We start from the raw sequence: 56783 nt of genomic DNA, 5'->3' as shown, positions 1-56783 counted from the left end.
GTCTTCGTCTCATAGTCGTGCTTGTCGATCTTGAGTCGGAAGCGGACTTCCTTGAGCACCGTGTTGGTCTGGTTCTTGCGTGCCTCACGAGCCTTAACCGCGGCTTCGTACTTGAATTTGCCGAAGTCCATCAGTTTGCACACGGGAGGCTTGGCCGTCGGCGCCACCTCGACCAGATCAAGGTCGGACTCCGCGGCCAGACGCAACGCGTCCTCAATGCGGACGATGCCCACCTGTTCGCCGTTGGGTCCAACCAGCCGCACCTCGGGGACGCGGATTCGATCGTTAATGCGTGGATCGCTGATGTGTCGCTCCTGCTGTTCGTAGTTCGAAGCCCCCAGCAACAAGAGAAGGCCTCCAGCTGCTGGGCAGATGGAGGCCTGAAAATTCGGTTCGGCTGCTCACGCATGCCACGGAACCAGAAGTTCCGTACCGAAGTGACCCGGCAACCTGAAGCGGTTACAGCGGGTGGGAGTAGGCCTCCACTTGCATACTCGTCTTGTTGCTCGAGGCAGATCCTTCGCCTGATGGGGCGGAATCCGCTGAGTCAGCAAAACCAGTCGGTCTGTGAAAAGCTTAGCAGTATGAGTACCCCTGAAACCAATCCTGACGCCACCTTCGGCGAGACCAACGAGGTTCGCGACATCGCCGAAGTGGCGGCCGTGGAAGTCATTACGACGGCTGCCGTGCACCTGATGAGCGCGGCAGCCGTGAAATGCGGGCTCGCCGAAGGCGAAGACGCCGAGGGCCTGCAGGATCTAGATGAAGCCCGCAAGCTCATCACTGCCCTGGCCGGCCTGATCACCTCGGCAGCACCCGAAATCGGCTCACAACATGCCGGACCACTCCGCGACGGTCTGCGCTCGCTCCAGCTGGCCTTCCGCGAAGCCTCCAACTACCCGGATGCCCCCGGGCAGGGGCCCGGAGAAAAACTCACTGGTCCCGTGAACTAAAGCTCCAACGCACGTCTCACCCGGGAGGTCGCCACCGTGGTGGCGACCTCCCTTTTCGTGCGCCACCATGATTCAGCGCCGCCGGCAGCCACTGCCCTTCACACGCGTGCAGCCGGCCCGTGCAGCCCAATTTCCAACGAATCCACCCGCGTAGCGAAGTCCGCGTCCGCGCCAAGTACCCGTTGAAGTCGCCCGACGGTGGCCTGCACGTCTTCGCGGGCCATCCCGGCACGCAAAGAGATCTCCACGCGTAGTTCGGGGCCCGGGCCTCCCCCTGCCATGACCGTCCCGTCGGCGGTACGAGAGGCCACTCCCCGCCCGGGCGCTGCGGTGATCCCGCGGATGGCAGAGTCTGCGTCGGCTGCTGCCTGCAAGAGTGGCAAGAGCGCCTCATCGGCGTAGCTGGGAGTCCACTCCTGCTGTTGAGCCAGCGCCCACATGGCTGGCCGACGCAGGACGAAAGTAGTCTCTGCGGCCGGGTCGATGACCAGCAGTTGGGCTTTTTCGGCAACTGCCGACAAGGCTGCACGCGGAGCATAGACGGCAACAGGGCGAGCTTGCTCGTGCCACGCTTGCAACAGGTCAACGCTACTGAAGACCGGCAGGGCTGGTCGGCCGTCGGGAGCGGTGATGGTCACCAGCGCCATATCGGCTTCCTTGTCTTCGGTGAAGCCGTGCTCACCGATGCCCCCTTCGGCCAGCGTCGCCACGACGGGGACAAAAAGCCTGGCGTGGGCCAGTGCAGCGTGGACCTCACGCTCGGTGCCGGTACCAGCCTTCAACGCGCCGATCGCCTCGAGATAGCCGGCGTCTGGTGCCCCGTCGTCGTCGTCGAAATGATGCAACGGATTGCCTTCGCCGGACAGGTCCCTTCCGGCCCAGGACTGGCCAGCGGAGTCAGTGGCCTCTCCGGCACGGAGCAGCGCGGCTTCGATATGGCCGGGCAGGTGCCGACTGATCCTTGGGTTCGCCGGGCTGCCTCCGGTCGGGGTTCCGGCGGCCGGTTCAGGAGCGCCGTCGCTCATCGCTACCGCCGGCCGGCGACGTCGAGGGCCTGGGGCAGGGTGAACTGCCCGGAGTACAGCGCCTTGCCCACGATCGCGCCTTCAACTCCGTTGGGCACCAAGGCCCGCAGTTCGCGCAGGTCCTCCAGACTGGAGATTCCTCCGGAGGCGATGACGGGTCGTCTGGTTCGGGTGCACATTTCGCGCAAGAGATCGACGTTCGGTCCGCGCAAGGTGCCGTCCTTGGTCACATCGGTGACGACGTAGCGTGCGCATCCAGCGTCTTCGAGCCGGGCCAGGACATCCCAGAGGTCTCCGCCGTCGCTGGTCCATCCACGGCCGGCCAGCGTCGTTCCTCGCACGTCAAGTCCGACGGCGATCTTGTCTCCATGCCGGGCGATGGCGCGGGCCGTCCATTCCGGTGCCTCCAGTGCCGCAGTGCCCAGGTTGACCCGGGCCGCCCCAAATTCCAGCGCACGTTCCAATGATTCGTCGTCGCGAATTCCACCAGAAAGTTCGATCTTAATGCCCAGTTCGCGAGAAATCCTCGCGACGGCCTCGGTGTTGTTCCCCCTGCCGAACGCGGCGTCCAGATCCACCAGGTGCACCCACTCGGCGCCGTCCTGCTGCCAGGCCAGGGCTGCATCAAGCGGGTCACCGTATCCGGTCTCACTGCCGGCTTCGCCCTGAACGAGGCGGACGGCTTGCCCGTCGGCGATGTCCACCGCTGGCAGGAGTTCGAGGATGTTGTTGCTGGTCACAGGTTCTTCTCCGGTCTTCATCGATTGGGTGGGCCGCTGCCCGGCATACGCCGGGCAGGGACGGCTACTTCAGGGTCATGATGTAGGCGGCCAACAAGGCCATCCCAGCCAGCACCCAGGTCGCAACGATCCAGGAGATATGGGCTTTCTGCTGGCGCAGGGACAGGGCGCCACCAGCGAGGATTCCTCCGACCGCCATCAGAATCAGGCTCCACATCAGGACAGGGTCTCCAGCCAGTTGGAGAGCAGTTGCGCCCCTGCTTCCCCTGACTTTTCCGGGTGGAACTGCACGGCCGAAAGCGGGCCGTTCTCCACGGCGGCGATAAATGGGCCGCCATGATCCGACCAGGTCACTGCCGGGGGGTTCATACGCGGCTGAGCCACCGGGAAATCCCAATGCTGGACTGCGTAGGAATGCACGAAGTAGAAGCGCTCATCTTCGATGCCGGCAAAGAGTCGTGATCCCGTCGCCGCAGTCACGGTGTTCCACCCCATATGTGGGACGACTTCGGCCTTGAGTCGTTCGACGGTTCCCGGCCACTCGCCGAAACCGGCAGTCCGAATGCCATGTTCGACGCCTTCGTCGAAGAAGACCTGATGGCCGACGCAGATTCCCAGCACCGGTCGCCCCCCGGCGATCCGGCGACCAATGAGCGGTCCCGCCCCGACGTCATTGAGTGCTTTCATCACGCTGGCGAACGCACCCACGCCCGGGACGACGAGGCCATCAGCCTCACGGATATCGGCTGGTTGATTGCTCAACGTGACTTCGGCGCCGACATGTTCAAGTGCGCGAACCGCGGATCGGATGTTGCCCGACCCGTAATCCAACACCGTGATACGGGGCCCGGCCATCTACAAGGCACCCTTCGTGGAGGGGATCATTCCGGCATTGCGAGGGTCTGGTTCCACGGCTTGCCGCAAGGCGCGGGCGAAGGCCTTGAACTGTGCTTCGACGATGTGGTGCGGATCCCGACCGCCCAGGACTCGCATGTGGAGGCAGATCTGCGCGTGCAAGGTGATCGATTCAAAGACGTGGCGGGTCAGCGAACCGGTGAAGTGGCCTCCGATGAGGTGGTATTCCTGTCCTGCCGGTTCGCCTCCATGGACCAGGTACGGACGTCCCGAGATATCAACGACAGCGTGGGCCAGGGCTTCATCCAGCGGGACTGAAGCCTCGCCGAAGCGGCGGATGCCTGCCTTGTCGCCCAGGGCGGTGCGCAGGACTTCGCCGAGGGTGATGGCAACGTCCTCCACCGTGTGGTGGGCATCGATGTGGGTGTCGCCGGTCGCCTGGATGTTCAGGTCGATCAGTGAGTGTTTGGCCAACGCTGTCAGCATGTGGTCGTAGAACGGGACACTGGTACTGATGTTGGCGGTACCTGTGCCATCAAGGTCGAGTTCAACAGACACGGTGGACTCGCTGGTGGCGCGCTCCATGCGGGCTCGGCGACCGCCAAGCAGTTCTGCAGACATGGGTATTCCTTCGGTGTGGGTGGGGCGGGCGGCAACGGTGGCGGCCCACGGGTTAAGTCTAGCTGTCGTGCCCTGAATCAGTTTTCGGGGCGGAGGACACGAGGGCTTCCAACGCGTGGAGGAAAGCGGTCGTCTCGGCTTCCGTTCCCGCCGTGACCCGCAGGTGGCCGGCGATGCCCACATCGCGGACCAGCACGCCGGCGTCGAGTAGGCCCTGCCAGGTCGCACTGGAATGTTCGAGACCACCGAAGAACACGAAGTTGGAGTCACTCACCGCAGGTTTCAAACCCAACCGGGTCAGTTCGCTGACGATCCTGTCGCGTTGGCCCTTGATGTCCTCGACCGTGGCCAGCAAGGCATCAACCTGCTTCAAAGCAGCATTGGCGGTGGCCTGAGTGACGGCCGAGAGGTGGTACGGAAGACGCACCAAGCGCAGGGCGTCGGCAATTTCCGGAGCTGCGGCGAGGTAGCCAAGCCGTGCTCCAGCCAGCGCGAAGGCCTTGCTCATGGTCCTGGTGACGATCAGTCGTTCACGGCCGGGAAGCAGCGTCAGCGCCGACCGGGTCCCGCTGAGCGCGAATTCGGCGTAGGCCTCATCAACAATGACGATCGCCTGGCTGGTCCGCCCCGCCTCGTAGACGGCTTCAACGACGTCCAACCCGAGGGCGGTGCCTGTCGGATTATTCGGTGAACAAAGGATCACCAGATTCGGGGCGGCCGCTGCGACCTGATCCGCTGCTGACTGGGCGCTGAGTCCGAAGTCCTCGCCCCGCGCTCCGGCAAGGTAGGTGGTATCGGTACCGCTGGCCAGCAGCGGGTACATCGAATATGTCGGAGGGAAGCTCATCACGGTCCGCCCCGGCCCCCCGAAGGCCTGGAGGATCTGCTGCAGAACTTCGTTGGAGCCATTGGCCGCCCAAATACTTTCGGCTCCCAGCCCGTGCCCCAAATATCCGGCAAGGCGTTCACGCAGTTCGGTGAACTCGCGGTCAGGGTAGCGGTTCAGGTCCGTTGCGGCTGCGCTCACGTCTTCGGAGATGGCCCGGCTCACGGCTGCGGGCAGCGGATGGGTGTTCTCGTTGACATTCAACAGGATGGGAACATCCAGTTGGGGTGCGCCGTAGGGTTCGATGCCCCGCAGGTTCTCACGCAGGGGCAATTTGGCCAGTCGTTCCAGCTGATCACTCACGGCCCCATTCTATTGCCCGTCCGTCCGTGGCGGGAATCGGGGCCGGGGCCCGGGGTCATAAAGGAGGCTTAGCTGCCGGCGGGAACGAAGATCTGTTGGCCGGGGACGAGGACCGATCCCTTCAGGTCATTCATTTCGGTGATTTCCGCCACAACGTCTCGGCGGTCGCGCTGCGGAGCGAATTCCGCGGCCAGGGCCCAGACGGTATCCCCTTCCATGACCGAGACCGTCTGCGCCTCAACAGAGGTCGTGTCGGAGGCGTCAGAGGCCATCACCGGAGCGGTGAAGATACCGGCAAGCACCAGGAGTGTGGTGGCCACCAGCATGACCGGCAAGCCGATGAGGATGAACCGGCCCCGACGAGTCAGCGTCAGGCGGCCACTGCGAGCTTTGGCGGGGTGGGAGGAAATGGTCTGAACGGAATCGTCATTGAGGAACACCGGGGTCGCGAGTGCGATCTGCGCCATGGTCTTACCTTCCTGTTGTCCGCCGAAGCGGGTCCTGGTTGCGGGATTCAACTCCCGTCTTCGAACTCATATTCGAACTTCTGTCTCATTTTTAGCATCTATGTACGAAGATTGTCGAGACACGTTCGAATAAATCTTTGAATGACGTCGACGACTGCCCTAGAGTAGAAGCCATCGGCTGGATGGATGAGAGTCCACCAGTTGCATCCGACACATTGCGCACAGCCCCGGTACGCCGGCGATTTACCAGGACGGGATGGATCATGAGCTCAGCTGAGAATCCGGCGCCGAAGAAGGCACCGAAGGGGTTGACTATCCGACAGAAGAGGATCTTGGAAACCATCCAGGATGCCGTGGCCGATAAGGGGTACCCGCCGTCCATGCGCGAAATCGGCGACACCGTCGGTCTGGCGAGTTTGTCTAGCGTCACCCACCAGCTCGCTCAGTTGGAGAAGCTCGGCTACATTCGGCGGGACCCGCGCCGCCCGCGGGCCATGGAAATCCTGCGTTCCGGGCACCCGGAGACGGCAGCGAACCCACAGCTGTCCCTCGCCCCCGAAGAGCCGGTGCAGCCCCGCCCGACACTTTCAGTGGTGGAGTCGGACGACTCCTCAGAGGTGGCCCGTGTGCCTCTGGTGGGGCGCATCGCGGCGGGCGGACCAATTCTGGCGGACCAGGCAGTGGAAGACGTGATGTCCCTGCCCCGCCAGCTGGTTGGGCACGGCGAGCTGTTCATGCTCAAGGTCAGCGGCGATTCAATGGTTGAAGCAGCGATCTGTGATGGGGACTGGGTCGTCGTCCGCCGCCAACAACATGCAGAGAACGGCGATGTCGTCGCGGCTTTATTGGACGACGAGGCCACGGTGAAGACTTTCAGGCAGCGTGACGGCCACACCTGGCTGCTGCCACAGAATCGCCAGTACGAGCCGATCTTGGGCGATCATGCCACCGTCATGGGCAAGGTCGTTTCGGTGATGCGCTCGATCTAGACCGCTGTAGAGACCAAGGAGGGCTCCGTCCGTGGACGGGGCCCTCCTTCATCTCTATCTAGTGCTCGCTGGCCGCCAGACGGCGCAATGAACCCAGCACGACGTCCTTATCCGTGGTTGACCACATGGGGGGCAGCGATGCCCGCAGGTAGCTACCGTAGCGTTCAGTGGCCAACCGTGAATCTAATACGGCCACGACGCCACGATCGTCCGTCGATCGGATGAGTCGGCCCGCCCCTTGGGCCAGACGCACCGCTGCATGGGAGGCGGAGACGGCCATGAAACCGTTCCCGCCATGGCGGGCCACGTCCCGACTGCGCGCCGTGGACAGCGGGTCATCCGGACGGGGGAAGGGGATCCGGTCAATAACCACCAGGCGGCATGACTGACCGGGGACGTCGACTCCCTGCCAGAGGGTCATGGTGCCAAAGAGGCAGGTGTCGCGTTCATCGGCAAATTGTTTGACCAGGGTGGACATGCTCGATTCGCCTTGGCACAAAATTTCCGGAGTGACCCGCGGTCGCAAGGCTTCGGCAGCCTCCTCGGCGGCCCGACGCGAGGAAAACAGGGCGAGCACTCCCCCACCGGATGCCCCAATCAGATCTGCGAGCTCATCCATCGCCTCGGTGGATACATTTCGCGACGGCTTGGGCAGATGCCGTGCGACGTAGAGCATCCCCTGTCGGGAGTAATCAAAGGGGCTACCGACGTCGATACCTGTCCAGGCAGGAGCGCCCTCGCCCAGAAGTCCAAGCGAACCGGCCACCGGTTCAAAAGCGGCACCTATGGCCAGGGTGGCTGAGGTCAGCACAACCGTACGGCCATCGAAGAGGCCCTCACGCAATTTGCCGGCCACCGATAGCGGGGCGACATTGATGGTCGCTGGTGCCGACTCATCGGGAGCACTGTAGCCGGCGCCCGGGGTGAAGTTTCCTTGTCGGGAGATCCACACGACTTCCCGTTCATCGGCGGGACCATCAAGGCGTTCGCACTGTTCCTGGAGATACAGCAATTGGGACCGGGCCATCTGGCGCCCACCATCAGCAGTTTCGCCGTTTCCGGGTTTTGAATCAGACAACGCTGTGCGGACCGCCTCACGCACAGCGGCAATGGCAGCACCCTGCTCCTCGTTCAGACCCTTGGGTAGCAGACCGGTCGGGACACCTTCCAAGGAGTCCGCTAGCGCCTTGCCGGCCTGATTAAGCGCTTCGACGGCGACACCTTTGCAATTGCGTCGGGTCGCAGTAGCTGCCGCAGCAACCAGCGCAGCAGAGATGGGGCGCGTCACTGAATTGGTCACCCGGTCTTGGAGTTCATGCGCCTCATCGATGATCACCGTGTCGAACTCCGGCAACACCGCCAGTCCTTCAAAGGCCGAGACCGCCAGCAGGGCGTGGTTGGTAATCACGATGTCGGCGTCGCCGGCCTTCTTCCGGGCCAATTCACTGAAGCATTCCTCGGCCATGGGGCATCGTTGAGCACCGAGACAGTCCATGGCGCTCACGGAGACCTGTCTCCACGCCCGATCGCTGACCCCCGGGACCAGATCATCGCGGTCACCCGAATCGGTTTCCTCGGCCCATTGACGTACGCGCACGACCTCTTGGCCCAGTGCCGAGGTGGGCCCTGCGCCAGCCGTCAGCGGCCGGGCGGCCCCATCGTCACCGAGCGCGAAGAGTGCCCCTTCATCTTCATCGGGGTATCCGCCGCCGAGCTTGTACTTGCAGACATAATTGGACCGCCCCTTGGCCAGCGCTACATCCAGCTGGCGAGGTAACTCGTCGTTGAGGTTCTCCAGGAGGCGGGGAACGTCCCGGCCGACGATCTGGGCCTGCAGTGCAAGAGTGGCTGTGGAGACAACGACTGGCTTATCCGATTCGAGAGCGTGGGCAATCGCGGGGACCAGATAGGCCAGTGATTTGCCGGTCCCGGTGCCGGCCTGCACCAGAAGATGCTTTCCGCTCTCGAAGGCCTCGAGCACTTGTTTGGTCATCTCGTGCTGTCCGGGCCGGCTTTGTCCGCCCATGCGTTCAACGGCCTGGTCCAGGAGGGAGACCACCTCTTGTACTTCAGCCATGTGCGACGAACTGCTCCAATTCAGCGGCGAGTGCCCCGCGTACCTTCACGGACAGGCGAGTGCCTTCATCAAGATGCTCGATTTCCAGGATCTCCGCGTCGGTGCCATGGAGCCGGTGAACCAGATCGCCGCGGTCATAGGGAATCAACAATTCCAGGGCCACATCAGGGCGGGGAATTGCCTGGCTGATCGCTTCGAGCAACTCAGGGATCCCGCCGCCGGTGCGAGCGGAGACCACCACATGGTTCGGTTCGCGTTGGCGAATACGCTCGACAACGAACGGGTCGGCAATGTCGGCCTTATTCAACACGATGATCTCGGCGATGTTCTGGGCGTCGACCTCGGTCAAGACTTCACGGACCGCATGGATCTGCCCTTCGGGATCCGGGTGCGAAGCATCGACCACGTGCAAGATCAGGTCGGCGTCGGCTATTTCTTCAAGCGTCGAGCGGAAGGCTTCCACCAGTTGGGTGGGCAATGACCTGACAAAACCCACGGTGTCGGCAATGGTATATCCCAGCCCATCCTCGGTTTCCGTCCGCCGAACCGTTGGATCCAACGTGGCGAAAAGGGCGTTCTCCACCAAGGCTCCCGCGTCGGTCAACCGATTCAGCAGCGAAGATTTTCCCGCGTTTGTATAGCCGGCAATGGCCACCGCAGGTACGGCATTTCGCTTGCGGTTGGACCGCTTGGCATCACGCGCCGGTTTCATGCCCTTGATCTCACGGCGCAGTTTGGCCATGCGGTCACGAATCCGTCGGCGGTCCAATTCGATCTTGGTCTCACCCGGGCCGCGTGAACCGATGCCGCCGCCCGCCGTGCCGACCCGGCCACCTGCCTGCCGCGACATGGATTCGCCCCAGCCACGGAGTCGAGGAAGCAGGTATTCGAGCTGGGCCAATTCAACCTGGGCCTTGCCCTCACGACTCTGCGCATGTTGGGCGAAGATGTCCAGAATCAAGGAGGTCCTGTCGATGACCTTCACCCGTACGATGTCCTCCAACGCCCTGCGTTGGGAAGGAGCCAGTTCGGAGTCGACGACCACGGTGTCGGCTCCGGTGCTGGCCACGATATCTCGCAGTTCTTGGGCCTTGCCGGATCCAAGGAACGTGGCAGGGTCAGGCTTCAGACGACGCTGGACCATTCCATCGAGAACTTCCGAACCTGCTGTTTCCGCCAAGGCAGCCAACTCACGCAGGGAGTTCTCGGCCTCTTGGGCTGTTCCTTCGGTCCAGATCCCGGCCAGGACCACACGTTCCAGCCGTAGCTGCCTGTTTTCGACTTCGGTAACGTCTTCGAGCTCCGTGGACAGTCCGGCGACACGGCGCAAGGCATGTCGTTCGGCCAGGTCCTGCTGGTCACCATCGCTGAGGGAGTGTCCGGCACCGTCACCATCCAACGCCAGGGCTTTGCCACCCAGCGGTGCTTGCGTGCGCCAGCTATCGTCACGCTGAGACGTGGCGCGGTCCGCGGCATCGTCCCTCGCCAGAATACGGTCGATGACGGATTGGATCTCGTCCTCTGGGAGGTCGCGTCCCTCCGGATTGGGCTCATTGTGAGTGGTCATGTTCCCCTTTGAAAGGATTCGTCCACCAATTCTAGTCCGGGCCGCCGATAAGTGGCGGATTTTCTCCACCGGCCGAAACCAGCAGACCTCCAAACTATTAGTGATTGGGATTACTCTATCACTTAAATGCAGGCCCCCGGGAGGACAAGATTCGCTTTGCCCTCGCCCGGACGGTTAATCTTCAACTCATGGGTTCGGACCACTACTTCAGCGCACAGCCGTCGACGCCTTTCACCCGCAAGAGCATCCACGTGACGCTCGGCGGCCGGGAGCACACCGTGAACACGGCCGGAGGCATCTTCAGCCCCGACGGGATCGACAAGGGCACCGCGGTCCTGCTCGGCGGCGTACCTGCTCCGGCCCCGCAGGGTCACTTGCTGGATATCGGCTGCGGCTGGGGCCCCATCGCCTTGAGCCTGGCCATGGCTTCCCCAGAAGCCACAGTTCACGCGGTGGACGTCAACGAGCGCAGCGTGGAACTCACCCGAGAAAATGCCCAGGCTCTGTCGCTGGACAATGTCGTCACGACGACCCCCGAAGCCGTCGATGAGAGCGTGCGGTTCCACACCATCTGGTCCAATCCCCCGATTCGGGTGGGCAAAGAGGCCCTGCACGGGATCCTGCTCCAATGGTTACCCCGGCTGGCACCGGGAGGGACAGCCTGGCTGGTCGTCCAGAAGAACCTAGGCTCTGATTCCCTCCAGAAGTGGCTGGCTCGAGAACTACCCACGGGATTCCTCGTGGACCGGTATTCAACGGCCAAATCTTTCCGCATCCTGCGGGTGCGCAACACCCTCGGCATGGCTGAGCACGACTCGATTCCGGCGGAGGCCTAGACGAGGGTCCCCTCGGCCACCAGTGCCGCCGGCCCTTCCAGGACCACATGCTCACGGCCGTCGGGCCCCGTAACGAACCGCACGGAAACGGTCCCCCCGGGGACCTGCACGTCCCAACGCCGCGCCGAGGCCCCACCGGCCCAATGGCGGGTCGCGACCACGGCGGCGCAGGCTCCTGTTCCACAAGAGAGAGTCTCCCCCACCCCGCGTTCATGAACGCGCATGCGAATGGTTCCGACCCCGTCGTTGACCAATGGATCAGAGGGCAACACGAACTCCACATTCGTTCCATGCTCCGGAACGGGGTCAACCACCGGACTGCGCTGCAAATCCAACTGGTCAAGCTCGGTCGCTTCGGAGAGCGCGACGACGGTGTGGGGGTTGCCCATGTCCACGCTCAGGCCCGGTCGCGGGACCTCCAGCGAGGCATCCACGATGCTGTCCAGCGCCCGCTCGTGGGCCTGCTCGGGGAAAAGGAATTCCCACGGCCCCATGTCTACCGAGTACCCGGCAGCTGAACGGGAGACGACCTTCACGCCTGCTCGAGTGCCGATCGTCAGGGCGTCTCCATCGGCGAGGGACACCAGACCGTGGGAGACCAGGAAATGGACGAAGACCCGCACCCCGTTTCCGCACATCTCGGATACCGATCCGTCGCCATTACGGTAATCCATGAACCATTCGGCCTCCGGGTGCCCGTCCAGCACATCCCGCCCCTCGGCCAGCGTCTCGGATCGGATGGCACGGATCAGACCGTCGGCACCGATACCTAGATGACGGTCACACAGGGACGCCACTTGTGTCGGCAGGATATCCCGCCGATTATCCGGGTCGGAGATCAGAATGAAGTCATTACCCGTTCCATGGCCTTTGGTGAAAGCCAGACCGGACAGCGCCGGCAGGACGTCGGTGTGGTGTTCAGGTTCCCTCATGCTCATCAACCCAGCCTACGTCCCTCCGGAAGCTTCGAATTCCTGGACGGCGGTCGCCAGCATCCCCCGTAGGTCCGGTTCGGCTGCATCGAACCAGCGGACTCGGGGATCGGCCCGGAACCAGGTGAGTTGGCGGCGGGCAAACTGCCGCGTGGCCACTGTCGTTGATTCGATGGCCTGCTCGATCGTGCTGGTTCCCTCAAGTACTTGAAGGAACTGAGAGTAGCCGATGGCCCGGGATGCCGTTCGGGTCTCGCGCAGACCGCGCTGTGCCAGCGATTCCACTTCGGCCAGCAGCCCTGAGTCACACATGGTGTGTACCCGTTCTGCCACCCGGGCGTGCAGACGCCCACGTTCGATGTCCAACCCCAGTTGCAGGGTGGGTTGCCGGTAGTTGCGGCGGGGCATATAGGAGCTGAAGGGACGGCCGGTGAGCTCATGGACTTCAAGGGCCCGGATCAGTCGACGCTCGTCGAGGTCCCGGGCTGCTGATACCGGGTCAGCTAGCGCGAGTCGGGCACGCATTCCGGTCACACCTTCCGTGGACGCCTCGTCTTCCAGGCGTCCGCGGATCACCGGATCGGTGGGCGGGAACTCCAGGTCGTCGATCACTGCCCGGACGTAGAGCCCGGAGCCCCCGACCAGGATCGGCAGCCGGCCACGTTCCTGGATTTCGGCGATCTTCTCGCGGGCCTGCTGCTGGAACGTGGCGACGCTTGCTTCGCCATCGATGTCCATGATGTCCACTAGGTGGTGAGTGATTCCACCCCGCTCGTTCTCCGGCAGTTTGGCCGTGCCGATGTCCATGCCGCGATAGAACTGCAGGGCATCGGCATTGATGATCTCCCCGTCAAAGCGCCGGGCCAGGGCGATGGCGGCGTCGGACTTTCCCGTTGCCGTCGGCCCGACGATCGCAATAAGTGGCCTCATCTCGGGCTAGCGACGCGGGGGCAGAGCGGGCATCCCCAGGGAGACTCCCTGACCGGCGGCCCCCTGACCGGTGCCGCAGGACTCTTCCTGCGAGCGGTCCCACGCGTCGCCGGCGCGTGAACGACGCAGATGGTATTCGCCAGCAGTGGTCGGATCGGCCACCAAATGGAAGGCAGCGGCTTCCGTGATGGTGACGCTCACGAGGTCCCCGGGCCGGGGGGCTTCGGCACCGTCGGGGACGGAAAAGTGCACGAGTCTCTGGTCGCGGGCACGCCCCGACAGCCGATGGGTCTGTTCGGCCTTGCGACCTGACTGCGCGGTGACCATGACTTCAACCTCACGGCCGAGTTGGCGGGCATTCTCTTCAGCGCAAATACGGTCCTGAAGTGCGGTCAGCCGTTCGTAGCGTTCCTGGACGACTTCTTTAGGCAGTTGATCGGCCAATTCGGCCGCTGGTGTACCGGGTCGTTTGGAATATTGGAAGGTGAAGGCACTGGAGAACCTCGATCGCTCGACCACGTCCAGTGTTGCTTGGAAGTCCTCCTCGGTTTCCCCGGGGAAACCAACGATGATGTCTGTGGTGATGGCTGCCTCAGGCATGCGTTGACGAACCCGGTCCAGGATTCCCAGGAACTTCTTCGAACGATAGGAGCGGCGCATGTCCTTGAGGACCCGGTCGGATCCCGATTGCAACGGCATATGCAATTGCGGCATGACATTGGGTGTTTCGGCCATCGCGTCAATGACGTCATCGGTGAAGGCAGCCGGGTGAGGACTGGTGAACCTGACCCGCTCGAGACCGGGGATCTGGCCACAGGCACGCAGCAATTTGCCGAAGGCCAGACGGTCTCCGAATTCAACGCCATAGGAGTTCACGTTCTGCCCGAGCAATGTCACCTCAATGGCACCATCGTCAACCAGCGCCTGCACTTCGGCCAGGATGTCACCGGGCCGCCGGTCGCGCTCCTTGCCGCGCAAGGACGGGACGATGCAGAAGGTGCACGTGTTGTTACAGCCCACCGAGATCGACACCCAGCCGGCGTAGACCGAATCGCGTTTAGTGGGAAGGGTCGAGGGGAAGACGTCCAGGGATTCAAGGATCTCCAACTGAGCTTCGTTGTTATGCCGGGCCCGTTCGAGGAGCGTGGGCAGGGAACCGACGTTATGGGTTCCGAAGACAACGTCAACCCAGGGGGCCTTGCGCAAGATCGTCTCGCGGTCCTTTTGCGCGAGGCAACCGCCGACAGCGATCTGCATGCCGGGACGCTTTTCCTTGACGTGGGCCAGGCGGCCCAAGTTCCCGTAGAGCTTATTATCGGCGTTCTCCCGGACGGCGCAGGTATTGAACACGACGACGTCGGCTTCGGTATCCGGGTCCTGGCTGGGAACCAGACCCGCTTCTTCCAGGAGTCCGGCCAAGCGCTCGGAGTCGTGGACATTCATCTGACAACCGTAGGTGCGCACCTCGTAGCTACGGTGTGCTTCGTCGACGGTCGGGGCTGAATCGGGGCTGGGAATGGTCAAACTCACCCCCCCAGAGTACCGAACGCATGGAGCCGGAGGAACTCGGCTTGGACGGGGCGCGGCGGGTTAGCCTCGGGCGTCGGGCCACACCTCGTTGACGACGCGGAAGGCGATCCCCGAGCTGTATCCCTTGCGTCCGAGCATCGCCACTAGTCGTCGGACGCCCTTATCGCGCTCCAAGCCTGCCGGCATGGATCTGACCTTCTTTTCCACGAGTTCGCGAGCCATCTCCACCTCGTCTTCGCCGCTGAGCTGTTCCAGCGCGGCAGCTGAGAGTTCCTCGGCAATGCCCTTATCTCGCAGTTCGCGGCGCAACGCGCTTCGGGACAGCCCCCGGGTGCGCGCGCGACTGCGCACCCAGGCATCGGCGAAGGCCGCATCGTCGATGAGTTGAAGTTCCTCGAAGCGATCCAAGATGTTCTCGGCGATCTCATCCGGGATGTCTCGTTCGAAGAGTTTGTCGGCCAATTGCTTGCGGCTCTTCGGCGAGCCGGTGAGCTGTCGCAAAACAATGGCCCGTGCCGCAGACTCCGGGTCAGCCTCCGGGGCCCGTCCGGTTCCCCGGCGTCGCCGTTCATCGCCCCGACCACCAGGTTCCTGCCCCGCCTGGTGCTCGCCACCTGATTCGAGGTGCTCGGCATCTTCTGGAGGGAACAGGGCTCCCCCACCCCGGTCACCGCTCACCATGACTGCGTTGTCCTCCTCCATTGCCACCCCGTCCGGGCCGGCGTTTCGTCGCGTCCCCTGGCCTAGGAGTCAGTGCCCACAGCGCGCAACTGCGGGTCACCCGGTTCCTCCGGGGGCAGGGCACCGATCCCCAGCTTTTCCTTGATGCGTCGTTCCAGTTCGTCGGCGAGGTCCGGGTTGTCACGCAGGAACTTACGCGCATTCTCCTTGCCCTGGCCGAGCTGGTCACCGTCGTAGGTGAACCAAGCACCCGATTTCTTCACGAAGCCTTCTTCGACGCCCATGTCGATGAGGCCGCCTTCACGGGAGATCCCCACCCCGTAGAGGATGTCGAATTCTGCTTGCTTGAACGGTGGCGCCATTTTATTCTTGACGATCTTGGCACGGGTCCGGTTTCCTACCGGGTTGGTGCCTTCCTTGAGCGTCTCGATGCGACGGACGTCGATCCGCACGGAGGCGTAGAACTTCAACGCCTTGCCACCGGTGGTGGTTTCGGGACTCCCGAAGAAGACACCGATTTTTTCACGCAACTGGTTGATGAAAATTGCAGTGGTCTTCGTCTGGCTCAGACGCCCGGCGATTTTACGCAATGCCTGGCTCATCAGGCGTGCCTGCAAGCCCACATGGCTATCGCCCATCTCGCCTTCGATTTCGGCGCGTGGCACCAGGGCAGCCACCGAGTCAATGACAATGACGTCAAGGGAGCCGGAGCCGATGAGCATGTCCATGATTTCCAGCGCCTGTTCGCCGGTGTCCGGCTGGGAAACCAGTAGGGCGTCGGTGTCAACGCCCAGCTTCTTGGCATATTCGGGATCCAACGCGTGTTCGGCATCGATGAAGGCCGCAATGCCTCCGTTGCCCTGTGCGTTGGCCACCGCGTGCAGTGCCAAGGTCGTCTTACCCGATGATTCCGGCCCGTAGATCTCCACGACGCGACCCCGCGGCAGTCCGCCGATACCCAAGGCAATATCCATGGCGATCGAGCCGGTGGGGATGACCTCGATCCTGGCTCGGGTATCGTCTCCCAGACGCATCACCGACCCCTTGCCATACTGCTTGTCGATCTGTGCCAGCGCTGATTCGAGAGCCTTCTCGCGGTCCATTGCTGCGGCCATCATTCACCTCGGTTGTGTTGCGGCCCTACGGCCTGTTGTCGTCCTGTTTCACACGGTATGCGCCGCACCGGACAGTTTGGTGCGGGCCGTCGTCCCTGTGGAGAACCCCGGTCTGCCACCCGTGCCATGTCTCTGTGGACAGCCTACAGCTGTTCCGAACACATGTTCGAACAACGGGTCGGCGTGTCATCGCCGATTACTTCTTCGGGGCGATATCGCGACCGAGTCGTCGCGAGGGCGGAACATCCTGTTTTTCGCAGATGGCCGACCACACGAGGCGGGGTTCGATCCCCGAGGATAGAGCCGCTTGGGCGCTGAGGCCTCCCAGCTCGGACAGAACCAGTTCCGAGGCCAGCACGCGGGAGTAGCCGGCTCCGAACTCGTCGTCCATTAGGCGCCAGAAATCACTGAGTCTCACGTTGTCCATTCTTCCACGGGTTGGTCCTTCCGACCCTAAGATGGTGCCATGAATGAACCGGATCCCGTAGATGATGCAGTGGCCCAGCGCACCCGAGCCATCCATGACATGGAGGAGCAACTCAGCTTCCTCTGGCGTCGGGCCCGGTCCAATGGCAATAAGGTCGCCAAACAAGTCCATCCCGATATGGAGCCCGGAGCTTACGGCCTGCTGGCGGCACTGCAGCGCCGCGGCACCCTGAGGTTGACGGAGCTAGCCGCGGAGATCGGTGTCGGCAAACCTTCGGTGAGCCGTCAGGTCAAAATGCTGGAGGAGCTGGGTGTGCTGGCCAAGGTTGCCGATCCTGCGGATGGGCGCGCCCAGTCGATCACCTTGACCCGGGCCGGGGCGCAGCAACTGGCGGCGGCGCAGACCTCACGCCAGCACATCTTCCGCGACCTGCTCGCCGACTGGCCAGATGAGGAACTCCTGTCATTGGCCGCCTTGCTGACCAAGCTCAATGGTTCCTATTTGAATGACCGCGGCTGAGAACACCCGTTAACAGCAGCAAGGCAGCCGTATGAACGGCTGCCTCGCTGCGGTGGCGTTCGGTTGCGCTCCGCCCCTAGTGGGTCGGGGCCATTCCCTGAGCCAGGCCTTCGGTCCAGTCCTCGGGGAGGACCGTAGCGAATTCGTTGGTGAGATCGGACGGCACGGTGTCTGGAATGTCGACACCCTCGGCCATTGCGACCCGGTCGCTGACCTCGCGAAGCATCAAGGACAGTGGAACATCCAGAGCTCCGCAAATGGATGAGAGCAGTTCGGACGATGCTTCCTTTTGTCCACGCTCCACCTCGGAGAGGTAACCAAGGGAAACACGGGCATTATGCGAAACCTCGCGTAGGGTCCTGCCCTGACGCTGGCGGACATCCCTCAGGACGTCCCCAATCTCGTGGCGGAGTACTACCATTTTGGGCTCCTTATGCTCGCGATGGGCATCTTCTGTCAGTCCCACATCTCGCCAACGGACGATGCCGTTTACGGATACGGGTTGCTTGACCATGTGTATCGCCTTACTCCTTTTGATCCTGTGCCAAGTGTCCCTGGCCGATGAGTCCTGTCATGGACCCTGTAGTTTTTTCAACTCACGGGACCCCGGTTTTGTTCCCCAGCCTCTAGCCTAGTCACAAAACTGCCCCAACAGCCAGTGCTCTCGGGCAGTTGGGGAGGGTCACTTTTCCTCGATGAGATCCATCAGACATTCCAAGGCTGCATCGCGTGCCTGGGAACGGATCGCCTGTCGCCCCCCGGTGAACCGGAATTCAAGCGAACCGCTTCCGGCGGTACTGGCATAGCCGATGAAGACCGTACCCACTGCCTTGCCGTCGTGGACTTCGGGACCGGCAACCCCCGTGCTGGAAACCGCGACGTCACTGGTACAGACTCTGCGTGCTCCCTCGGCCATTTGTCGCGCCACCTCAGCGTCGACGGATCCCCGGGCTTCCAGTAAGGACTCTTCGACCCCCAGGACCTCCTGTTTGACCTGGTTATGGTAACTGACCACACCCCCGCGCAACACAGCTGAGGCTCCAGCAACATCGGCCACGGCCGCGGCGATCCAGCCCGCGGTCAGAGACTCGGCGGTGGCTACGCTCACTCCGCGCAGGGTTGCCTCCGAAATGATCCGCTCGGCCACCGGCAGGGGGCTGACGCCGGTCACGACGTCGTTCCTCCTGGGCTGGCTGGAGCCATCCGTGCGGCTTGGATGATGTAGTCGATCCCCGTGTAGACGGTGATCAGCACAGCCAGCAGAATAACGACGAGGGCCACTATCGACAGCCACGTGATCGCTGGGGTGAACGGCAACAACAAGAGGAACAGACCCGCCGTCTGGGTGACGGTCTTGAGCTTGCCGCCGCGTGAGGCAGCCATGACCCCGCGGCGGATTACGGCGAAGCGCAGCACCGTGATTCCGAGTTCTCGCACGAGGATGACGATGGTAATCCACCACCACAGTTCACCCAGCCAGGACAGGGTCACCAGGGCGGCCCCCAGCAGGAGCTTATCGGCGATGGGGTCGGCAATCTTACCGAAGTTGGTAATCAAACCGCGACTGCGGGCCAGATCTCCGTCGAGTTTGTCCGTATACATGGCCACGACGAAAAGTCCGACGGCAATCCATCTCAGCGCCGCGTGCTGTTGGTCATCGGCCACCAGCGCCCAAACGAAGAAGGGAACCATGATGATCCGAAGAGTCGTCAGAACGTTGGCGATGTTTAGGGTTGGGACGTGGCCGGGGGCCTGTCCTGCTGGTGTATCAGTCACCCCTTCAGGTTACCGTCCAGTGAGGTTCCAGGCGTCTTCCGAACCGGAGTCATCATCGTCTTCGTCGTGATATTCGGTGACCGGTGTCCGTGATGCAAGATCTTCTGCAACGAGATCGGTGCCCACGTGGTTCGCGTTGGCGTTTTCGACCAGAGCTGCCTCCGCCGGCGCGGCGTCTTCAGCACTGGCCGGAGGCGTGTCCCCCCTCATGGCAGCGAGTACGGCCGGAAGGTCATCTGGTTGGACGAGGACGTCGCGGGCCTTGGAACCTTCGGACGCGCCGACGACTCCGCGTGATTCCAGCAGGTCCATGAGCCGTCCGGCCTTGGCGAAGCCGACGCGTAGCTTGCGTTGGAGCATCGAGGTCGAACCGAATTGTGTGGTGACGACCAATTCGGTGGCTTGCAGAAGGACTTCGAGATCGTCGCCGATATCGTCGTCGATCTCCTTCTTGGGGGCGGCCTCCGGAGCAACATCGTCGCGATAGACGGCCGTGAGCTGGCCCTTGACGTGCTCCACCACCCGATGGATTTCGGATTCGGTAACCCAGGAACCCTGGACACGCATCGGTTTGGAAACCCCCATCGGCAGGAAGAGGGCATCGCCTTGGCCGAGCAGCTTCTCGGCTCCTGGCTGGTCCAGCACCACCCGTGAGTCGGTCACCGAGGAGGTGGCGAACGCCATACGCGAGGGTACGTTGGCCTTGATCAAACCGGTGACCACATCCACTGAGGGCCGCTGCGTGGCGAGCACGAGGTGGATCCCCGCGGCGCGAGCGAGCTGGGTGATGCGCACGATCGAGTCCTCGACGTCACGTGGGGCAACCATCATCAGGTCGGCCAGCTCATCGACGATCACCAGCAAATACGGGTAGGGCTTCAATACGCGTTTGGAGCCTTCGGGGGGAACCACCTTGCCGTTGCGTACCCCCTTATTGAAGTCATCGATGTGCTTGTACCCGAAGTTCGCCAGGTCGTCGTAGCGGGTGTCCATCTCCCGGACGACCCACTGCAACGCCTCTGCCGCCTTCTTCGGGTTCGTGATGATCGGGGTGATCAAATGGGGAACCCCCTCATAGGCGGTCAGTTCCACCCGTTTAGGGTCGACCATGACCATGCGCACGTCATCGGGGGTGGCGCGCATCAAGATGGAGGTAATCATCGAGTTCACGAAGGCCGACTTACCGGCACCGGTCGCACCGGCGACGAGCATATGGGGCATCTTGGCCAGGTTCGCGACCACGAACCCTCCTTCGACGTCCTTGCCAACACCCATGACCATGGGATGTTCCGTCTTACGGGCGGCATTCGAACGCAGCACGTCGCCGAGGGCGACGACTTCCTTATCGGCGTTCGGGATCTCGATCCCGATGGCGCTCTTGCCCGGGATCGGCGAGAGGATGCGGACATCGGAGGAGGCGACCGCATAGGAAATGTTCTTGGATAGGGCCGTCACGCGCTCGACCTTGGTTCCCGGAGAGAGTTCGATCTCGTAGCGGGTGACCGTCGGACCGCGGCTGAAGCCGGTGACGTGAGCCTCGACCTTGAACTGGTCGAGGGTGTCGGTCAGGGCCTTGACGACCACGTCGTTGGCCTCGGAGCGTTCCTTCGCTGGGGGGCCGGCCGGCAGGAACTCAGAGGAAGGCAGCGTGTAGGCCACGTCGCCGGAGAGCTGCAGCTGTTCGGTGCGCTGAGGGATCGGCGTCAACGGTGCCGGCTGGGCCACCGGGTTGACGGCCACGACTGAGGGAGCTGCCGGGCTTCCGGCTCCGGCCAGCATGCCGTTGATCGCGGTCGTGTCCAGCGCCTCGGTGGCCGGCTCCCCGCCCTGAGCAGCAGCGGGGGTCCCCAATCCGACGTCGTTCTTGACCTTCTCCATGGCCTTCTCGGAGGCCGTGGGGCGGCGCACTCCCGGCGGAATCTTCGGCTCCGGAACCGGTTTGGTGGCTGTGTCGTGGTCGTTGATGACCGCTTTGTCATACGCTTCATCGCCGGTGAGGCCTTCGGTGGCTGCTGCGGCGTCGTCTTCCTCGCGTTGGCGGGCCCTGGCTGCCTTCCCGAAGCGTCGGCTGCGCTTGGGGCGGGCTCCCTCGCCCCCCTGATCGGCATAGAGGTAGCTCTGGTCATGCTCGGAAGCGGCTTGCTCGTGGTGTTCGGCAGGTTCGGAGCCGGGTTCCGGCTGGCCCATGATCCATTCGTATCCCTGGCGCAGGCGTGCCGGAATATGTCGGAACGGGGTGGCCGTCATGATCATCACGCTGAGGATGGCACCGGCGATCATGATCGCCAGGGCGCCCCATTTGGTCAGCAGTCCGGCCAAGGGAACGGTGATGAGGAACCCGACGACACCGCCACCGGCCCAGAGGGCGTTGAGCGGTTGATCGAGGGTCGGCAATCCGGCAGCGATATGAGCGATGCCGGCGATGGACAAGGTGGCTAGGGTCAGGCCGATGCCGATCCGGTTATTGGCCCGGTTTTCTGCGGGACGCCTGAAGAGCCGGTAGGCGCCGATGAACAGCACCAGTGGCAAAAGCGAGGCCATGAAGCCCAGCGATCCGCCGAAGATGTTGTGCACGGTGGTTCCGTACCAACCGACCCCGCGCAGTCCCCACCATTCAACGCTGCCCACGATGACGGCGATGACGACGAGGAAAAGCCCCGTCCCGTCCCGACGGATGTCCCGGTCGGGACGAACGTCCTGCCCGATCTTGCGGAAGGCACCGCCAACCACACGGGCCAACCCCATCCATAGGCCCCGAATGGCGCGCAACGGCAGGGCGATGTCCTGTTCGGCAGGCGTGGTGTTCTCCGCTGGCTTCGTCCCGCCCTGACGCGTGGAACCGGTACCCGTTTTTCCGCGCGCTGGTGTCTTGCCCGCCGGTTTGCGGCCGGAGGCCTTCGTCGGGGTGGGGGAAGTACGGGTCGCCATATGCGCAACCGTACAGGATCCAGGGGTCAAAACCCCGGATTCACACGCCTTCAGGCCTCAAGGACGACCGGCATGATGAGCGGTTTGCGACGCAGGGTCCGGCCGAGCCAAGAACCGATGGTCCGGCGGACGACTTGCTGCAATTGGTGGGTGGTTGAGGCGGGGTTCTTCGCCAGTGCCTCGGCAAGTGCCGCGAGGATGGCCGGTTTGATGGATTCGAGCACCGCCTCATCTTCGGCGATCCCGCGGGAGTGGATCTCCGGCCCGCAGAGAACTGTTCCGTTCTGCCGGCTGATGACCGAAATAACCGAAATGAACCCTTCTTCGCCCAGAACAATGCGGTCATGAAGGTCGTCTTCGGTGATGCTCCCCACTGCTGACCCGTCGACGTAGACCAGTTCGCAGTTCACGGTCCCGACCCGCCGGGCCACCCCGTCTTTCAGATCGACCACTGCCCCGTCTTCGGTGACCAGGATGTTCTGCGCGGGAACGCCGGTTTGTTCGGCAATACGGGCGTTGGCCAGCAGATGCCTGGTTTCACCGTGTACGGGCATGGCATGGCCGGGCCGCAGGATGTTGTAGCAGTAGAGCAGTTCACCGGCTGACGCGTGACCCGATACATGGACCTTCGCGGTGCCCTTATGCACGACGTCTGCGCCCCGGGCCATCAGGGAGTTGATCACCCGGAAAACGGCGTTCTCGTTGCCGGGGATCAGCGAGGAGGCCAAAATGACGGTGTCTCCGCGGCCGACGGAGACCCGGTGTTCACCGCTAGCCATCCGGGAGAGCGCGGCCATGGATTCGCCTTGGGAGCCGGTGGACATCAGCACGACCCGGTCTTCCGGCAACTGGTCGGCTTGTTTGAGGTCAATGAGGATTCCCTCGGGCACCTCCAGGTAGCCCAGTTGGGCAGCGATGCCCATATTTCGCACCATGGAGCGGCCCACGAAAGCCACCTGCCGGCCGTGCGCCGCCGCGGCGTTGAGCACTTGTTGGACGCGGTGGACGTGGGAAGAAAAGGAGGCGACGATGATGCGCCGGGTGGCCCGGGAGAAGAGGTCGTTCAGGACCGGTCCGATCTCCTGTTCGGCCGTCGTGAAACCCGGGACGTCGGCATTGGTGGAGTCGGACATGAACAGGTCCACGCCCTCTTCGCCGAGGCGGGCGAACGACCTCAGGTCGGTGATGCGCCCGTCCAGTGGAAGCTGGTCCATCTTGAAGTCACCGGTATGCAATACGGTGCCGGCGTTCGTACGGATGAAGACGGCGAGCGCGTCAGGGATCGAATGGTTCACTGCCACGAATTCGCAGTCGAAGCCGGCGAATCTCTGGCGTTGCCCCTCTTCGACGGTGACCAGCACGGGAGTGATGCGGTGTTCGACCAGTTTGGCTTCGATCAGGGCCAGCGTCAGCCGTGAACCGATCAGTGGGATGTCTTCGCGCAACCGCAGCAGGTAGGGCACGGCGCCGATATGGTCTTCGTGTCCGTGGGTGAGCACGACCCCGACGACGTCGTCGATGCGCTCGCGGATGTAGTCGAAGTCCGGCAGGATGACGTCCACCCCGGGCTGGTGCTCCTCGGGGAAGAGGAGCCCGCAGTCCACGATGAGCAGTTTTCCGCCGATCTCGAAGACGGCCATGTTCCGGCCGATTTCTCCGATCCCGCCCAGCGGGACAATCCGCAGGACATCGGGGGCCAGCGGTGGTGGCGGGTTCGGAGGAGTTTCCTGATCCGGAACGACGCCGGTTTCGCTCATCGGGGCACCTTTCCTAGAGCTTGATTCCTGCCTCGGCGAGGTCGGCACGAATCGGTGCCGTTTCCTCTTCGGTCGGCTCCACGAGCGGCAGACGCACGATCGCGTTGGAGAGGACCCCCTGCCATTTCAGGACCGTCTTGGCCGCCACAGCACCTTGGATATGTGACATGACGGCGCGTTGGATGGGGTCCAGCTCGAAGTGCAGGGCCCTGGCGGTGGCCAGATCGCCGGCCAGCAAGGCGTCGACCAGACGGCGGTAGCGGGCGGTGGCGACGTGGGCGGTCACGGAGATGACGCCCTGCGCGCCGGCGGCCATCAGCGGCAGCGTCAGCCCGTCGTCACCGGAGTACACGTCCAGGTCGGTGTTGGCCAATACGCGGGTGGTGGCCTGGTAGTCGGCCTTCGCGTCCTTCAGCGCCACCACATTGGGGTGTTCTGCCAGACGGATCAGGGTTTCGGTGCTGATGGAGATCCCTGTACGGCCGGGAATGTCATAGACCATGACGGGCAGATCGGTGCAGGAGGCGAGTGTCTCGACGTGGGCCTGTACCCCCGCCTGGCTGGGCTTATTGTAATACGGCGCCGTGACCAGCAGCCCGTGCACGCCGACCTTCGCTGCGGCCTGGGAGAGCTGGATCGAATGAGCCGTGTCGTTCGTGGTTGAACCGGCGATGATCTTCGCGCGATCACCCACTGCCTCAACAACGGTGCGGAACATCCCCACGTTCTCTTCGTCGGTCAGAGTCGAGGTCTCCCCGGTGGTCCCGGTGACCACGAGGTTATCGCACCCTTCATCGACGAGTTTGGTGGCGAGGGCCGCTGCCTGGTCGTAGTCGACCTCTCCGGCTGACGTGAACGGGGTGACCATGGCGGTCCCCAGGTTCCCGAAGATGGCATCATGACGCGGGGTGTTGGATTCCGGGGTAGGCATGGCACCACGTTACCCCGGAGCTACCGCGATTCCGCTCTGTCCACGCGCCACGTGACCAAGATGACGCGCCCGCGTCCGAGGATGACGACGCGAGTCCGATTCCGCCGTCGTACACCGCAAATCCAGCTGGCTCGTCTTGGTATATTCGTCCCTGAGTCCCCGGCACCCCAGCCGCCCGATCCAATCTTCCAGGAGCCCATGCCCAGTCAGAGCGCGAGCGCCCCCGCCGGCAGGATCGTAGGGGTCGATGTGGCCCGCGGACTGGCCCTGTTGGGCATGATGGCCACCCACATCATGCCCTTGACCCGCGCCGATGAGTCCGGGGCCGTCCACGCCACCTGGGCTGCCACCATCTTCGCCGGGACGTCCTCCGCCCTCTTCGCGATCCTCGCCGGTGTCGGCTTGGCATTGCTCACCGGGGGAAGCCGACCCCATACCGGCACCCGACTCAAATCCGGGCGGCGTTCGATTTTGGTACGCGCCGTGCTGATCACCGTCATCGGGCTGGGCTGCGGTGCGTTGAACACGAATGTGGCAGTCATCCTGGTGCACTACGGTGCGCTGTTTTTGATCGCTACCTTATTCCTTGGGCTGCGCCTGCGGACCCTCTGGTTCTCCGCGGTCGGTTGGCTGCTACTATCCCCCGTCCTCTGGTACCTCCTGCTCCCGCTGGCCACTTCCCGGATCTCCCCCGCCACCGTGGGCCCTTCCCCCGGGCTGGGCGACCTCCTGCGTCCGGCATCGCTAACCGCCGATCTGTTCATCACCGGCTACTACCCGGTGCTGGTGTGGACGGGGTTCATTGTGCTGGGTCTGGCCGTGGGACGCTGCCGGCTCTCCCTGCCTCCGGTCGCCTTGGCTTTGACCGTCGGCGGCGCCTTACTCTCGTGGGCGGCCCGGGCCCTCTCGGACCATTTGATCGGCGCGAATGATCAGGCGCTACGAACGCTGGGGGCGATCACCGAGGCGAACGGTTTGCCGCTCGATGCGGCGCTGCTCTCCGGGCACGGACTGGAGGGGGTTGAAGGGACCCCCTGGTGGTTCGCCCTTTCTGCCCCGCATAGCAGCACGCCTTTGGACCTGCTGCATGTGGCCGGGACAGCGCTCGCCGTGCTGGGCCTCTGCCAGTTGCTGGCCATGGCCTTATCGGCGCTACTCGGACTGGCCGGCGACGCCCTGCTTTGGCCGCTCTCCGGGGCCGGCTCCGCGACATTAACACTGTATGCGGGGCATCTGGTCGCCCTGGACCTGCTGAGCACCGTCACCGCAGGCATGCCGCGCCTGGGGTTGTACCTGTGCTTTGTGGTCGGTTCCCTGCTGGTGGGCATCGGGCTGAAGTGGGCCGGTCGGCGGGGGCCCTTGGAAGCCGGAATACATGTGCTCGCCCGCAGCGGCACCGCCTGATCACGCTTAGAGCCCAGCGACCGCGAAGCGGAGCAACAAGAACCCGGCGACTCCCATGATCCACAACACCGCTTCTGCTGAGGCCCGGCCCAGCCACTGACCCAATCGGTGCAGGGCTCCATCGATGCGGTGGGCCAATAAAGTCCGGGCGATCAACAGCAAAGCCGCTGGCAGCAACATGACCGCGCAGTAGCCGGCCAGCAGCAGGAACGATCCCGCCCCGGCAGGGCCCGAGGCGGTGAGTACACCGATCGCTGCCACGTAGGGCAGCATGGTCGGTAGCTCGAGCACACCGGCCACCAGGGCCAGGCCCAACAGTCCGACGGGGGTGGACAGTGCCCTGCCGATGCGCGCCTTCCACCGCCCCTCCGCCGTTTGCCGGCACACGTCCGGCTCGGACGACTCCGGTGGCCTTGGTGTCTCCGATCCGGTGGCAATTTTACCGGCGACCGTCCTCGCGTGCTGCGGGCGCGTCGTCCGTCTCACCGTTTTGCCGTCCTTGAGAGCAAACCACAGCAGCCCGGCTCCGCCAGCGAGCGCCATCCAATGGGCCGGACGTGAGTCGATGAACGTCCGAGCACCATCGCCCCAGAGGTGCAGCACCGCGGTGGCAGAGGTCAGCATGAGCACACCGATGAGGAAGTAGAAGATCCCGATGGTCACCAGATAGATCCCGATCCGTCCGGCGATGCGCCCGGCGTCACGGCGCAATAGCAACCACACGGGGATCACCAACGTGCCGATGCTGGTGCTGTCGATCAATGCCAGGACGAGGAGTTTGAAGAGACTGTCAGCGGTCATACCCCCAGCCTGCTCGGCTCCCTGTCCTCGTGCGTCCTTCCATCGATGCACCGGGGGTCATCCCTTCGTCTCATCTTTTACCTCCCGCCTTGGAAGCCCCGGGGAGAACGGGCACGATGAAACCATGAACCACGCCGAACAACCCGCTCTCCAGGTGCTACGTGCCATCCGGCGCGAGGACCTTCTGCTGGCCCTGGGCTATCCGGCGATGATGTGGCTGCTGGCGACCGTGAACAACGATGGCGACTGGGCCTGGTTCCCAGCGGCTCTCTCGGCCTGGTGGCCAGCCGTGGCCGTCGTGGGGTCGGTGGGCATCCTCTTCCGGCGGGAGGCGACGTTCCTGATGGCTTCCCTCACCGGGACGGCGGCACTCCTGCTGTTGCTGATGGGGCAGACGGCAGCATTATTTCTGTTCTGGGAAACCGTCTTCTCACTCGTCCTCTTTGCCGGGGACCGGGTCTCTCACCTGACCGAAATCGCTGCCCTCGCCATCACCGCAGGCGCCACCCTGACCGTCTTGGCTTTCACCGCGGAGCTGCCCGCTGCCATCTTGACAGCACTGATTGCCGGGATGTCATTGCTGCTCCCGGCCGAATGGGCCAGCAACGTGCGTAAGGAACGCAAACTGTCCGCGGCGGAGGCCACCCGGGCCCTGGCGGCGGAGGAAGCGGTCAGACAGCAAGCGATACTGGAATCCGCCCGACACGAACTGGCGATGGCCTCCGAACGCCAACGTATGGCCCATGAACTCCACGACGTCCTCTCGGCCCGCTTCTCGGCGATTGCCCTGCAGACCGGTGCCGCGTTGAGCACCGGGACCCGTGGACTCGCTGTCAAGGTCCTGTCCCATGTCCGGCATGAAAGCGTCGCCGGTCTAAATGAGCTGACCTCGATGATCCGGATCCTGTCTTCGGGGGTCGCAGAGCAAGCTGCAGGGTTCCTCGTGGACCTTGAGGCACTGGTCGCCGCCCATGCTGCCTCCGGAACCCGAATCACGCTGTCCAGCACGGTATCGGGAACCTCATCGATTCCCTCGGCACAACAGACGGCCGTTTACCGGGTCGTCGCCGAGTCGCTGGTCAATGCCCTGAGGCATGCCCCGGGAGCCGATATTGACGTCATCTTGGAGGGAGGGCCCACCGCCGGTCTACTCCATGCCCAGATCACCAACGGCCCACCACTGCCAACACGTGGATCTGTTCCAGCTGCCGGAGCCCCCGGAACCGGTACTGGCTTGCGCAGTCTCCGCCTCCGGGTGGAGCAACTCGGCGGGGAATTGAGCGCGGCAGAGTACGACGACGGTTGGCAGGTTTCGGTCCGGCTACCTGTTCCCTCCGCGGAAGAACACCTGACACCCTCCGGCGCCGTCGGCGCCGGCACCGTCCCGGGCGCACGGGCAGGAGGCCCGCATGAGTAGTATCACGGTGTTGCTGACCGATGATCATGCGGCGATCCGTCTGGGAATGCGCATGGTGTTGGAGACGCAGCCTGGTCTTCGGGTCGTGGGCGAGGCGGCCGATGGGGTTCAGGCGATCCGGATGGCGCGGGCGCTGCGTCCCGACGTCGTTTTGATGGATTTGCGCATGCCGGTCGTCGACGGCATCCAAGCAACCCGCGAGATCATTGCCGAGGCCTTGTCTCGGGTCCTCGTGTTGACGACCTTTGACCAGGATTCCTATCTTTTCGGGGCGTTGGAGGCAGGCGCCGATGGGTTCCTGCTCAAATCGGCCGAACCGGCGGAGATTACCGTCGCGTTACAGCGCGTTCATGCCGGGGATTCGGTGATTTCCCCCGAAGTCACCGCACGCATTGTCAGCGCCGCGGTTTCCGGGCGCGCTGCTTCATCTCTGGATGGTGCAGCCACTCCGGAGGCCGTTGCCTCGGTTCAGCTGCTCACCGGCCGCGAGCGCGAGGTGCTCGATTGCCTCGGTGAAGGGTTGTCCAATCAGCTGATCGGACGTCGGTTGGGTATTTCTGAGACGACCGTGAAGACCCATGTGTCGCGGGTTCTGGCTAAATTGGGATTCCAATCCCGCGTGCAGGCGGCCCTGTTTTCGCGTCGCCGTTGATCGGGTCCTGGGCCGTTCAGTTCAGTGTCCGGTGGTCGCCTTCGCGTCGGATGAGGCCTGGAACAGGTCGATGGCCCGGCGCATCATCTCGCGAGCCCGTCGGCGATCACCCGAGGCATCGTAGGCCAACGCCAGCCGATGCATGCTGCGCCAGGACTCCGGGTGCTGTTCTGCTTCTTCTTGGTACTGCACGAAGTCCTCATCGGCGGACTTCTTGATGATTCTTCCGGCAGGGGTGCGCGGCAAATTGTCCTCGGGCAGCAGTCCCTCCGATTGAAGGATCCCTGCCATGCGCTGGCTACGGGCGCCGAAGAGAACCTCGCGGATGAGGATCCAGACCCCCAACAGCGGGATCAGCAGTGCCGCGATACCGATGCCCTTGGCCAACGGTTCAGGTGACTCGATGAGGGTCACCGCGCTGGAGAAGGCGGCAAAAAGGTAGAGGACGAAAAGCAGGAGGATACCGCCGACCCAGAGTTTGGTCTTCACTTAGGCGTTGCCTCCCAGATCGAGGTAGGAATCCAGACCATAGGCCAGTCCGGGGCGTGAACCGACGGTCCGCAACCCCAACAGCACCCCGGGCATGAACGAGGCCCGATCGAAGGAGTCGTGACGCAGCGTCAGCTGTTCGCCTTCGGAGCCGAGCAGGACCTCCTGGTGGGCGACGAGACCGCGCAACCGGACCGAATGCACGTGCACCCCCTCGACGTCGGCGCCGCGGGCACCGTCCAACAGGGACTCGGTGGCGTCGGGGCTGGCAGGGACCCCTGCCGCACGACGGTTCTTGGAGATGAGTTCCGCGGTACGCACCGCCGTCCCGGAAGGGGCATCGATCTTATTGGGGTGGTGCAGTTCGATGATCTCGACCGATTCGAAATATTTGGCGGCCTGCGCGGCGAAGGCGGAAGCCAGTACCGAGCCCAACGCGAAGTTCGGGGCGATCAGCACCCCCGTCTGTGGATGTTCGGCCAGTATTTCGGTGAGTTTGGCGCGGCGCTCGTCGGTCCATCCGGTGGTCCCCACGACGGCGTGCACACCGTGTTCGACGGCGAAGCGCACATTGGTTTCGGTACTGCCCGGAACCGTCAGGTCCACGATATGCGTGGCTCCGGCATCGAGCACTTTCTGCAGTGGGTCGTGTCGGCCCAGGGCCGCCACCAATTCCATATCAGCGGCATTCTCCACGGCGTGGACGGCCTCTGACCCCATACGTCCTGAGGCGCCGAGGATGGCAACACAAATCTGAGCACTCATACAGTCAAGGATATCGCCTCAGGCCATGCCGACCCATTCGGTGTCACCGTCGGTGAAGTGCTGTTCCTTCCATACCGGTACCCCGGCCTTCACCGCTTCGACCAGGTCTCGGCAGGCATCGAAGGCCTCCCCCCGGTGTGCGGCAGCAGCCGCTGCCACCAGAGCCGAATCCCCGATGGCCAGGGCGCCGACCCGGTGGGCGGCCCAGAGCCGGGTTCCCGGATGACGGGCGGCCACCTCAGCTGCCAGGGCACGCATGCTCGCTTCGGCGCTCGGGTGGGCACTGTAGTCCAGCTTGTCGACCGCGCGACCGCCATCGTGGTTGCGCACGATCCCGCCGAAGGTGACGACGGCGCCGGTGACCTCGGTCTCCACGGCATCCCACGCGGTGGAGACGTCGATAGGTGTGTCGGCCATGCCGGCAAAAACGACGATTCCCGGGGTGTCAGACATGTCCATATCCGCCTTCGATCTGTTCGCAGAGGTGGTTGATGAGCGGGTCCAGGACATCGAGGGCATCACGGACCCCTGAAGGTGACCCCGGAAGGTTGAGGACCAGCGTCTGGCCAACGGTTCCTGCGTGGCCGCGGCTGAGGGCTGCATAGGGGGTCTTGGTCCGGCCCACGGCGCGAATGGCTTCCATGATCCCGGGAATTTCGCGGTCCAGCAACGGTGCCGTCATCTCCGGGGTCAGATCATCGGGGGCCAGACCGGTGCCGCCACTGGTGATCACCAGTGACGGTGTCGAGTCCAGCAGATCTCCGAGGGCAACCCCGACCGGTTCCCCGTCCGGAACGATGATCGGTTCGGCGAGTTCGAAACCGTGGCCTTCCAACCATTGCCCGATGATCGGTGCACTGCGGTCGGTATAGCCGCCGGAGGCGGCACGGGTGGAGGCGATGATGATTCCCGCGCGCCGAATGGCTCCCGGGTTCATTTGCCCTCCTCCAGGGTCCAGTCCCCGCTCTTGCCCCCGGATTTTGCCAGCACCTTGATGTCCTCGATGGATGCGTGTTTATCCACCGCCTTGGTCATGTCATAGAGGGTCAGTGCGGTCACCGACGCGGCGGTCAAGGCCTCCATTTCGACCCCGGTCACGCCGCGGGTGGTCACGGACGCCTCGATGCGGATACTGCCGCTTGCGGTATCGGGGAAGAAGTCAACGGTTAGTTTCGACAGCGGCAACGGATGGCATAAGGGAATCAGTTCGGGGGTTTTCTTCGCGCCCATGATCCCGGCGACGCGGGCCACCGCCAGGGCATCTCCCTTGGGCAGGTCCCCGGCGACGATCATCGCCAGGACGTCCGGACGGGTCCGCAGGACTGCTTGGGCGACGGCGCGGCGGGAGGTTTCGGCCTTTGCGGAGACATCAACCATATGGGCGCTTCCGTCGGCCCGCACATGACTGAGGCCTGGTTCTTCGGGTTCGTTCACGTCAATGCTCCGTACATGAGGGTTTCGACTAGTTCTCCTGCCGGGGTTGCACCGCTTCCCGACGGGAGCATCAGCAGGGCGTTGGAACTGGCCAGGGCGTGGACCAGATGGGAACCGGGGCCACCCACCGCGGTGGCGATCGCGCCGCCGTCGTCATCCAGAACGACGGCGGCGCGTCTGACCTGGAGTTTCCCTTCGGGAGGTGCCGGAAGATCGGTGGCCAGGCGGGCCCGTAGACGGGCCCGCGGTGGTGTGCCGAAGAGTTCCTCCCAGGCGGGCCGGGCCAGCAGCTCGAAGCTGACGACCCCGCTGACGGGGTTCCCCGGGAAGGCCAGCAAGGCAGTCGGTGCCGCCCCCGGTAGTTCCAGGAGGCCCGCCCCCTGGGGCCCTCCGGGTTGCATGGCGACGGAACCAAAGTCGATTCCGTGGTCGGCCAAAGCCAGCCGCACCACTTCGAAGGCCCCCTTGCTGATGCCACCGCTGGTGACCACGAGTTCAAAGGCCGGGTCGCGGGTCGGCCCCAGGCGGGGGGCCAGGTCGGCCACGAAGACCTCCGGCGCGTCGGTACTGATCCCTGCGGCGGCGACATCGGCACCTGCCTCGGCGAAAAGGGCCAGCAATAAGGTGGTGTTGGCATCGTGGATTTGTCCTGGCGCCAATTCGCTGCCGGGTGGGCGCACTTCGTCGCCGGTGGACAGGATCAGGACCCGGGGCCGGCAGGTCACGGTGAGCCGGTCCAGCCCCAGCGCTGCCGCCAGTCCGAGCTGGGCCGGGCCAAGCCGGGTTCCGGCGGGAAGGGCGGTGGCCCCGGAGGCAATATCGCTTCCCGCAGCGCGAATGAATTGGCCGGCGGGGGTATCGGTGGGCAGGCGGACCGTCAGGGGGCGGGCGGGTGTCTCTGGTTGGCTGAGCGCTGCAGGAAATTCCGGCGGATCAGCCCGTTCGATCGGGACGACGGCGTCGGCCCCTGAAGGGAGCATGGCCCCGGTCATGATGGGGGCCGCTGTTTTCGGAGATAGGGTTCCTGCGGCATCGCCCGCAGCAATCACGGCACCGACCTCGACGGCCGATCCGTCGAGGAGGTCGGCGCGGCGGACGGCGAATCCGTCCATCTGCGAATTATCGAAGGCCGGCAGGTTCCGCGGCGCCAACAGGTTGGCGGCAAGAATCCTTCCGCGGGCGTCGGCCAACGGCACCTCCTGGGATCCCAGCCGCCCCGGCAGCTCGGATAACAGGGCCCGCACTACCTCGTGGTGCTCGTCAACGCTGCGTCGGAAGGGTTGCTTCATGGCGTCCATCCTACGGGTGGCTAGCGCCTAAAGATCCTGCTGACTGCTGCCCCGGCCACGACCAGCACGATCAGGTAGAGCCCGATCAGCATCAGGCTGATGCCCAGGGCTGCTTGGGGGTCGTTGGAGTTCAGCGCCAATTCGATCTGCAGCGGCAAGGTCCGGGTGCGTCCGGCCACGGAACCGGCGAAGGTGATGGTTGCCCCGTATTCCCCCAGTGACCGGGCGAAGGCCAGTAATGTCCCGACGATGATTCCGGGAGCCGCCAGGGGCAACGTGATGTGGGCCAGGATCTGTCCCGAGGAAGCCCCGGCATTGGCCGCCGAGAATTCCAGGTCGGTATCGACGGCCTCAATACTGCTCAGCGCCGAAACAACAAAGAAGGGCAGGGAGACGAACACCTGGACCAGGATGACCGCCGCCGGGCTAAAACCCACCCCGAGCCCGATCGAATCCAGCCACCCTCCCACCGGTGTCTGCCGGCCCCAGAAGTAGAGCAGAGCCAGGCCCGAAACCACCGGCGACAGAACCAAGGGCACCACCAACAGGCCCCGGAGCACCTGCAGCAACGCACCGTGCAAGCGGGAGAGCAGGACGGCCAGCGGCAGCCCCAGCAGGAAACAAACGATCGTCGAGGCAGCCGCCGTTCCCAGGGAGAGGCCCAGTGCGGTGCGGGCATCGTCGCGTCCCAGCAGTTCCGGCAAGTCCTGCCAGCGGGCCGCGGCAAAGAGCGCCACGAGGGGCCCGGCCAGTGCGGCCAGGCCGATCAGTGCGGGAATCCACAGCCATCCGGGCGTCGTCGCCCTCAGCATCCGGGGCGAAAGGGCTGTACGGGTCACGATTTCGAGAAGCCGGCTTTGAGCAACAGCTTCCCGGCAGCATCACCTTGGAGCCAGCGGGCAAAGTCCTGCGCGGGCTTCGGGGCATCGGCGGCCACCAGAAGGGGGTAGATATTGGGCTCCAGCCCCGCCAAATCGACGGCGCGCACCTGATTCCCGGCTGCTGCGGCATCCGTGGCGTAGACGAAACCGGCGTCGACTTGCCCTGCGGTGACCTTGGTCAGCACGGCGCGCACATTATCTTCCTCACTGACGGTTTCCAGGGTGAAGTCCTGCTGTTCCAGGTAGTTGTTCGCTGCCCGGCCACACGGTACCGCCGGGGCACACAGGGCCACCGACGCGGCGTCTGGCAGCTGGTCGGCCGTGGTGATCTGTGAATCCGAGGGCACTACCAAGACCAGCGTGTTGGAGACCAGGGCAACGGATGGTTCGAAAGCCGCGGGATCCTTCAACGCCTCGGGGGCCTGGGTGTCGGCGGTGATCAGCACATCTGGTTGTTGGCCGGAATTCGCCTGTTGGACCAGTTTGGATGAGGCACCCAGATTGATGTCGATCCGGGTCGTGTCACCGGTTTCTTCTGCGTAGGCCCGGGTCAGTTCCGGGGCGACATCCGTCAGTGAGGCTGCGGCCGCGAAGTGGATCGTGGCCCCGTCCGGTTTCCCCGGCGTGGAGGCTTCGGCGTCCGCACCGGAGGACGGCGTCCCGCAGGCCGAAAGCAGCAGCGCCGTCGCAGTCAGAGTGGCGATCAGTGTTGAGCGCATGTTCAGGCCTTCGTCTCGATGATGACAGTGGTTGATTTCACGACGGCGGTGGCGATGCTTCCGGGTTCGAGTCCCAGGTCTTGCGCTGCTTCGCTACTCATGAGCGAAACGACACGGAAGGGCCCGCACTGCATCTCCACTTGCGCCATCACCCGATCGGCGGTCACCGCTGTCACCAGTCCGACGAAACGGTTCCTGGCCGAGGAGGCGACATGGGCCGGGTCATGGGGACTGTCGGCCAGGCGGCGGATGTAGGCCGCCAGTTCCACGCCATCGACGGTGATCCGCCCGGACGAGTCCTTGCCGGGACTCAGTTGTCCGGAGTCCAGGAGTCGGCGGACGGTATCGTCGCTGACCGCCAAAAACCGCGCCGCTTCGGATACTCTCATTTGCGTCATTTCAGAAGCATACTCGACGCAAATGCGCCCACAAGGGCGTTCTGCGTGGACTTATGCGGGAACCATGGCAACTTGTGAGATTTTCCCGCCACCGAGAGCCGCTCCCTTCCCCCTGTTTTCGGTCCAGATCTGGACTACGCTCGAGGCATGACATGCAGTACCAGCTCCCAGTCCGCAGCCGATCCGGCCACCGGGGGGAACACTGCGGTCTCTCTGGGCATGCCCGGCATCCCCGAGCCGGGCGCATCCGCCCCCCAAGGCTCCGGGGACTTCATTCCGGCACCGGCCCCCGGGGAAGATCCGCGCCTGGTGGACCGCTTCGGCCGGGTGGCCACGGATCTGCGCATCTCGCTGATCGACAAATGTAATCTGCGCTGCACCTATTGCATGCCCGCCGATGGCATGGCGTGGTTGCCTGCCGAACGGTTGCTGACCGCCGAGGAGATCCGGCGGCTCGTCCGCATCGCCGTGGACATCCACGGAGTGCGCGAACTACGCCTGACGGGCGGGGAACCCTTGATGCGCAAGGACCTGGTGGAGATCATTGCGGGTTTGCGCGCCGATCACCCAGACCTGCCGATTTCGATGACGACCAACGGTGTCGGACTCACGGCCAGGGCCCGTGCCCTGGCCGAGGCGGGCCTCACCCGGATCAACGTCTCCCTGGATACCATCCACGCCGAATCCTTCAAGAAGCTCGCTCGCCGCAATTTCCTGCATAAGGTCATTGAAGGCATCGATGCCGCCGCCGATGCGGGACTGGACCCCATCAAGATCAACGCCGTGCTGATGCGCGGGATCAACGATATGGAAGCACCCTCCCTGCTTGCCTGGGCCCTGGAACGCGGATTCGAACTGCGCTTCATCGAGCAGATGCCCCTCGACGCCGACCACGGGTGGACGCGCGCCGATATGGTCACCGCTACCGATACCCGCGAACTGCTCGGCGCCGACTACGACATCACGGTGGCCCCCGAGTCACGCGACGGGGCCCCTGCCGAACGCTACGAGGTCAGGGTCAAGGGGGAGACTGACGCGATCCTCGGTACCGTCGGGATCATCGCCTCGGTCACCGAACCCTTCTGCGCCGACTGCCGACGCACCCGCATCACGGCCGAAGGCAAGATCATGAGTTGCCTGTTCTCCCGGGAGGAAACCGACCTCACCGCCCTCCTCCGCTCGGAAGCCACCGATCAGGAGATTGCCGACCGCTGGCGGGCCGCCATGTGGGCTAAACCGCGCGCCCACGGCATGGACCATACGGGACTGGGAGCCGAGGACTTCGTCCAGCCCGACCGCTCCATGAGCGCTATTGGAGGATAAGTGAAGATCAGGTTCTTCGCCGCAGCTGCCGCGGCGGCCGGCGTCCGCGAGCTGGAGGTCCCGCTGAAGGACATCGAGAACGACGGCGGGACGCTGGCTGCCTTGCTGGGCCACCTCCCGAAGGCAGTCCCCTCGGACGAATCCGGATCCCCGTTGCAGCGCGTGTTGACCCGTTCCAGTTTCCTGGTGAACGAGATGGGGGCTCGGGACGAATCCCGCCCCTTGGCCGACGCGGATGTCATCGACATCTTGCCGCCCTTCGCCGGCGGTTAGCCCTCACGAGGATACGGCGCACGACTGGTCTGCACCGTTTCCCTTCACCACAGCGATGACATGAGAAAGGCGGGCCGGTTTCCGGGATATCCCGGTGACCGGCCCGCCTTTGTCGGATCAGGGTGCGGCGGCCCGCAGGCCGCCGCAGAAGACGCTAGTCGCGCAAGCTGTCCTTGTCCCTGTCCCCACCGTAGTTCTGCGAGGAACCGACGATGTCGCCGGACTTCCACTGGTCCCAGCCGGGCTGGTCCTTCATGAACGCCTCGATCTCGTCCTTGGTGGCCTCGAGCTTGGGGTCATGCTTGAGGTACCAACGGGTCTCGCGGACGATCAGCCCGGAGAGGACGATCAGACCGATCAGGTTCGGCAACGCCATCAGTCCGTTCATGACATCCGAGAACGCCCAGACGACCTCGAGCTGCACCGTGGCGCCGATGAAGACGACCAGGGACCAGACGACACGGAACGGCATGACCGTTCGGCGCCCGAAGAGCTTCTCCATATTGCGTTCGCCGTAGTAGGACCATCCCAGCAGGGTGGAGAAGGCAAAGAGCACCAACCCGATCGTCACGACCCAGTGGCCCCACTCCCCCGGCAGCCCGTGGCTGAAGGCCTCACCCGTCATCAGGGCAGCGGAGATCTGCTCCCCGGTTTCCGGATCGGTTTCGCTCCAGGCACCCGTGGTCACGATGACCAATCCGGTGAAGCTGACCACGATGATGGTGTCGATGAACGTCTGCGTCATGGAGACCAGGCCCTGACGGACCGGGTGCGAGGTCTGCGCAGCGGCTGCAGCGATCGGCGCGGAACCCAGGCCGGACTCGTTGGAGAACAGCCCGCGGGCCACACCGAACTGGATCACGATGATGATCGCCGAGCCGGTGAAACCGCCCACCGCGGAGGTGCCGGTGAAGGCATCGGTGAAGATCAGCCCCAGGGCAGCGGGAACCTGGCCCAGGTTGGCCAGCAGGATGTAGATGGCGCCGAGGATGTAGAAGACGATCATCACCGGAACCAGACCGGCGGTGACGCGGCCGATGGATTTGATGCCGCCGACCAGGACGATCATGGTCAACACGGTCAGGGTCAAACCGGTGAGCCACAGCGGGGCACCCCAGCTGCTTTCGACGTTGGCGGCAATGGCGTTGCCTTGGGTCATGTTGCCGATGCCGAAACTGGCCAGGACGGCGAAGATGGCGAAGGACAGCGCCAGAACCTTGCCCCAGGGACCCTTGATGCCGCGCTCCAGATAGTTCTGCGGGCCACCCGACTTCTCACCCGCGGCGTCGGTGCCGCGGAAGCGGACGGCCAGGAAGGCCTCCGAATATTTTGTGGCCATGCCCAGCAGACCGGTGATCCACATCCAAAACAGGGCGCCGGGACCGCCGATGCCGATGGCCGTGGCGACACCGACGATGTTGCCGGTACCCACGGTGGCCGCCAGGGCGGTGGTCAGTGCCTGGAACTGGGAGATGTCCCCCTCGGTGCCGGGATCCTTGCGCTTCAGGATGCCCAGCCTCAAGGCGGCGCCCAGCTTGAAGAACTGTAGGCCCCCCAACCTGATGGTCAAGTACAACCCCGCCCCCAGGAGTAAGGGGATCAACAGGAACGGTCCCCAGACGATACTACTGATATCGCCCAGAACCTCCGTCACGCTATTCAAATTCATGTTGGATCGTACCTTTCAACAACTATGCGAGTGATGGGTGTGAGTGATGAAGTTCACACATATGCCACAGCATAGTTTGTCGAACCTGATTTCGGGCAACAGGTGGCGGCGCGGCGGTTTACAAGCCGAAGTCCGCCGGCGTGTCGAAGGGGCCGACGACCGTGACGGTACGCGGTCTGGAGGCCAGTTCTCGGGCCAGGGCTTGGACGTCCTCGACGGTGACTGCCCTGACGCGGGCCAGGGACTCATCGAGGTCTTGGAAGACGCCGGTGACCAATTCTGCCCGTCCCAGTCGGGACATGCGTGACCCGGGATCCTCCAACGCCAGGACCATGCCGCCCGAGAGCTGGCCAACGGCCTTGCGCAGTTCGTCGGCGCTGATGCCCTCGGCTGCCAAACGGTCCAGTTCCTCGCCCAGCAGCCGGATGACCTGGCCGGTTTTGGCCGGGGCGCAGCCGGCATACATGCCGAAGTAGCCGACGTCGGAGTAGGCGGCGGAGAAGGAATAGGTGGAATACACCAGCCCACGCTTTTCGCGGATCTCCTGGAACAGGCGCGATGACATCCCGCCGCCGAGCACTGCGTTGAGCACACTCATCACATGGCGTCGCTCGTCGGTGGCGATGATACCCGGGCAGCCCATGATGATGTTGGTTTGCTCCACGGGGCGGCGAATCACGTCGATGGTGTTTTGCCCGCTGACAGGCACTGGTTCGGTGCTGCGACGGGGCTCGGGGGCGGCCCCGTCCTCCAGCGTCCAACCGGCGGAGCGCAGTGCCTCGACCACTTGGTCGCAGACCTCGTCGTGGTCCAGGGAACCGGCGACGGTGATGACGAGTTCGCTGGGTTTATAGAAGCGCCGGTAGTGGTCAAGTACGGCGTCGCGGCCGATCCCCAGAATCGCTTCGGGGGTGCCACCGATGGGGCGGGCCAGCGGGTGGTCTCCCAGAACCGCTGAAACGAATTTTTCGTGGGCGACGTCACCGGGATCGTCGCCGTCCATCGCGATTTCCTCGAGGATGACGTCGCGTTCCTGCTCGAGTTCTGCTGGGTCCAGGACCGCTGAGGTGATCATGTCCGCGATGATGTCGATGGCCAGCGGCAGGTCTGCGTCCAGAACCCGGGCGAAGTAGCAGGTGCTTTCCTTGGCGGTGGCGGCATTGGATTCGCCGCCGACCTCGTCGAAGGCCGTGGCGATATCCATCGCATTGCGGCGGGAGGTCCCTTTGAAAAGCAGGTGTTCAAGGAAGTGTGTCGAACCGTGCTGGCCCTGGACCTCATCACGCGAACCGACACCGACCCAAAAGCCGATGGTGGCGGAGCGCTGTCCGGGCATGGCCTCGGTCAGCACCCGCACCCCGCCGGGGAGGACGGAACGGCGCACCAGCGCCCCTCCGGCCTCCCCGGCCAGGATGGTTGGATCCCCGTATTCGATCGGCGAGCTGGCGCCAGAGGCGTCCTGCTCAGCGGAGTACGGGAACATTCCCGAGCCGGTCAGTGGCAAAGGAATCAAAGCCATGGGTGGTACTCGTCCTTACGCGTCGACGGCCGAGGTTTCGGCCTCTTCGGCAACAACGGGTGCCAGCGAGAGCTTTCCACGGTCGTCGACCTTGGTGATCTCCACCTGGAGCTTCTGACCCACGGAGACGACGTCTTCGACATCCTCGACGCGCTTGCCACCGGAGAGCTTGCGCAGCTCCGAGATGTGCAGCAGGCCGTCCTTGCCCGGGGTCAGTGACACGAAGGCGCCGAACGTGGTCAGCTTCACCACGGTTCCGAGGTAGCGTTCGCCGACCTCGGGAACCATCGGGTTGGCGATCGCGTTGATGGCGGAACGGGCGGCCTCGGCGGATTCGCCGTTGGTCGCACCGATCAGCACGGTGCCGTCATCCTCGATGGAGATGTCGGCTCCAGTGTCCTCCTGAATGGTGTTGATCATCTTGCCCTTCGGGCCAATGACCTCGCCGATCTTATCCACGGGGATCTTCACCGAGATGATGCGCGGAGCGAATTCGCTCATCTCATCCGGTGCGTCGATCGCGGAGTTGATCACCGAGAGAATGTGCAGGCGTGCTTCACGGGCCTGCTTCAGGGCTGCTCCGAGCACGGAGGCCGGTAGGCCGTCGAGCTTGGTGTCCAGCTGGATGGCCGTGACGAACTCCGAGGTACCGGCGACCTTGAAGTCCATATCGCCCATGGCATCTTCGGCGCCGAGGATATCGGTCATCGCCGCGTAGCGGGTCTGGCCGTCCACCTGGTCGGAGACCAGGCCCATGGCGATGCCGGCCACCGGGGCGCGCAGCGGCACACCGGCGTTGAGCAGCGACAGGGTCGAGGCACAGACCGACCCCATGGAGGTGGACCCGTTCGAGCTCAAGGCCTCGGAGACCTGGCGGATCGCGTAGGGGAACTCCTCACGCGTCGGCAGCACCGGGACGATGGCCCGTTCGGCCAGAGCACCATGTCCGATCTCGCGGCGCTTGGGCGAACCAACGCGGCCGGTCTCACCGGTGGAGTACGGCGGGAAGTTGTAGTTGTGCATGTAGCGCTTGCGCGTCACGGGCGACAACGAGTCGATCTGCTGCTCCATCTTGAGCATGTTCAGCGTGGTGACACCCATGATCTGGGTTTCGCCGCGCTCGAAGATCGCCGAACCGTGCACGCGGGGCAGGACCTCGACCTCGGCGGTGAGCTGGCGGATGTCCGTCAGGCCACGGCCGTCGATGCGGACCTGTTCCGTCAGGATGCGCTGGCGGACGACGTGCTTGGTCACCGCGGCGAAGGCCTTGGAGATCTCCTTTTCGCGGCCTTCGAACTGCTGGCCTTCAGCGGCAAGCTGCTCGACGACCTCGTCGCGGTAGGCGCCGGAGGCGTTGTCGCGCTCCTGCTTATCGGCGATCGCGAAGATCTCGGTGAGCTTGGCCGATGCTGCGGACTCGACGGCGGCGTAGGCGTCGTCCTCGAAGTCGCGGAAGATCGGGAACTCGACGGTCGGCTTCGCGGCACGGGCAGCCAGATCGGCCTGGGCATCGCAGAGAACCTTGATGAACGGCTTGGAAGCCTCCAGGCCCTCGGCCACGACCTCTTCGGTCGGGGCGACGGCGCCGTTTTCCTTGATCAGGTTCCAGGCGTGGTCGGTGGCCTCGGCCTCGACCATCATGATGGCGACGTCGTCGCCGCTGACGCGGCCGGCAACCACCATCGAGAACACGGCGTTCTCCAGCTGTGAGTGCTTCGGGAAAGCGACCCACTGGGCGCCGTTTCCTTCGTCGACCAGGGCAACGCGGACGCCGCCGATGGGGCCGGAGAACGGCAGGCCCGAGAGCTGCGTGGACATCGATGAGGCGTTGATGGCCACGACGTCGTACAGGTCGTCCGGGTTCATGGACAGGATGGTGACAACCACCTGGACCTCGTTGCGCAGGCCCTTGACGAAGGCCGGACGCAGCGGGCGGTCCATGAGGCGGCAGGCCAGGATGGCCTCGGTCGAGGGACGGCCCTCGCGGCGGAAGAAGCTACCGGGGATGCGTCCGGCGGCATACATGCGCTCTTCGACGTCCACCGTCAGCGGGAAGAAGTCGAAGCCCTCGCGGGGGTGCTTACCAGCCGAGGTGGCCGAGAGCATGGACGTGTCGTCGTCGATGTAGACCATGGCAGCGCCTGCTGCCTGCTGGGCCAGACGGCCGGTCTCAAAGCGGATGGTGCGCGTTCCGAACCGGCCATTATCGATGACCGCTTCTGCAAACTGAATTTCGGGACCCTCCATGGAGAGTCACCTCCGTTTCTGTTGTGGCGCAGGCCCAGCCGATCCTCTCCTCCGGTTCCACCGGAGGGGGCACCCGGTCTTCGATCGAGGCCCACGGGATGGCCGGCGTCGTGCCGGTTTCCCGTAAACCACTACCGAGGACCGCGAATGTCCTTGATGGCTGTTGTCCTGCGAATTTCATTGGTGTTGGTGGCCCAGAGCCTCAGGCCCTGTGCCCGGAAGCGGCCCCTCCGACCGGTTGCCCGGCGGGAGGGCCGCTTCCACGGAACCGACTAGCGGCGCAGGCCGAGGCGCTCGATGAGCGTACGGTAGCGGGCGATGTCGGTGTCCTTGAGGTAACCGAGCATACGGCGACGACGGCCAACCATGCCCATGAGGCCACGGCGGGTGTGGTGGTCGTGCTGATGCGTCTTCAGGTGCTCCGTCAGGTCCAGAATGCGACGTGAGAGAACAGCAACCTGTACCTCCGGGGAGCCCGTGTCGCCTTCGTGGGTGGCGTAAGCCTTGATGATTTCGTTCTTAACAGTAGCGTCGAGGGCCACATTAACTCCTGGAGTTGTACCGCGAACAGTTCAAGTGCCGTCTCCGGCATGGTGACACGCAACCGCGGACTGCAGCGCACACCACCGACCAGCCTATCATCACCGTTGCTACCGCCGGTGGGCCCGCCAGGCATGCGTGAAGTAGGGCAGCCCCAACTGCTCCCCCGGGTGATGCCCCAAATGCTCATGGAGGTACCAACTCAGGTTCCCCTCGACCCGGGCGCGGATCGGCGCCTCGGCCCGCAGATAGTAGCTCCGCGATTTGGCCAGTTCGATCAGCAGCTCGGGAGTCACCTGCTGCTCCCACTGCAGGTCCATGGATTCCCACCGCGTAAAGTCCGGCCCGATGTCCGGGACGAAGTCGGGACGGTGCACGTCCCCGGCATGCATGATGCGGCTGAGCCGGTGCACCCAGGGAACGGTGACGTCGAGTTGGTTCCAGATCAGGGCCAGGCGTCCCCGTGGACGCAGAATCCTGGCGGCCTCGGCGGAGGCGGCCGGCACGTCCACCCAATGCCAGGCCTGCGCCGCGGTGGCCACGTCGAAGGATTCGGTGGGCAGCGAGGTGTCCTCGGCGGTGGCCAGCACGGTGCGAATCGGCCGGGATTTGAGCCGCAGTTGGGCGAGCATGTCTTCGGAGGGGTCCACCGCCGTCGTCCGCAATCCCCTGGCCGCCAGTTCCACGGTGAGGATGCCGGTTCCTGCTCCCAGGTCCACCGCGTCCCGGGCGCCGGCGGGGACCAGGAAGTCCACGGCGTCGACGGGGTAGGCGGGACGGACCGCATCATAGAGCCCTCCCCCGTGGGCGAAGGCCGCTCCGAAGGCGAGCCGGCGGGAGGCATCAATGGCCGGTCCGCCGGAGGGAAGGTTGGGCAGCGGCGCGCCGGCTGCGGGCCTGCTCACCGGTTCGGCGGGTTCGCGCTCAGGCGCCGGCCCGGTCATGTTCCAGGACTCCGCGGGCCAGCTCGACGTCCTCATTCATTTGTTCGATCAGCGCTTCGATGCCGTGATAGGCCACCATCGGTCGCAGTCGGGCGACGAATTCGACGACGGATTGTTGACCGTAGAGGTCGAAGTCCCCGACCTCCTCGTCAGGACGGTCGATGACATGGGCCTCGACCTGGCGGCTCACACCTTCAAAAGTCGGGTTCGAGCCGACGGAGATGGCCGCCGGCCAGCGCATGCCTGCCTCGTCGACCAGCCACCCGGCATAAACGCCGTCGGCGGGGATGATGCCTGAGGCGTCGGTGGCCAGATTTGCTGTGGGGAAGCCGAGTTCGCGGCCGCGGGCGGCACCGTGGACGATTTCTCCGCGCATGCGATGCGGCCGGCCCAGGATTTCGTTGGCGGTGGCCACATCCCCGTCGGTCAGGGCTTCCCGGATCCAGGTGGAGGACCAGCGACGCGATTCCCCGACGTCGTCGATGCCAATGACGTCGAAGCCGTGGATCTTTCCCAGTTCGACCATGGTGTCGAAGTCACCGGCGTTCCCGCGACCGAAGCGCACGTCATGGCCGACGACGACGGCGCAGGCATGCAGGCGATCGACGATGACGTCCTGGACGAATTCGTCGGGGGTGGCCTGTGAGAAGGCCAGCGTGTAATTCACCATCAACACGGCATCCAGGCCGGTCTCGGCCAGCGAATCGACCCGATCCGCCAGCCCCATGATGAGGGGCAGGTAGCTATCGGGGCGGTGCACCTGCGCGGGATGCGGGTCGAAACTGATGGCCACGGCGGCAGCATGACGTTCGGCGGCCAAACGGGTCAGCGTGGACAGAACCTCACGGTGGCCGCGATGGACACCATCGAAGTTGCCGATGGTCACGACGGATGGCCCGAAGTCCGGGGGGACGGATTCGAGGCCTTTCCAGTAGTGCACTGTGCTCCTTGGGAATGCGGCGGTTTTTCGGGGGCCGGGCTGACGCCTTTTCCATTATTCACGATGGGCCCCGTGAAGCTGAATTCGGCTAGCTGGCAGGTTGCGGTTCGCGGTGCCGGTTCAGCCACCACAAGCCGATGAGCGGCAGCACCAGCGGGATGTAGCCATAGCCCTGACCGAAGTGCGACCAGACGGCGGGGTGGGCAAAATCCTGTGGCACGGCGAAGGAGAGGATGCCCACGACGATGACCCCAATCAGTTCGATGAGGACCGCGAGGAAGGACACCCTCCAACTGCCGGGCTTCTTCGAGGCCAGGGCGATGGTCGCGATGATGTAGATGAGGGCTGCCACGGCGCTGAGACCATATGCCAGCGGTGCTTCGTCGAACTTCGTCAGGATCTGGTAGCCGGCGCGGGCCGTGGAGGAGATCGCGAAGATCCCGTAGACGGCGATGATGATGCGTCCCAGACCTGCTTGGCGGCTGTTGGGGTGCTGGGTGGCGGGTGAATTCATGCGAGGGTGGCTCCATCCCAAATCTGTTCCATGCGATACAACATGACGAAAACGGTGAGGCCGACGGCGGCCAGGACGGCGTTGGACCAGCGGGTCTTATCGGTGATCGCCCAGGCGAAGGCCACGACTGGCACGAACAGGGCGGTGGCCACATACCCCCAGAACTCCCAGGCTTCACCGGAGATCGTTTCCCCACCCGCCTGACGGATCGCCGCGGCAATCCCGTAGACGACCAGGAAGAGTTCGACCGCGGCCACGGAGATGATGGCGTAGTCATCCGGATGATCGCGCAGGATCGTGGCGACGACGCTCAACACCACGGAGAGTGCACAGATGATCACCCCGGCAATGAAAAATCCATCGACGATCACGGTGGGTGGCTACCTTTCGGGTGGCTGGAGGGGGACGGTCGGCGGTTCAGGCAGTGACGAAGACGATTTCGGGCTTGGCTGCCCCGCTCTTATTCTTCAACAGCGCCACGCAGGTCCCGTCCGGGGAGAATGCGGCGGTGACCACATCGTCGTGGGGATTCGGGCTAATCCGGCGTCCGAAGGATAGTTCGGTGGCTTCCTCGGCACTGAGTTCACGGTTTTCGAACAGGGCTCTGGCTGCCTCGTCCAGGGGAAGCATCCCGAACTCTTCTGCCAGTTGTTCCATCGTGCGGGCCCCGTCGATGCCGTAGGGGCCCACCCGGGTCCGCCGCAGGGCGGTGAGATGTCCGCCAACACCCAGATGTTCGCCGAGGTCACGGGCCAGGGCACGGATATAGGTTCCGGAGGAGCATTCCACCGTGACGTCGACGTCCTGGATCTTGCCGCCGCGCAGGCGACGAACTTCATGGACCTCGAACCGACTGACCGTGACTGGGCGGGCCGGAAGGTCAACCTCCTGGCCGCTGCGCACCCGAGCATAGGACCGTTCACCGTTGACCTTGATGGCACTGACGGAGGAGGGCACTTGGTCGATGTCACCGGTCAGCGCGGTCACCTCTGCGTGGATCTGTTCCTCGGTGACGGCCGCTGCAATGCGGGATTGGATGAGCTCGCCTTCGGCATCGTCGGTGACGGTGTTCTCGCCTAGGCGGATGGTGGCTTCGTAGGTCTTCGTGGCACCGACGATATAGGTCAGGAGGCGGGTTGCCTTATTGACCCCGACGACCAATACCCCCGTCGCCAAGGGATCCAGGGTCCCGGCATGGCCGACTTTGCGGGTCCCTGCGAGACGGCGGGTCCGGCCGACGACGTCGTGGCTCGTCCAGCCCTGCGGCTTGTCGACGATCACCAGTCCCGATCCGACGTCGTCCTGATCTGTGCTGGCACCTTTTTTCACGTCCCCCAGTATAGGCGGCACGGGCACCTGGTGGTCACCGGACCGAACGGATCTGAAGGAATTCCGCCGTCCCGGGGCACGGCACCAGCTCTCGTGATCCGTCGGGTCAGTCGAAGCAACGGTGGGTTCGGCTCAGATTCCGTCGGAGAACACTCGGCAAAATACGCCCGGAAAGACAAGTTGACCGAAGTTTTCAGAAGCCTTTTCTGTGCTCGAGGTCTCCTCGCGGTCCGGCTCACATCCCGGGGAATTCCGGCCCCTCAGGGACGACTCGATCGTGGCATGCCGCGGTGGCCTCGGGTGGAATGGGCCTGGCGCTGGCGTTCTGTGCGTTGCTGATGCCCAGCGCCGAGACGACACCGGCCGCGATCATCAGCAGCGCCGCCGCCAGGAGGACCCGGTGGAACGCCGCGAAGTCCAGGACCGGACCGGCGAACCAACCCACGGCGGCAACGGCGAGGAGACCGGCCACCCGTGACACCGCGTTGTTGATGGCCGATCCGATGCCGCTCTGTGCCGGGTCGATGGCCCCGAGGACTGCCGCGGTCAGCGGGGCGACGGTCACCGCCAGGCCCAGCCCGAAGAGCACGACACCCGGCAGAATCTGCTGCCAGTAGTCCAGCGGTTCCGTTGCCGAGAGCATCAGCAGGAAGCCGGCAGCTCCGATCACGGGGCCCACGGACATGAATAGTCTGGGCCCGTATCGGCCAGCAAAGGTCCCAAAGAGTGCGGAGAGTGCCAAGGACATCAAGGTCAAGGGGATGGTGGCCATTCCCGCTGAAAAGGCGGTGAATCCTGCCGTCTCCTGCAAGAAGATCGGGATGATGAAGGTCCCCAGCGTGATCCCCGCGTAGAACGCCGCAGTGGCCAGGTTTCCGATGCCGAAGTTCCGCTCCCGAAACAGGTGAAGGGGCATCATCGGGTGCCGTGCCGTCTTCTCCCTCCAGACGTAGGCGCCCACACAGGCCAGTCCCCCGGCGAGCGGCAGGGAAACCAAGGGATCTGCCCACCCCCGCCCGTCCTGGAAGATCAAGGCGAAGACCGTTCCCCCCAGCCCCAGAGCCGCCAGCAACGCGCCGAGAACATCGATCGGCGTCCTAGCCACGGGTTTCACCGGGTCGTGGAGCTTGAGCAGTAGAACCAGGGTGACGACGATCGGGACCACGTTAATGGCGAAAACCAGCCGCCAAGAAACAGCATCCACCAACAGGCCGCCCAACAGCGGCCCGGCGACGAAAGCCGTGCCCGTCCAGCCCGTCCATTGTCCGATGGCCCGCGCCCTGGGCCCTTCAGCGAAAGTGGAAGTGATCAGCGCCAACGAGCTGGGTACCAGTAGCGCGGCCGCAGCTCCCTGAAGTAGACGTGCGGTCAACAGGACGCCGGTGCTGGGGGCCACAGCACAGAGGAGTGACGCAGCGCCGAAGAAGATGAGTCCGAAGCGGAGGATCCGCACCCGTCCGAAGATATCGGATAAGCTGCCCGCCACCATGATCAACGAACCGAGGGTGAGCAGATAACCGTCGAGCACCCACTGCTGGGTGGTGATCCCCCCGCCCAGTTCGCTGGCGATCGCCGGGAGGGCGACATTGACGATGGAGCCGTCGAGAAAGGCCACGAACGAGGCAAGAATTGCCACCCACAACACGGAACGTTCAGACCCGCTCATGGTCTCAGTCCCCTCCGATGGATACTTCTGAACCGAAGATAGGACCGTGTCCCGGGGAAGTCAATGCCAGGTTCAGGGTGCTTGGAGGCGCTATCCGGCCTGCGGGGCATCGGCCCCGAAAAACGACCGCGACCGCCGCGCAGGTGATCTCCTGCACGGCAGCCGCCGTCGATGGTGAAGGACGCGGGACCTAGACCTCGGCCTCGTCGTCCTCGTCGTCGTGCTTATAGGGGTCGGCTTCCCCTGCGTGCGTCGCCCCGGAAGCCAGGGCAGCCACCTCCGCGTCACGGGCCTTGGCTTCGCGCAGCAATTCCTCCAGGTTGGAGGCGTTGACGGGGATTTCGTCGGCGACGAATTCCAAGGTGGGGGTCAACCGGACGGTCAGGTTGCGCCCGACCTCCTTGCGCAGGATTCCCTTGGCCTTGGCCAGCCCTGCGGCGGCCTCGGCCTTTTCTGCGTCCTCACCGAGGACTGTGTAGTAGACGGTCGCATTCTGCAGGTCGTTGGTGACGCGGGTGTCGGTGATCGTCACGTTTTCAACGCGAGGATCCTTCACCACTTTGCCGAGCGACTGCGCGACCAGGACCTTGATGCGTTGCGCGAGCCGTGCCGCGCGAGCCGGATCGGCCATGATGCCCTCCTGGGGATTCATTGTGCTGGTTCTTGCTGCTGTGTGGAAAAGAAGACGCCGGGCGCCCGCCCGTCAGGCGAGCGTCCGGCGTCGTACTGCCTTGGCCTTTAGGCGCGCGGCTTCTCGCGCATCTCGAAGGTCTCGATGATGTCGCCTTCCTTGACGTCGTTGAAGGAGCCCAGACCGATACCACATTCGAAGTCCGTGCGGACCTCGGTGGCGTCGTCCTTGAAGCGCTTCAGCGAATCCACTGTCAGCTTGTCCCCGATGACCTTGCCATCGCGGGTGACGCGTGCCTTGCTGTTGCGTCGGATCGTACCGCTGCGAACGATCGAGCCGGCAATGTTGCCGAACTTCGAGGAACGGAAGACCTCGCGGACCTCCGCGGTACCCAGCTGGGCTTCCTCGTACTCCGGCTTCAGCATGCCCTTCAGGGCCAGCTCGATGTCGTCGATGGCCGCGTAGATGACCGAGTAGAAGCGCATGTCGACGCCCTCCTTATCGGCCAGATCGGAAACGCGCTCGGCAGGCTTGACGTTGAAGCCGATGATGATCGCGTTGTCCACGGTCGCCAGGTTGACGTCGTTCTGCGTGATGGCGCCGACCCCGCGGTGGATGACGCGCAACTGCACGCCTTCGCCCACGTCGATCTTGAGCAGCGAATCCTCGAGGGCTTCCACGGCACCGGAGACGTCACCCTTGAGGATGAGGTTGAGGGTGTCGATCTTGCCGTCGGCAACAGCCTGGTCGAAGTCTTCCAGGGTGATGCGCTTACGACGCTTCGCCAGCTGGGCGTTGCGGTCGGCAGCTTCACGCTTCTCAGCGATCTGGCGGGCCGTCCGCTCATCCGAGGTGACCAAGAACGTGTCGCCGGCGCGGGGGACGGTGGACAAACCGAGTACCTGGACCGGACGCGACGGGGTCGCCGTTTCCAGGTTCTCGCCGTTCTCGTTGAACATGGCACGGACGCGTCCATGGGCCTGACCGGCGACAATCGTGTCTCCGACCTTCAACGTGCCGGACTGAACCAGCACGGTGGCCACTGCACCACGGCCCTTGTCGAGGTTGGCCTCGATGGCAATGCCGCGAGCATCCTTATTCGGGTTGGCGCGCATGTCCAGTGCGGCGTCCGCGGTCAGCAGCACCGCCTCGAGGAGCTCTTCAATGCCCAGGTTCTTCAGGGCCGAGACCTCAACGAACATGGTGTCGCCACCGTATTCTTCGGGCACAACACCGTATTCGGCGAGCTGGCCCTTGACCTTGTCCGGGTTCGCAGCATCCTTATCGATCTTGTTCACTGCGACAACGATCGGCACGTCTGCTGCCTGGGCATGGTTGAGCGCTTCAACGGTCTGCGGCATGACGCCGTCGTCCGCGGCGACCACCAGCACGGCAATGTCGGTGACCTTCGCACCACGAGCACGCATAGCCGTGAAGGCCTCGTGACCCGGGGTATCGATGAACGTGACAGCACGCTCGTTGCCTTCGTGTTCGTGACTGATCTGGTAGGCACCGATGTGCTGGGTGATGCCGCCGGCTTCGCCTTCGATGACGTTGGACTTACGGAGGGCATCGAGCAGGCGGGTCTTGCCGTGGTCGACGTGGCCCATGACGGTGACCACCGGAGGCCGTGCCATGAGATCCTCGTCGCCCTCATCCTCGAGCTCCTGATCCAGGTCGATGGAGAAGGATTCGAGCAGCTCGCGCTCCTCGTCCTCCGGAGAAACGATCTGGACCTTATAGCCCAGCTCGCCACCAAGGACGTCGAAGGTCGCCTCATCCAACGACTGCGTGGCCGTGGCCATTTCGCCGAGGTGGAACAGCACCGTGACCAGTGCTGCCGGGTTGGCTTCGATCTTGTCGGCAAAGTCGGTGATGGAAGCGCCACGGCGCAGACGCACGATGGTCTCACCGTTGCCACGGGGAATGCTCACGCCGCCCAGCGACGGTGCACTCATCTGCTCCAATTCCTGGCGCTTGGCCCGCTTCGACTTGCGCTGCTTGCCGCGACCGGCGCCTCCCTTGCCGAAGGCACCCTGCGTGCCGCCGCGACCGCGACCGCCGCCCTTGCCGCCGAAGCCGCCGCCGGGGCGTCCGGGGCCGCCCGGTCCGCCACCGCGCCCTGGAGCACCGGGACGGCCTCCACCGGCCGGAGCCGGACGCTCGGTGCGGTTGGGCATCATGCCAGGGGTCGGACGGGGTCCACCCGGACGGGCGCTCGGGGCACCTGCACCGGGGCGCGGAGCTCCCGGACGGGGTGCACCCGGACGTGGACCACCGGCACCGGCCGGTGGACGTGGTCCACCCTGGCCTGCCGGGGCCCCGGTACGCATACCCTGCTGGGAGGCGAACGGGTTGTTTCCCGGACGCGGTCCCCCGGGACGCGGCGCGCCCGAGCGGGCACCTGGACGCGGCCCACCGGGGCCGGAGTCCTTACCGCGCATCCCCTGCTGGGATGAGAACGGGTTGTTGCCGGGGCGCGGGGCACCGGGCTTGGCTGAGGTCGGACGCGGGGCGGCCGGCTTCACTGCTGCTGGTTCCTCGGCGGCCGGTGCTTCGGGTGCTGCCGGCGTCTCCATGGCGGGTTCCGGCGTTGCCGGAGCAGCTGGTGCCTCCGGGGTAGCTTCCGGCTTCGGGGCCGGACGTGCTCCGGGGCGCGGGGCATTGGACGCCGGCGTGGCCGGAGCCGCGGGTGCGGCCGGGGCTTCCTGGGCCGGAGTGGCCGGCTTAGCTGCTTGTGGTGCCTTGGCAGCCGGCTTTGCCGGTGCTTCAGCCTGGGGGAAGGCGCTGCGTAGCTTCTTGACTACGGGCGCTTCAATGGTCGACGAAGCGGAACGGACGAATTCGCCCAATTCCTGCAGTTTTGCCACTGCATCCTTCGAAGTGATGCCGAGCTCTTTGGCGAGCTCGTGTACGCGGACCTTGGCCACATTTCTCCTGTCTCGGTCCGCCCCTGCACTCACTTCTTACCGGGTGCGAACCGTCTGTTTCGGGCTTGGTCGGTAGCCGCCAAGAGGCAGCATGCCGATCGTTGCGCATAACTGATTAGTCATCGTTAGGCGCTCATCGCTTGACACTCATCGGGTTTCCATCAGATTTCTGACCCGCTTTCACGTTTGACGGTTGAGTCGGTGCTACCACCCGGCGGGGGCACACCCAATGCGGCCAATGCCGATTTCACTTGCGAGTCGTCCACGGGGGCCCTGAAGGCCCTGCGAAACGCCCGCCGCTTCACGGCACGGGCTGCACATACCGGCGTGGGGTGCAACCAAGCACCCCTACCGGACTTGCATCGACTGGGGTCGGGAACGGCCCATGAGCCTGTTCCTTCGACCACCCAACGCAACAACTGATCCTGATCCGTTGATTCCCGACACCCGATACACGTACGCTGCGGCTGATGCTGCGAGCTCACGCGAGAGAGTCAACTCCTGGGTTGGGGTCGGCGGACCTGAACGGACCACTGACTAGTCTACCGCTTTTCACACCAGCCATGGGGCATCGGTGCTGACGGTCACTCTGGGCGAACCGCCTCAACACGCCCGTTCGGGTTGGCATCGGAGGAAATATCAATCCGCCAGCCAGTGAGCTTGGCCGCGAGACGGGCATTCTGCCCTTCCTTGCCGATAGCCAAGGACAACTGGTAGTCGGGGACCACCACATGAGCCTGCCGGGCGGCCTCGTCGATGATCGTGACCGATTTGACCTTGGACGGCGAGAGGGCGTTGGCGATGAATCGCGCCGGATCCTCGTTGTAGTCCACGAGGTCGATCTTTTCGTCGTAGAGCTCGTTCATGACGGCACGTACGCGCGAACCCATCTCACCGATACAGGCACCCTTGGCATTGATTCCAGGTTTCGTGGGGCGCACGGCGATTTTGGTCCGGTGTCCCGCTTCTCGGGCCAGGGAGACGATCTCGACGGTTCCGTCGGCGATCTCGGGGACCTCGAGTTCGAACAGCCGGCGCACCAGGTTGGGATGCGAACGCGACAGGGTGATCGAAGGCCCCTTCAGGCCCTTGCGCACGTCGGTGACATAGGCCCTGATGCGTGCACCATGGATGTATTTCTCACCCGGGACCTGCTCCGGCGGTGGCAGGAGGGCCTCGATCGTTCCCAAGTTGACCTGGATCATGATCGGGTTGTTGCCCTGCTGAATCTGACCGGAGATCAGCTCGCCTTCCTTGCCCTTGAACTGCCCGAGGATGTTGTCATCCTCCACGTCGCGGAGACGTTGGAGAATGATCTGCCGGGCGGTGCTGGCGGCGATGCGGCCAAAGCCTTCGGGAGTGTCATCGAACTCGGCGAGCTCGTTACCGTCCTCGTCGGTATCCGTGGCCCAGATGGTGACGCGGCCACTCTTCTGGTCCAGCTCGGCACGGGCACGATCGATCGCTCCGGGAGACTTGTGATAGGCCATGACCAGCGCCTGCTCGATGGTCGGGATGATCAGGTGTAGGGGAATCTCGCGTTCCGATTCCAAGAGTCGCAGTGCGCTCATATCAATATCCATGTCAGGCCTCCTGCGCCTCGTCGATTTCTAATACGTCGTCGTCCAGGGGCCCCGAACGGGTGAATTCGACGTCCACAGCGCCCCGACGGATATCGCCATAGGCGATCACGCGGGGCTCGCCCTGTTTGGGTTTCATGCCCTTCTTGACCGGAAGGTCGGGGACGACGGTGATGCTCTCGTCGTCGGCTTCCGTCAGCCGTCCGGCGATATTGTCTTCGCCAATCAGGTTGATCTTGACCAGACGGCCGATGTTTCGGCGCCAATGACGCGGCAATGTCAGCGGACGCCCGATTCCGGGTGAGGAAACTTCGAGTTCGTAGGCCGGTCCCGGTTCAGCGGGCGCCTGGTCCATGGCCGTTGAAACGGCTTGGGAGACCTCGGCCAGCGTGTCAAGATCCACGCTTCCGGTCCCCTCAAATAGGTCCACGATGACATTCACGGTGCGGTGGTCGGCGCCGGAACGGACCTCGACATCTTCAAGAAGGAGGTTGTGGGCGGAGACCGTGGGTTCCAGATACTCCTTGAGCCGTTGCCCTTCGGACGGGGTTCCTGCCGGCTGTTCGGACATGACTTCCTCCCACATATTCGATGTTGTGCGTACAAGAGTATCGACAATTTGGCGCCCCCGCCGACCTGGCAACCCGCAGCCAGACCACCCGACCGGCTCATAGGTGCCCATCTTTGGGAGATTGAGCCCGCCACGGGCGGCATCGGGCGCCTCAAGGAGCGGGGCACATGGGATGATCGTGTCGATGGTTACACGCTCACCTTCCCCCCACGGCCCCCGCCATTCACCACGGCGCGGGCTCTCCGCAGTCGCTAGGTTCCTGCTGCGCACCCTGGGATTGCTCTTGGTTGCTGCCATTGTGGTCGGCATCGGTACGACCATCGAGAGCCGTTGGGGCCCGGATTCCCGGGGAGGCGGACAGCAGTTGAGCCCACAGGAGAAAGCGTCCCGGAACATGCTGGCCTTGGCTGGGACCGCCGAAGACCTGGCCGGCGGAACTCCCGGGCAGGACGAAAGTAGCGCACCGGCATCCGCCTCGGCGCCTTCGTCGTCTCCGGCCGCCAAGGAGCCGACGGTGGACGACGCTTCGGCTGCCGAGTTGGAACGGATCTCCACGTTATTGCGTCGACATGTGGACCTTCTCACACCGGGCTTGGCTGCCCACGTGGAGCAAGAAGTCTCCCAGAGCGCCTCGGCAGCAGCTGCACAGAGCCCCAGCCCCACAGGTCAGGCGGCATCGTCCACCCCCGCGGAGTCCGGCTCGTCGGCCGTCACGGAGGTGGCTGTGGAGTTGGCCGATTCGGCGAACTGGCTGCTAAGCACCGCGAGCAAAGCCGACTCCGGTGACGTCGCTGCCCTTCTGGGGGCGGGGATCGAACAACGTCTGGCTGCCCAGCAACTGGCGGGGACGACTCCCTCCGACAGTGCCGAGAAGAAACTGCCGAAACTCGGGCTCCCGGAAGTGGCCGCGAGCTGGAAAAAGGCCGAGGAACACCGTCTGCCGGAGGGATCCTGCGCGGCGGCGGCCTCAACGGATGCTGCTGCCAGCAAATCGTCAGCACCAGCAACGAACCCGGGCTCTTCGGCCTCCGGCACCACAGCACCGGAGGGCACGCCCCATGAGGCCGCTCCAGAAGACGAAATCTCAGCGGGCACCCTGAGCCATGCCTCAGATGCAGCTTTCCGGCTGGCGTATGGGTACCAGATGGCTGCCGTCAAACATCCCGGGGATTCCACCCGGAAGGGCTGGAAGCTGTCGGCGGCTTCCGCCGAGTTGGGTCACCACTTGGAGGACCTGCTGCCAGCTGACTGCTCCCCCGTCAGGGAACCTGCCTACCAGCTCCCCAAAGACTTCGCGTCGAAACCGATCACCTCGGTAGCCGATGCGGAGGCACAGCTGGCCGGTCTGCTCCGTGATGCTGCGGCTGCTTCCGAGCAGCCGACCCGATCGGCGCTGATCACCGAAACCTGGCTCGCGGCCGAGCGCTCCTTCACTTTGGCGAAAACCGTTCCCGACCTCACCTAGGAAGGCTGATGGACACCCCTGGCGGCCGCGGTGCCCTCCGCGATGAGTTGCACGATCTGCCAGCAGCGCTGAGGCACCATGCCTTGCGTTCGCCGGCAGGACGTCCCTGGCTGGAAACCTTGGGTGAACGCGTCCTGGCCCAATGCGAGCGGTGGAAGCTGGCACCCGATCCGTCATCGCCCCGTACCTTTTTTGCCGGTCATGCCGGCATCGTGGTTCCCGTCATCGACGCCGCTGATGTCCCGCTGGCTCTCAAATGCCAGATTCCCGACCCCGGTTTGGCCACGGAAGCCACGGCGCTGAAGTGGTGGTCCGGGCAGGGAGCGGTCAGGTTGTTCACCCACGAGGACGTGTTCTTGTTGTTGGAGCGCCTGGACCCGGATCATGATCTAGGTGCCATGCCCCTGCCGGAGGCCTGTGATATCTGGGGACCGTTGATGTCCCGGCTGAGTCTGCCGGCCCGGCAGCTTCCCGCCGCCATCCCAGGTGCCGAACTGGTGGAACGTACCGACGCCCTCGCCGAACGTTGGAATGATGAGCTTCCTGCCCGGTGGGCCGAGCTCCCGGGTCTCCTCCCCCGGCGTCTGCTGGAGGCTGCGCTGGAACTCTGCCAGATTCGTGGCGCCGTCGGCCGGCGTGACGATCAGGACTTTTTAGTGCACTCCGATCTACACTTCTTCAATGCGCTCCGTCGGCCATCTACTGGAGAGTTCGTGGCCATCGACCCCCAACCGTTGATCGGCGACCGGGAATTTGCCATTCTGCCGATGCTCGACCATCGACTGGCTGACCTGCCGTCCCGAAATCCGGGCCGCGCCTTGCAAGGACGTCTCCACCATCTCTGCGAAGCCGCGGGACTCGATAATGAATTGGCGGTGGGATGGGCGGTGGCCCGGGCGGTGGAGGACGTGCTGGCCTATGCCGAAGAAGGCCTCTTCGATGATGCCGAAAGATCCCTCTGGGTGGCGACGGCGCTCAGCGGCGCAGATATCTCCTCCTTGCCTGACGTCCACCGGCTCAAACCTTTGGGCTGAAACGCTCGCCGAGCCAAGGTTCCTAGCTGGTATCTCCGGGCAAGGGTGGCGCCTGGGACCGATAAAGATGCCCGGTCGGGGTGGTGACCACCGTGGTATGCCGGTCCCCGGGCACGGTTTCGGTCGTCCAACCGGACGCTTCCTTACTGTAATTGCAATCAGCACACAGGCCCGCGGAATTCTTTGCCGTGGTCTTGCCACCGGCAGCCCACCCCAACACATGGTCATGATGACGGACCGGGGCATCACACCACGGGCTACGACAACACTGGTCACGAGTCTCGATGAAACGAGCCAACCCCGCAGGGAAGATCCGTGCCCGCGAGTCCATGGCGACCAGACCCCCGGTCTCCGGGGCCGTATATAACCGCCGGATCCACGCCAACTGCTCCGGGGCCGGAAGACCAACGGTCTCGGTGCCGTCGGTCCCAGTGGCATCGGTCCCGTGGGCACGGAGTCCACCGGCCCGACGGATCAGATCCCGGGCGACCTGCGCCGGGATCACCCCGTACCC

Annotated in this window: 59 protein-coding genes (1 of these 59 only partly in view); 11 read left to right on the top strand and 48 right to left on the bottom strand. The window is 64.3% G+C overall.

The genetic code is table 11. The features are described 5' to 3' along the window. Positions 1 to 347 carry the 5' portion of a translation initiation factor IF-3 gene (gene infC / locus CIK75_RS01840; RefSeq protein ID WP_241895212.1) on the bottom strand. Its footprint begins 715 nt before the window's first position, so only the first 347 of its 1062 coding nucleotides appear in the window; its start codon is at positions 345 to 347; its stop codon lies beyond the left edge, outside the window. A 237-nt stretch (positions 348 to 584) separates the two neighbouring features. On the opposite strand from infC, the gene CIK75_RS01835 reads away from it, so the two are divergent. Then, positions 585 to 953: a DUF1844 domain-containing protein gene (locus tag CIK75_RS01835; RefSeq protein WP_086997314.1), complete on the top strand. Its 369-nt coding sequence runs from the start codon at positions 585 to 587 to the stop codon at positions 951 to 953. A gap of 98 nt (positions 954 to 1051) precedes the next feature. On the opposite strand, the gene CIK75_RS01830 is transcribed toward CIK75_RS01835, so the two are convergent. From CIK75_RS01830 to CIK75_RS01805, 7 genes are all read right to left on the bottom strand, one after another. Then, positions 1052 to 1978 (bottom strand): SseB family protein, encoded by a 927-nt coding sequence (locus CIK75_RS01830; RefSeq protein WP_096223023.1) that lies wholly within the window; start codon positions 1976 to 1978, stop codon positions 1052 to 1054. Between the two features lie 2 nt (positions 1979 to 1980). Beyond that, positions 1981 to 2739: a bifunctional 1-(5-phosphoribosyl)-5-((5-phosphoribosylamino)methylideneamino)imidazole-4-carboxamide isomerase/phosphoribosylanthranilate isomerase PriA gene (priA, locus tag CIK75_RS01825; protein WP_086997319.1), complete on the bottom strand. Its 759-nt coding sequence runs from the start codon at positions 2737 to 2739 to the stop codon at positions 1981 to 1983. Between the two features lie 43 nt (positions 2740 to 2782). Beyond that, on the bottom strand, positions 2783 to 2935 hold the full coding sequence (locus CIK75_RS16285; RefSeq protein WP_179204263.1) for a hypothetical protein: 153 nt from the start codon (positions 2933 to 2935) through the stop codon (positions 2783 to 2785). Next, a complete protein-coding gene (gene hisH / locus CIK75_RS01820) occupies positions 2935 to 3573 on the bottom strand; it encodes an imidazole glycerol phosphate synthase subunit HisH (protein WP_086997322.1) in 639 nt (212 codons plus the stop codon). Before hisH ends, CIK75_RS16285 begins: the two co-directional genes overlap by 1 nt. After that, positions 3574 to 4194, bottom strand: a complete 621-nt coding sequence (gene hisB / locus CIK75_RS01815; RefSeq protein ID WP_086997325.1) for an imidazoleglycerol-phosphate dehydratase HisB — start codon at positions 4192 to 4194, stop codon at positions 3574 to 3576. It lies immediately after the preceding gene. Positions 4195 to 4252: 58 nt separating this feature from the next. Next, complete coding sequence (locus CIK75_RS01810) at positions 4253 to 5383, bottom strand: histidinol-phosphate transaminase (protein WP_096223022.1); 1131 nt, start codon at positions 5381 to 5383, stop codon at positions 4253 to 4255. Between the two features lie 68 nt (positions 5384 to 5451). Then, entirely contained in the window at positions 5452 to 5850 is a 399-nt protein-coding gene (locus CIK75_RS01805) for a LysM peptidoglycan-binding domain-containing protein (protein ID WP_096223021.1), read from the bottom strand. Positions 5851 to 6113: 263 nt separating this feature from the next. Between CIK75_RS01805 and lexA the strand changes: the two genes are divergently transcribed. Then, complete coding sequence (lexA, locus tag CIK75_RS01800; RefSeq protein ID WP_086997332.1) at positions 6114 to 6839, top strand: transcriptional repressor LexA; 726 nt, start codon at positions 6114 to 6116, stop codon at positions 6837 to 6839. A 58-nt stretch (positions 6840 to 6897) separates the two neighbouring features. Here the strand turns inward: lexA and CIK75_RS01795 are convergent, their stop codons facing one another. Together CIK75_RS01795 and hflX are read right to left on the bottom strand one after the other, a co-directional pair. Next, positions 6898 to 8916 carry an ATP-dependent DNA helicase gene (locus CIK75_RS01795; protein WP_096223020.1) on the bottom strand — a complete coding sequence of 673 codons (2019 nt, stop codon included), beginning with the start codon at positions 8914 to 8916 and terminating at the stop codon, positions 6898 to 6900. Continuing rightward, the gene (gene hflX, locus CIK75_RS01790; protein WP_086997338.1) at positions 8909 to 10483 is read right to left on the bottom strand and encodes a GTPase HflX; all 1575 of its coding nucleotides are present in this window, start codon (positions 10481 to 10483) and stop codon (positions 8909 to 8911) included. Before hflX ends, CIK75_RS01795 begins: the two co-directional genes overlap by 8 nt. A 188-nt stretch (positions 10484 to 10671) precedes the next feature. Here hflX and CIK75_RS01785 point away from each other — a divergent pair, with 188 nt between their 5' ends. Continuing rightward, positions 10672 to 11319, top strand: a complete 648-nt coding sequence (locus CIK75_RS01785) for a methyltransferase (protein WP_086997455.1) — start codon at positions 10672 to 10674, stop codon at positions 11317 to 11319. Here the strand turns inward: CIK75_RS01785 and dapF are convergent. From dapF to CIK75_RS01755, 6 genes are all read right to left on the bottom strand, one after another. Beyond that, positions 11316 to 12257, bottom strand: a complete 942-nt coding sequence (gene dapF, locus CIK75_RS01780) for a diaminopimelate epimerase (RefSeq protein WP_096223019.1) — start codon at positions 12255 to 12257, stop codon at positions 11316 to 11318. The genes CIK75_RS01785 and dapF overlap by 4 nt on opposite strands. Positions 12258 to 12266: 9 nt before the next feature. Further along, complete coding sequence (gene miaA, locus CIK75_RS01775; protein ID WP_096223018.1) at positions 12267 to 13181, bottom strand: tRNA (adenosine(37)-N6)-dimethylallyltransferase MiaA; 915 nt, start codon at positions 13179 to 13181, stop codon at positions 12267 to 12269. Between the two features lie 6 nt (positions 13182 to 13187). After that, positions 13188 to 14711, bottom strand: coding sequence for a tRNA (N6-isopentenyl adenosine(37)-C2)-methylthiotransferase MiaB (miaB, locus tag CIK75_RS01770; RefSeq protein ID WP_096223017.1), 1524 nt, complete (start codon positions 14709 to 14711; stop codon positions 13188 to 13190). Positions 14712 to 14771: 60 nt separating this feature from the next. After that, positions 14772 to 15413 carry a regulatory protein RecX gene (locus CIK75_RS01765; protein WP_343251882.1) on the bottom strand — a complete coding sequence of 214 codons (642 nt, stop codon included), beginning with the start codon at positions 15411 to 15413 and terminating at the stop codon, positions 14772 to 14774. Between the two features lie 41 nt (positions 15414 to 15454). After that, complete coding sequence (recA, locus tag CIK75_RS01760; protein ID WP_086997461.1) at positions 15455 to 16507, bottom strand: recombinase RecA; 1053 nt, start codon at positions 16505 to 16507, stop codon at positions 15455 to 15457. Between the two features lie 196 nt (positions 16508 to 16703). Continuing rightward, positions 16704 to 16925, bottom strand: a complete 222-nt coding sequence (locus CIK75_RS01755) for a DUF3046 domain-containing protein (protein WP_096223039.1) — start codon at positions 16923 to 16925, stop codon at positions 16704 to 16706. Positions 16926 to 16973: 48 nt separating this feature from the next. On the opposite strand from CIK75_RS01755, the gene CIK75_RS01750 reads away from it, so the two are divergent. Further along, complete coding sequence (locus tag CIK75_RS01750) at positions 16974 to 17453, top strand: helix-turn-helix domain-containing protein (RefSeq protein WP_086997349.1); 480 nt, start codon at positions 16974 to 16976, stop codon at positions 17451 to 17453. Between the two features lie 76 nt (positions 17454 to 17529). Here CIK75_RS01750 and CIK75_RS01745 read toward each other — a convergent pair whose 3' ends face one another. From CIK75_RS01745 to dapA, 6 genes are all read right to left on the bottom strand, one after another. Then, the gene (locus tag CIK75_RS01745; RefSeq protein ID WP_086997352.1) at positions 17530 to 17967 is read right to left on the bottom strand and encodes a helix-turn-helix transcriptional regulator; all 438 of its coding nucleotides are present in this window, start codon (positions 17965 to 17967) and stop codon (positions 17530 to 17532) included. A 168-nt stretch (positions 17968 to 18135) separates the two neighbouring features. Beyond that, entirely contained in the window at positions 18136 to 18624 is a 489-nt protein-coding gene (locus CIK75_RS01740; RefSeq protein WP_096223016.1) for a CinA family protein, read from the bottom strand. Further along, entirely contained in the window at positions 18621 to 19229 is a 609-nt protein-coding gene (pgsA, locus tag CIK75_RS01735) for a CDP-diacylglycerol--glycerol-3-phosphate 3-phosphatidyltransferase (RefSeq protein ID WP_096223015.1), read from the bottom strand. The genes CIK75_RS01740 and pgsA overlap by 4 nt, the downstream gene beginning before the upstream one ends. Positions 19230 to 19238: 9 nt before the next feature. Continuing rightward, complete coding sequence (locus tag CIK75_RS01730) at positions 19239 to 22157, bottom strand: DNA translocase FtsK (RefSeq protein WP_096223014.1); 2919 nt, start codon at positions 22155 to 22157, stop codon at positions 19239 to 19241. A gap of 50 nt (positions 22158 to 22207) precedes the next feature. Next, positions 22208 to 23914, bottom strand: a complete 1707-nt coding sequence (locus CIK75_RS01725) for a ribonuclease J (RefSeq protein WP_096223013.1) — start codon at positions 23912 to 23914, stop codon at positions 22208 to 22210. A 13-nt stretch (positions 23915 to 23927) separates the two neighbouring features. Beyond that, positions 23928 to 24845 carry a 4-hydroxy-tetrahydrodipicolinate synthase gene (gene dapA, locus CIK75_RS01720; protein WP_086997364.1) on the bottom strand — a complete coding sequence of 306 codons (918 nt, stop codon included), beginning with the start codon at positions 24843 to 24845 and terminating at the stop codon, positions 23928 to 23930. Between the two features lie 198 nt (positions 24846 to 25043). On the opposite strand from dapA, the gene CIK75_RS01715 reads away from it, so the two are divergent. Continuing rightward, positions 25044 to 26249 carry a heparan-alpha-glucosaminide N-acetyltransferase domain-containing protein gene (locus CIK75_RS01715; protein ID WP_158225854.1) on the top strand — a complete coding sequence of 402 codons (1206 nt, stop codon included), beginning with the start codon at positions 25044 to 25046 and terminating at the stop codon, positions 26247 to 26249. A 6-nt stretch (positions 26250 to 26255) separates the two neighbouring features. Here CIK75_RS01715 and CIK75_RS01710 read toward each other — a convergent pair whose 3' ends face one another. Further along, positions 26256 to 27050, bottom strand: a complete 795-nt coding sequence (locus CIK75_RS01710; RefSeq protein ID WP_096223012.1) for a GAP family protein — start codon at positions 27048 to 27050, stop codon at positions 26256 to 26258. A 124-nt stretch (positions 27051 to 27174) separates the two neighbouring features. On the opposite strand from CIK75_RS01710, the gene CIK75_RS01705 reads away from it, so the two are divergent. Both CIK75_RS01705 and CIK75_RS01700 read left to right on the top strand, forming a co-directional pair. Further along, on the top strand, positions 27175 to 28467 hold the full coding sequence (locus CIK75_RS01705; protein WP_158225853.1) for a histidine kinase: 1293 nt from the start codon (positions 27175 to 27177) through the stop codon (positions 28465 to 28467). Further along, positions 28460 to 29119, top strand: a complete 660-nt coding sequence (locus tag CIK75_RS01700) for a response regulator transcription factor (protein ID WP_096223010.1) — start codon at positions 28460 to 28462, stop codon at positions 29117 to 29119. Before CIK75_RS01705 ends, CIK75_RS01700 begins: the two co-directional genes overlap by 8 nt. A gap of 21 nt (positions 29120 to 29140) precedes the next feature. On the opposite strand, the gene CIK75_RS01695 is transcribed toward CIK75_RS01700, so the two are convergent. From CIK75_RS01695 to CIK75_RS01655, 9 genes are read right to left on the bottom strand one after another with little or no spacing between them, the layout of a single operon-like run. Further along, positions 29141 to 29608: a hypothetical protein gene (locus tag CIK75_RS01695; protein ID WP_086997377.1), complete on the bottom strand. Its 468-nt coding sequence runs from the start codon at positions 29606 to 29608 to the stop codon at positions 29141 to 29143. Beyond that, complete coding sequence (gene dapB / locus CIK75_RS01690) at positions 29609 to 30373, bottom strand: 4-hydroxy-tetrahydrodipicolinate reductase (protein WP_086997380.1); 765 nt, start codon at positions 30371 to 30373, stop codon at positions 29609 to 29611. 18 nt (positions 30374 to 30391) lie between these two features. After that, positions 30392 to 30826, bottom strand: a complete 435-nt coding sequence (locus CIK75_RS01685) for a molybdenum cofactor biosynthesis protein MoaE (RefSeq protein WP_086997383.1) — start codon at positions 30824 to 30826, stop codon at positions 30392 to 30394. Continuing rightward, a complete protein-coding gene (locus CIK75_RS01680; RefSeq protein ID WP_086997385.1) occupies positions 30819 to 31310 on the bottom strand; it encodes a MogA/MoaB family molybdenum cofactor biosynthesis protein in 492 nt (163 codons plus the stop codon). The genes CIK75_RS01685 and CIK75_RS01680 overlap by 8 nt, the downstream gene beginning before the upstream one ends. Further along, a complete protein-coding gene (moaC, locus tag CIK75_RS01675) occupies positions 31307 to 31813 on the bottom strand; it encodes a cyclic pyranopterin monophosphate synthase MoaC (RefSeq protein ID WP_086997388.1) in 507 nt (168 codons plus the stop codon). The genes CIK75_RS01680 and moaC overlap by 4 nt, the downstream gene beginning before the upstream one ends. Beyond that, the gene (gene glp, locus CIK75_RS01670; RefSeq protein ID WP_096223037.1) at positions 31804 to 33096 is read right to left on the bottom strand and encodes a gephyrin-like molybdotransferase Glp; all 1293 of its coding nucleotides are present in this window, start codon (positions 33094 to 33096) and stop codon (positions 31804 to 31806) included. Before glp ends, moaC begins: the two co-directional genes overlap by 10 nt. A gap of 20 nt (positions 33097 to 33116) precedes the next feature. Further along, positions 33117 to 33935: an ABC transporter permease subunit gene (locus tag CIK75_RS01665; protein WP_241895208.1), complete on the bottom strand. Its 819-nt coding sequence runs from the start codon at positions 33933 to 33935 to the stop codon at positions 33117 to 33119. Beyond that, a complete protein-coding gene (modA, locus tag CIK75_RS01660) occupies positions 33932 to 34696 on the bottom strand; it encodes a molybdate ABC transporter substrate-binding protein (protein WP_086997394.1) in 765 nt (254 codons plus the stop codon). The genes CIK75_RS01665 and modA overlap by 4 nt, the downstream gene beginning before the upstream one ends. Positions 34697 to 34698: 2 nt before the next feature. After that, the gene (locus tag CIK75_RS01655) at positions 34699 to 35094 is read right to left on the bottom strand and encodes a TOBE domain-containing protein (protein WP_086997397.1); all 396 of its coding nucleotides are present in this window, start codon (positions 35092 to 35094) and stop codon (positions 34699 to 34701) included. A 147-nt stretch (positions 35095 to 35241) separates the two neighbouring features. Here CIK75_RS01655 and moaA point away from each other — a divergent pair, with 147 nt between their 5' ends. Together moaA and CIK75_RS01645 are read left to right on the top strand one after the other, a co-directional pair. After that, positions 35242 to 36417, top strand: coding sequence for a GTP 3',8-cyclase MoaA (moaA, locus tag CIK75_RS01650; RefSeq protein ID WP_241895206.1), 1176 nt, complete (start codon positions 35242 to 35244; stop codon positions 36415 to 36417). After that, complete coding sequence (locus CIK75_RS01645; RefSeq protein WP_086997400.1) at positions 36418 to 36690, top strand: MoaD/ThiS family protein; 273 nt, start codon at positions 36418 to 36420, stop codon at positions 36688 to 36690. Between the two features lie 154 nt (positions 36691 to 36844). Here CIK75_RS01645 and CIK75_RS01640 read toward each other — a convergent pair whose 3' ends face one another. The 15 genes from CIK75_RS01640 to rimP all read right to left on the bottom strand — a co-directional run bounded on the left by CIK75_RS01640 (position 36845) and on the right by rimP (position 53770). Next, complete coding sequence (locus tag CIK75_RS01640) at positions 36845 to 38359, bottom strand: sodium:alanine symporter family protein (RefSeq protein WP_086997403.1); 1515 nt, start codon at positions 38357 to 38359, stop codon at positions 36845 to 36847. A gap of 118 nt (positions 38360 to 38477) precedes the next feature. Next, on the bottom strand, positions 38478 to 39878 hold the full coding sequence (locus CIK75_RS01635) for a pitrilysin family protein (protein ID WP_179204265.1): 1401 nt from the start codon (positions 39876 to 39878) through the stop codon (positions 38478 to 38480). A gap of 15 nt (positions 39879 to 39893) precedes the next feature. Beyond that, positions 39894 to 42125: a polyribonucleotide nucleotidyltransferase gene (locus tag CIK75_RS01630; protein ID WP_086997406.1), complete on the bottom strand. Its 2232-nt coding sequence runs from the start codon at positions 42123 to 42125 to the stop codon at positions 39894 to 39896. Positions 42126 to 42397: 272 nt separating this feature from the next. Then, complete coding sequence (rpsO, locus tag CIK75_RS01625; RefSeq protein WP_086997409.1) at positions 42398 to 42667, bottom strand: 30S ribosomal protein S15; 270 nt, start codon at positions 42665 to 42667, stop codon at positions 42398 to 42400. Between the two features lie 108 nt (positions 42668 to 42775). Continuing rightward, complete coding sequence (locus CIK75_RS01620) at positions 42776 to 43609, bottom strand: class I SAM-dependent methyltransferase (RefSeq protein ID WP_096223009.1); 834 nt, start codon at positions 43607 to 43609, stop codon at positions 42776 to 42778. After that, entirely contained in the window at positions 43590 to 44549 is a 960-nt protein-coding gene (locus CIK75_RS01615; protein ID WP_086997415.1) for a bifunctional riboflavin kinase/FAD synthetase, read from the bottom strand. The genes CIK75_RS01620 and CIK75_RS01615 overlap by 20 nt, the downstream gene beginning before the upstream one ends. A gap of 88 nt (positions 44550 to 44637) precedes the next feature. Next, entirely contained in the window at positions 44638 to 45063 is a 426-nt protein-coding gene (locus tag CIK75_RS01610; RefSeq protein ID WP_086997418.1) for a hypothetical protein, read from the bottom strand. Continuing rightward, positions 45060 to 45434 carry a hypothetical protein gene (locus tag CIK75_RS01605; protein WP_086997421.1) on the bottom strand — a complete coding sequence of 125 codons (375 nt, stop codon included), beginning with the start codon at positions 45432 to 45434 and terminating at the stop codon, positions 45060 to 45062. The genes CIK75_RS01610 and CIK75_RS01605 overlap by 4 nt, the downstream gene beginning before the upstream one ends. Before the next feature lie 46 nt (positions 45435 to 45480). Beyond that, a complete protein-coding gene (gene truB, locus CIK75_RS01600; protein ID WP_086997424.1) occupies positions 45481 to 46392 on the bottom strand; it encodes a tRNA pseudouridine(55) synthase TruB in 912 nt (303 codons plus the stop codon). Between the two features lie 235 nt (positions 46393 to 46627). Continuing rightward, positions 46628 to 48058, bottom strand: a complete 1431-nt coding sequence (locus CIK75_RS01595) for an MFS transporter (protein ID WP_086997427.1) — start codon at positions 48056 to 48058, stop codon at positions 46628 to 46630. A 190-nt stretch (positions 48059 to 48248) separates the two neighbouring features. After that, positions 48249 to 48689 carry a 30S ribosome-binding factor RbfA gene (rbfA, locus tag CIK75_RS01590; protein WP_086997480.1) on the bottom strand — a complete coding sequence of 147 codons (441 nt, stop codon included), beginning with the start codon at positions 48687 to 48689 and terminating at the stop codon, positions 48249 to 48251. 107 nt (positions 48690 to 48796) lie between these two features. After that, positions 48797 to 51619 carry a translation initiation factor IF-2 gene (infB, locus tag CIK75_RS01585; RefSeq protein ID WP_096223008.1) on the bottom strand — a complete coding sequence of 941 codons (2823 nt, stop codon included), beginning with the start codon at positions 51617 to 51619 and terminating at the stop codon, positions 48797 to 48799. Between the two features lie 161 nt (positions 51620 to 51780). Continuing rightward, positions 51781 to 52104: a YlxR family protein gene (locus CIK75_RS01580; RefSeq protein ID WP_096223007.1), complete on the bottom strand. Its 324-nt coding sequence runs from the start codon at positions 52102 to 52104 to the stop codon at positions 51781 to 51783. Positions 52105 to 52203: 99 nt separating this feature from the next. After that, positions 52204 to 53202 carry a transcription termination factor NusA gene (gene nusA, locus CIK75_RS01575; protein WP_086997435.1) on the bottom strand — a complete coding sequence of 333 codons (999 nt, stop codon included), beginning with the start codon at positions 53200 to 53202 and terminating at the stop codon, positions 52204 to 52206. Between the two features lies 1 nt (position 53203). Continuing rightward, entirely contained in the window at positions 53204 to 53770 is a 567-nt protein-coding gene (gene rimP / locus CIK75_RS01570; protein ID WP_086997439.1) for a ribosome maturation factor RimP, read from the bottom strand. A 178-nt stretch (positions 53771 to 53948) separates the two neighbouring features. Between rimP and CIK75_RS01565 the strand changes: the two genes are divergently transcribed. Continuing rightward, positions 53949 to 55235: a hypothetical protein gene (locus CIK75_RS01565; RefSeq protein ID WP_143413235.1), complete on the top strand. Its 1287-nt coding sequence runs from the start codon at positions 53949 to 53951 to the stop codon at positions 55233 to 55235. 8 nt (positions 55236 to 55243) lie between these two features. After that, positions 55244 to 56269 carry an aminoglycoside phosphotransferase family protein gene (locus CIK75_RS01560; RefSeq protein WP_096223005.1) on the top strand — a complete coding sequence of 342 codons (1026 nt, stop codon included), beginning with the start codon at positions 55244 to 55246 and terminating at the stop codon, positions 56267 to 56269. Between the two features lie 22 nt (positions 56270 to 56291). Here CIK75_RS01560 and CIK75_RS16280 read toward each other — a convergent pair. Next, positions 56292 to 56783: HNH endonuclease signature motif containing protein (locus CIK75_RS16280; RefSeq protein WP_198962375.1), on the bottom strand; the 492-nt coding region annotated here is incomplete at its 5' end.

The sequence above is a fragment of the Glutamicibacter sp. BW78 genome, from assembly GCF_002332245.1.
GTDB classification, from domain to species: Bacteria; Actinomycetota; Actinomycetes; order Actinomycetales; family Micrococcaceae; genus Arthrobacter_H; species Arthrobacter_H rhombi_A.
This window is presented reverse-complemented; position numbering and strand designations above follow the sequence as displayed.

Coding starts and splice junctions, on each gene's coding strand:
- CIK75_RS01620 (WP_096223009.1), bottom strand. CDS start 43,609: ATGACCGGGCCGGCGCCTGAGCGCGAACCCGCCGAACCGGTGAGCAGG.
- CIK75_RS01700 (WP_096223010.1), top strand. CDS start 28,460: ATGAGTAGTATCACGGTGTTGCTGACCGATGATCATGCGGCGATCCGT.
- CIK75_RS01830 (WP_096223023.1), bottom strand. CDS start 1,978: ATGAGCGACGGCGCTCCTGAACCGGCCGCCGGAACCCCGACCGGAGGC.
- CIK75_RS01835 (WP_086997314.1), top strand. CDS start 585: ATGAGTACCCCTGAAACCAATCCTGACGCCACCTTCGGCGAGACCAAC.
- CIK75_RS16285 (WP_179204263.1), bottom strand. CDS start 2,935: ATGTGGAGCCTGATTCTGATGGCGGTCGGAGGAATCCTCGCTGGTGGC.
- moaA (WP_241895206.1), top strand. CDS start 35,242: ATGACATGCAGTACCAGCTCCCAGTCCGCAGCCGATCCGGCCACCGGG.
- CIK75_RS01725 (WP_096223013.1), bottom strand. CDS start 23,914: ATGAGCGAAACCGGCGTCGTTCCGGATCAGGAAACTCCTCCGAACCCG.
- CIK75_RS01560 (WP_096223005.1), top strand. CDS start 55,244: ATGGACACCCCTGGCGGCCGCGGTGCCCTCCGCGATGAGTTGCACGAT.
- CIK75_RS01640 (WP_086997403.1), bottom strand. CDS start 38,359: ATGAATTTGAATAGCGTGACGGAGGTTCTGGGCGATATCAGTAGTATC.
- CIK75_RS01610 (WP_086997418.1), bottom strand. CDS start 45,063: ATGAATTCACCCGCCACCCAGCACCCCAACAGCCGCCAAGCAGGTCTG.
- hflX (WP_086997338.1), bottom strand. CDS start 10,483: ATGACCACTCACAATGAGCCCAATCCGGAGGGACGCGACCTCCCAGAG.
- CIK75_RS01685 (WP_086997383.1), bottom strand. CDS start 30,826: ATGTCTGACACCCCGGGAATCGTCGTTTTTGCCGGCATGGCCGACACA.
- dapF (WP_096223019.1), bottom strand. CDS start 12,257: ATGAGCATGAGGGAACCTGAACACCACACCGACGTCCTGCCGGCGCTG.
- priA (WP_086997319.1), bottom strand. CDS start 2,739: ATGAAGACCGGAGAAGAACCTGTGACCAGCAACAACATCCTCGAACTC.
- CIK75_RS01730 (WP_096223014.1), bottom strand. CDS start 22,157: ATGGCGACCCGTACTTCCCCCACCCCGACGAAGGCCTCCGGCCGCAAA.
- miaA (WP_096223018.1), bottom strand. CDS start 13,181: ATGAGGCCACTTATTGCGATCGTCGGGCCGACGGCAACGGGAAAGTCC.
- CIK75_RS01750 (WP_086997349.1), top strand. CDS start 16,974: ATGAATGAACCGGATCCCGTAGATGATGCAGTGGCCCAGCGCACCCGA.
- CIK75_RS01635 (WP_179204265.1), bottom strand. CDS start 39,878: ATGGCTTTGATTCCTTTGCCACTGACCGGCTCGGGAATGTTCCCGTAC.
- CIK75_RS01765 (WP_343251882.1), bottom strand. CDS start 15,413: ATGGAGGAGGACAACGCAGTCATGGTGAGCGGTGACCGGGGTGGGGGA.
- nusA (WP_086997435.1), bottom strand. CDS start 53,202: ATGGATATTGATATGAGCGCACTGCGACTCTTGGAATCGGAACGCGAG.
- CIK75_RS01715 (WP_158225854.1), top strand. CDS start 25,044: ATGCCCAGTCAGAGCGCGAGCGCCCCCGCCGGCAGGATCGTAGGGGTC.
- CIK75_RS01630 (WP_086997406.1), bottom strand. CDS start 42,125: ATGGAGGGTCCCGAAATTCAGTTTGCAGAAGCGGTCATCGATAATGGC.
- CIK75_RS01655 (WP_086997397.1), bottom strand. CDS start 35,094: ATGACGCAAATGAGAGTATCCGAAGCGGCGCGGTTTTTGGCGGTCAGC.
- dapA (WP_086997364.1), bottom strand. CDS start 24,845: ATGCCTACCCCGGAATCCAACACCCCGCGTCATGATGCCATCTTCGGG.
- CIK75_RS01680 (WP_086997385.1), bottom strand. CDS start 31,310: ATGAACCCGGGAGCCATTCGGCGCGCGGGAATCATCATCGCCTCCACC.
- rbfA (WP_086997480.1), bottom strand. CDS start 48,689: ATGGCCGATCCGGCTCGCGCGGCACGGCTCGCGCAACGCATCAAGGTC.
- CIK75_RS01805 (WP_096223021.1), bottom strand. CDS start 5,850: ATGGCGCAGATCGCACTCGCGACCCCGGTGTTCCTCAATGACGATTCC.
- CIK75_RS01705 (WP_158225853.1), top strand. CDS start 27,175: ATGAACCACGCCGAACAACCCGCTCTCCAGGTGCTACGTGCCATCCGG.
- lexA (WP_086997332.1), top strand. CDS start 6,114: ATGAGCTCAGCTGAGAATCCGGCGCCGAAGAAGGCACCGAAGGGGTTG.
- CIK75_RS01785 (WP_086997455.1), top strand. CDS start 10,672: ATGGGTTCGGACCACTACTTCAGCGCACAGCCGTCGACGCCTTTCACC.
- rimP (WP_086997439.1), bottom strand. CDS start 53,770: ATGTCCGAACAGCCGGCAGGAACCCCGTCCGAAGGGCAACGGCTCAAG.
- CIK75_RS01795 (WP_096223020.1), bottom strand. CDS start 8,916: ATGGCTGAAGTACAAGAGGTGGTCTCCCTCCTGGACCAGGCCGTTGAA.
- hisB (WP_086997325.1), bottom strand. CDS start 4,194: ATGTCTGCAGAACTGCTTGGCGGTCGCCGAGCCCGCATGGAGCGCGCC.
- CIK75_RS01595 (WP_086997427.1), bottom strand. CDS start 48,058: ATGAGCGGGTCTGAACGTTCCGTGTTGTGGGTGGCAATTCTTGCCTCG.
- dapB (WP_086997380.1), bottom strand. CDS start 30,373: ATGAGTGCTCAGATTTGTGTTGCCATCCTCGGCGCCTCAGGACGTATG.
- recA (WP_086997461.1), bottom strand. CDS start 16,507: ATGGCCGCAGCAATGGACCGCGAGAAGGCTCTCGAATCAGCGCTGGCA.
- CIK75_RS01745 (WP_086997352.1), bottom strand. CDS start 17,967: ATGGTCAAGCAACCCGTATCCGTAAACGGCATCGTCCGTTGGCGAGAT.
- hisH (WP_086997322.1), bottom strand. CDS start 3,573: ATGGCCGGGCCCCGTATCACGGTGTTGGATTACGGGTCGGGCAACATC.
- modA (WP_086997394.1), bottom strand. CDS start 34,696: ATGCGCTCAACACTGATCGCCACTCTGACTGCGACGGCGCTGCTGCTT.
- glp (WP_096223037.1), bottom strand. CDS start 33,096: ATGAAGCAACCCTTCCGACGCAGCGTTGACGAGCACCACGAGGTAGTG.
- CIK75_RS01710 (WP_096223012.1), bottom strand. CDS start 27,050: ATGACCGCTGACAGTCTCTTCAAACTCCTCGTCCTGGCATTGATCGAC.